Source organism: Ohtaekwangia kribbensis (assembly GCF_042676245.1).
Classification (GTDB): Bacteria; Bacteroidota; Bacteroidia; order Cytophagales; family Cyclobacteriaceae; genus Ohtaekwangia; species Ohtaekwangia kribbensis.
Window position 1 is genome coordinate 461,370 of sequence record NZ_JBHTKA010000016.1, and the last position, 57,671, is coordinate 519,040.

General features: G+C 43.3%; 34 protein-coding genes (2 of these 34 cut by a window edge). 31 read left to right on the plus strand and 3 right to left on the minus strand.

Annotated elements, in window-relative coordinates:
- The 7 genes from ACFQ21_RS30330 to ACFQ21_RS30360 all read left to right on the plus strand — a co-directional run.
- Positions 1 to 746, plus strand: the 3' portion of a protein-coding gene (locus ACFQ21_RS30330) for an SDR family oxidoreductase (RefSeq protein WP_377586584.1). 76 nt of this gene lie to the left of the window's left edge; 746 of the gene's 822 nt are visible here — the last part of the coding sequence; its start codon lies beyond the left edge, outside the window; the stop codon is at positions 744 to 746.
- Between the two features lie 298 nt (positions 747 to 1,044).
- Positions 1,045 to 2,043, plus strand: coding sequence for a PfkB family carbohydrate kinase (locus tag ACFQ21_RS30335; RefSeq protein ID WP_377586586.1), 999 nt, complete (start codon positions 1,045 to 1,047; stop codon positions 2,041 to 2,043).
- Positions 2,044 to 2,118: 75 nt separating this feature from the next.
- The gene (locus ACFQ21_RS30340; protein ID WP_377586588.1) at positions 2,119 to 2,781 is read left to right on the plus strand and encodes a bifunctional 4-hydroxy-2-oxoglutarate aldolase/2-dehydro-3-deoxy-phosphogluconate aldolase; all 663 of its coding nucleotides are present in this window, start codon (positions 2,119 to 2,121) and stop codon (positions 2,779 to 2,781) included.
- 69 nt (positions 2,782 to 2,850) lie between these two features.
- A complete protein-coding gene (locus ACFQ21_RS30345; protein ID WP_377586590.1) occupies positions 2,851 to 4,233 on the plus strand; it encodes an MFS transporter in 1,383 nt (460 codons plus the stop codon).
- A 114-nt stretch (positions 4,234 to 4,347) separates the two neighbouring features.
- Positions 4,348 to 8,460, plus strand: a complete 4,113-nt coding sequence (locus ACFQ21_RS30350) for a two-component regulator propeller domain-containing protein (protein ID WP_377586592.1) — start codon at positions 4,348 to 4,350, stop codon at positions 8,458 to 8,460.
- 348 nt (positions 8,461 to 8,808) lie between these two features.
- A complete protein-coding gene (locus ACFQ21_RS30355) occupies positions 8,809 to 13,530 on the plus strand; it encodes an alpha/beta fold hydrolase (protein ID WP_377586594.1) in 4,722 nt (1,573 codons plus the stop codon).
- Between the two features lie 99 nt (positions 13,531 to 13,629).
- Positions 13,630 to 14,040, plus strand: a complete 411-nt coding sequence (locus ACFQ21_RS30360) for a lipocalin-like domain-containing protein (RefSeq protein ID WP_377586596.1) — start codon at positions 13,630 to 13,632, stop codon at positions 14,038 to 14,040.
- Positions 14,041 to 14,105: 65 nt separating this feature from the next.
- On the opposite strand, the gene ACFQ21_RS30365 is transcribed toward ACFQ21_RS30360, so the two are convergent.
- Positions 14,106 to 14,528 (minus strand): STAS/SEC14 domain-containing protein, encoded by a 423-nt coding sequence (locus ACFQ21_RS30365; RefSeq protein WP_377586598.1) that lies wholly within the window; start codon positions 14,526 to 14,528, stop codon positions 14,106 to 14,108.
- Positions 14,529 to 14,796: 268 nt separating this feature from the next.
- On the opposite strand from ACFQ21_RS30365, the gene ACFQ21_RS30370 reads away from it, so the two are divergent.
- Positions 14,797 to 15,429, plus strand: a complete 633-nt coding sequence (locus ACFQ21_RS30370) for a 4'-phosphopantetheinyl transferase family protein (RefSeq protein WP_377586599.1) — start codon at positions 14,797 to 14,799, stop codon at positions 15,427 to 15,429.
- Between the two features lie 35 nt (positions 15,430 to 15,464).
- Here ACFQ21_RS30370 and ACFQ21_RS30375 read toward each other — a convergent pair whose 3' ends face one another.
- Positions 15,465 to 15,986, minus strand: a complete 522-nt coding sequence (locus ACFQ21_RS30375) for a GNAT family N-acetyltransferase (protein WP_377586601.1) — start codon at positions 15,984 to 15,986, stop codon at positions 15,465 to 15,467.
- Positions 15,987 to 17,074: 1,088 nt separating this feature from the next.
- Here ACFQ21_RS30375 and ACFQ21_RS30380 point away from each other — a divergent pair.
- From ACFQ21_RS30380 to ACFQ21_RS30425, 10 genes are all read left to right on the plus strand, one after another.
- Positions 17,075 to 20,209, plus strand: a complete 3,135-nt coding sequence (locus tag ACFQ21_RS30380) for a SusC/RagA family TonB-linked outer membrane protein (protein ID WP_377586603.1) — start codon at positions 17,075 to 17,077, stop codon at positions 20,207 to 20,209.
- Between the two features lie 26 nt (positions 20,210 to 20,235).
- Positions 20,236 to 21,906 carry a RagB/SusD family nutrient uptake outer membrane protein gene (locus ACFQ21_RS30385; RefSeq protein ID WP_377586605.1) on the plus strand — a complete coding sequence of 557 codons (1,671 nt, stop codon included), beginning with the start codon at positions 20,236 to 20,238 and terminating at the stop codon, positions 21,904 to 21,906.
- 33 nt (positions 21,907 to 21,939) lie between these two features.
- Complete coding sequence (locus ACFQ21_RS30390) at positions 21,940 to 23,109, plus strand: glycan-binding surface protein (RefSeq protein WP_377586608.1); 1,170 nt, start codon at positions 21,940 to 21,942, stop codon at positions 23,107 to 23,109.
- Between the two features lie 292 nt (positions 23,110 to 23,401).
- Positions 23,402 to 26,656: a hypothetical protein gene (locus ACFQ21_RS30395; RefSeq protein ID WP_377586610.1), complete on the plus strand. Its 3,255-nt coding sequence runs from the start codon at positions 23,402 to 23,404 to the stop codon at positions 26,654 to 26,656.
- A 13-nt stretch (positions 26,657 to 26,669) separates the two neighbouring features.
- Entirely contained in the window at positions 26,670 to 31,769 is a 5,100-nt protein-coding gene (locus tag ACFQ21_RS30400) for a DUF6443 domain-containing protein (protein ID WP_377586612.1), read from the plus strand.
- Positions 31,770 to 31,781: 12 nt separating this feature from the next.
- Positions 31,782 to 32,132 carry a hypothetical protein gene (locus tag ACFQ21_RS30405; protein WP_377586614.1) on the plus strand — a complete coding sequence of 117 codons (351 nt, stop codon included), beginning with the start codon at positions 31,782 to 31,784 and terminating at the stop codon, positions 32,130 to 32,132.
- A gap of 76 nt (positions 32,133 to 32,208) precedes the next feature.
- Positions 32,209 to 33,975, plus strand: coding sequence for a glycoside hydrolase family 9 protein (locus ACFQ21_RS30410; protein WP_377586616.1), 1,767 nt, complete (start codon positions 32,209 to 32,211; stop codon positions 33,973 to 33,975).
- An 8-nt stretch (positions 33,976 to 33,983) separates the two neighbouring features.
- The gene (locus ACFQ21_RS30415; protein WP_377586618.1) at positions 33,984 to 34,790 is read left to right on the plus strand and encodes an alpha/beta fold hydrolase; all 807 of its coding nucleotides are present in this window, start codon (positions 33,984 to 33,986) and stop codon (positions 34,788 to 34,790) included.
- A gap of 12 nt (positions 34,791 to 34,802) precedes the next feature.
- Positions 34,803 to 37,574 carry a glycoside hydrolase family 2 protein gene (locus ACFQ21_RS30420; RefSeq protein ID WP_377586620.1) on the plus strand — a complete coding sequence of 924 codons (2,772 nt, stop codon included), beginning with the start codon at positions 34,803 to 34,805 and terminating at the stop codon, positions 37,572 to 37,574.
- A gap of 11 nt (positions 37,575 to 37,585) precedes the next feature.
- Positions 37,586 to 38,509, plus strand: a complete 924-nt coding sequence (locus tag ACFQ21_RS30425) for a glycoside hydrolase family 43 protein (protein ID WP_377586622.1) — start codon at positions 37,586 to 37,588, stop codon at positions 38,507 to 38,509.
- 78 nt (positions 38,510 to 38,587) lie between these two features.
- On the opposite strand, the gene ACFQ21_RS30430 is transcribed toward ACFQ21_RS30425, so the two are convergent.
- On the minus strand, positions 38,588 to 39,031 hold the full coding sequence (locus ACFQ21_RS30430; protein WP_377586624.1) for a peptidylprolyl isomerase: 444 nt from the start codon (positions 39,029 to 39,031) through the stop codon (positions 38,588 to 38,590).
- A gap of 506 nt (positions 39,032 to 39,537) precedes the next feature.
- On the opposite strand from ACFQ21_RS30430, the gene ACFQ21_RS30435 reads away from it, so the two are divergent.
- From ACFQ21_RS30435 to ACFQ21_RS30495, 13 genes are all read left to right on the plus strand, one after another.
- Positions 39,538 to 39,960 (plus strand): hypothetical protein, encoded by a 423-nt coding sequence (locus ACFQ21_RS30435; RefSeq protein ID WP_377586626.1) that lies wholly within the window; start codon positions 39,538 to 39,540, stop codon positions 39,958 to 39,960.
- Positions 39,961 to 40,122: 162 nt separating this feature from the next.
- Complete coding sequence (locus ACFQ21_RS30440; protein ID WP_377586628.1) at positions 40,123 to 40,518, plus strand: hypothetical protein; 396 nt, start codon at positions 40,123 to 40,125, stop codon at positions 40,516 to 40,518.
- 74 nt (positions 40,519 to 40,592) lie between these two features.
- Positions 40,593 to 40,850 carry a hypothetical protein gene (locus ACFQ21_RS30445; RefSeq protein ID WP_377586630.1) on the plus strand — a complete coding sequence of 86 codons (258 nt, stop codon included), beginning with the start codon at positions 40,593 to 40,595 and terminating at the stop codon, positions 40,848 to 40,850.
- 270 nt (positions 40,851 to 41,120) lie between these two features.
- Entirely contained in the window at positions 41,121 to 41,471 is a 351-nt protein-coding gene (locus tag ACFQ21_RS30450) for a hypothetical protein (protein WP_377586632.1), read from the plus strand.
- Between the two features lie 113 nt (positions 41,472 to 41,584).
- A complete protein-coding gene (locus ACFQ21_RS30455) occupies positions 41,585 to 44,056 on the plus strand; it encodes an ABC transporter permease (RefSeq protein ID WP_377586634.1) in 2,472 nt (823 codons plus the stop codon).
- A gap of 255 nt (positions 44,057 to 44,311) precedes the next feature.
- Positions 44,312 to 44,893, plus strand: coding sequence for an RNA polymerase sigma factor (locus ACFQ21_RS30460; protein ID WP_377586636.1), 582 nt, complete (start codon positions 44,312 to 44,314; stop codon positions 44,891 to 44,893).
- Between the two features lie 83 nt (positions 44,894 to 44,976).
- Positions 44,977 to 45,993 carry a FecR family protein gene (locus ACFQ21_RS30465; protein ID WP_377586638.1) on the plus strand — a complete coding sequence of 339 codons (1,017 nt, stop codon included), beginning with the start codon at positions 44,977 to 44,979 and terminating at the stop codon, positions 45,991 to 45,993.
- Between the two features lie 230 nt (positions 45,994 to 46,223).
- Complete coding sequence (locus tag ACFQ21_RS30470) at positions 46,224 to 49,493, plus strand: SusC/RagA family TonB-linked outer membrane protein (protein WP_377586640.1); 3,270 nt, start codon at positions 46,224 to 46,226, stop codon at positions 49,491 to 49,493.
- A 31-nt stretch (positions 49,494 to 49,524) separates the two neighbouring features.
- A complete protein-coding gene (locus ACFQ21_RS30475; protein WP_377586642.1) occupies positions 49,525 to 51,213 on the plus strand; it encodes a RagB/SusD family nutrient uptake outer membrane protein in 1,689 nt (562 codons plus the stop codon).
- A 243-nt stretch (positions 51,214 to 51,456) separates the two neighbouring features.
- Entirely contained in the window at positions 51,457 to 52,038 is a 582-nt protein-coding gene (locus ACFQ21_RS30480) for an RNA polymerase sigma-70 factor (RefSeq protein WP_377586644.1), read from the plus strand.
- A gap of 128 nt (positions 52,039 to 52,166) precedes the next feature.
- Positions 52,167 to 53,216 carry a FecR family protein gene (locus ACFQ21_RS30485; RefSeq protein WP_377586646.1) on the plus strand — a complete coding sequence of 350 codons (1,050 nt, stop codon included), beginning with the start codon at positions 52,167 to 52,169 and terminating at the stop codon, positions 53,214 to 53,216.
- Between the two features lie 174 nt (positions 53,217 to 53,390).
- Entirely contained in the window at positions 53,391 to 56,921 is a 3,531-nt protein-coding gene (locus tag ACFQ21_RS30490) for a SusC/RagA family TonB-linked outer membrane protein (protein WP_377586648.1), read from the plus strand.
- Between the two features lie 21 nt (positions 56,922 to 56,942).
- On the plus strand, positions 56,943 to 57,671 hold the 5' end (the start) of the coding sequence (locus ACFQ21_RS30495) for a RagB/SusD family nutrient uptake outer membrane protein (protein WP_377586670.1). 1,134 nt of this gene lie beyond the right edge of the window; 729 of the gene's 1,863 nt are visible here — the first part of the coding sequence; its start codon is at positions 56,943 to 56,945; its stop codon lies off the right edge, out of view.

Here is a 57,671-nt window from a genome sequence, read left to right on the forward strand (position 1 = left end):
CCATGAGTAAAGCACTCGCCAAAGCAGGAGCAAGCGTAGTTATACTCGGAAGAAGAAAAGAAGCTGCCGATGCATTGGCAGACGAAATAAAAAAAGCAGGCGGTACAGCAACAGGTGTTTCTGCCGATGTACTGAATGAACAACAACTAAAGGACGCCAGAAAAATTATTACCGACCAATACGGAACAATTGATATACTGGTAAACGGTGCAGGTGGAAACATGCCGGGCGCCACTATACTTCCCGATAAAAGTTTTCTGGATCTCAAGATCGATGACTTTCAAAAGGTAGTCGACCTTAATCTTACCGGCACGGTTTTACCATCACAAGTATTTGGTGAAGTTATGGTGACGAAACGCCAGGGTAACATCATCAATATATCTTCCATGACATCGTTTCGTCCACTGACACGCGTGGTGGGATACTCGGCAGCCAAAGCAGCCATCAGCAATTTAACGCAGTGGCTGGCGGTGGAGATGGCTAAAAAGTTTGGTGAAGGTATACGCGTGAATGCTATAGCCCCCGGATTCTTTTTAACCGAACAAAACCGAACATTGCTTACAAATACCGATGGAAGTCTTACACCTCGCGGAGAGTCAATTATTCGCAGCACACCGTTCGGTCGCTTCGGACAGGCCGATGAATTGAACGGTACATTGATATGGTTATGCTCCGATGCTTCGAAATTTGTATCGGGAATTGTGGTGCCGGTGGATGGCGGGTTTAGTGCATTTACAGGGGTGTAGAAGTGGGGAGGTCCGAAAGTCGGGAAGATGGGAAGCCCGGAAGTAGAGTGGAGTTGGGGGAGATGTGCGGTGGACGGAAGAGAAGGAAGAATTGATAGGTAACAATTAGTAAGGATATAGTTTGATATGTAGTTAGTGTGCTGGGTTAGTATCTGTCGTTGTAGATATATACTTCAAAAACGAGTACAGCTTCAGAAGTAAAGCATGGCAAAAAAACTTCCGGTCTTTCGGAATTCCCGACTTTCGGACTCTTCTCCGACTCTCGGTCTCCGCCTCCGGACTTAAAAAGAAATAAGGAATGAACAAAAAAGTAATCACCTTCGGAGAAATCATGTTACGGCTCTCTACTCCGGGGTTTGCACGGTTTACGCAGGCTGAAAGTTTTAAAGCACTGTATGCAGGATCGGAAGCAAATGTAGCAGCATCACTCAGTCACTTTGGTATACCAACGGCTCATGTTACGCGCTTTCCGGAGAATGATCTGGGCAAGGCCGCAACGCAAACACTGAAGCGCTACGGTGTGGATACACGCTACATTGTATATGGTGATGAACGCATGGGACTATATTTCCTGGAGAACGGTTCCATGCAACGAGCTTCACGCATTGTATACGATCGTTTCAATTCTGCCTTCGCACATATAAAGCCGGGCATGATCGATTGGACAGAGGTGCTGAAAGATGCCGCTTGGTTTCACTGGACGGGTATAACTCCGGCTATATCGCAAGGTGCTGCCGATGTTTGTAAAGAAGCTATAGCCGCAGCACGCAAAATGAACATCACCATCTCGGGCGATATAAACTACCGGAGAAATCTCTGGCAGTATGGAAAAACGGCTCGTGATATTATGCCTGCACTCATTGAATCCACGAATGTGATTATAGCCGGCATTACCGATATGGAAAATTGTGTAGGTATATCTGGTGCCACGTTTGAAGAGGCATGCAAGGCATTCAAACAGGCTTATCCATCAACTACTAAAATATCTACTACACTGCGCGATTCTATAAGTTCATCGCATAACCGACTTACCGGTTTGCTATGGAACGGCAAAGAGCTACTGCAATCACAGGAGTATGATATGCCGAACATTGTAGATCGTGTAGGCGGAGGCGATGCCTATATGGCGGGCTTGATCTATGGTATACTTACCTCCAAGACCGATGCAGCCACGGTTGAGTTTGCAACGGCAGCCAGTGTGCTCAAACACTCCATCGAAGGTGATGTTAACTTAGTAACGGCCGATGAAGTAGAGCAACTGGTAAAAGGCGAAAATGTAGGCAAACTACTACGATAGTAATAGGACACAAGTTATCCGGAATATATACGAATAACTATTAACTGATAACGATTAACAATTAACGGCTAAAGAATGAAATTCACCAATCAGCAAATAGTAGATACCATGAAGCGCACTGGTGTGGTGCCATTATTCACACACGACAATGCCGAAGAAGCGCAGCAGGTTATAGAGGCAGCGTATCGCGGAGGCGTTCGTGTGTTTGAATTTACCAACCGGAAGAAAAACTCGTACGATGTATTTGTACACATTCTGAAACAACGGAGTAACTACCCGGATCTGATGATTGGTATCGGTACTATTATGGACGGTGCGACTACCAAGAAATTTATTGACGCAGGAGCAGACTTTATTATATCTCCGATTCTGAAACTGGAAATGGCTGAAGTATGTCGCGCGCACAATAAACTGTGGATGCCGGGCTGCGCTACGCTTACTGAAATTGTAACTGCAAAAGAAAACGGAGCTGAAGTAATAAAAGTATTTCCGGGTTCTGTACTCGGGCCGGGCTTTGTTTCGTCTATCATGCCCGTTGTGCCGGATCTGCAATTGATGATTACCGGAGGTGTAGAGCCCAATGAGAAAAATCTGTCTGCGTGGTTCAAGGCAGGGGCTATGTGTGTAGGGATGGGATCGCAGTTATTTACAAAAGAAATAATAGCGGAGAAAAATTGGAAACTGTTGGAGAAGAATGTAACGGAGGCGTTGGATATTGTGAAGAAACTGCGTAGCTGAAAGTAGCTGCAGTTGTTGAGACAGTATATATAAACCTATAAAGAGATTTTACAACCAAACCCATAAACCGTGGAAAAACTTCATAATGCAAACCAGGCCATTGGTAAATACCGATGGACGATCTGTGCCCTGGTATTTTTTGCCACCACCATTAACTATCTCGATCGGCAGGTATTGAGTTTGTTGCAGCCAAGACTTGAGGAACTTTTCGGATGGACCAATAGTGACTACGCCAGCATTGCTGCCGTTTTTCAGTTTACGTATGCTATATCCATGTTGTTTGCCGGACGCCTGGTTGATAAGCTCGACACGAAGTGGGGCTATGGTTGGGCTATTATTATCTGGTCTGCGGCTGCGGTTGTTCATGCGTTGGCATTACCCATTGGCGAAAATATAGCATCGATACTCGGTTGGTTCGGTGTGGGTGCTGTATCCATTTCGGTTGCCGGGTTTATGTTCTCGCGCGCATTTCTGGCATTGGGTGAAGCCGGTAACTTTCCCGCTGCGATCAAAGCTACAGCTGAGTATTTTCCGAAACGCGAACGTTCTTTTGCTACCGGTATATTTAACTCGGGCGCAAATATTGGGGCTATACTCGCTCCGATAACGGTACCGTGGATCTATAGCAATTGGGGATGGGAAGCAGCCTTCATCATTATCGGTGCGATTGGCTTTCTGTGGCTGTTGTTCTGGCTGACGCTCTATGAGAAACCGGAAAAACAAAAACGTCTTTCTGCTGCCGAGTTGAACTATATCAACAGTGATGAAGATAAAAGTACACCAACGCAAACTGTTACACCCGATGAAAAGGTTTCATGGTTTCAACTGCTTGGCTATAAACAAACCTGGGCCTTTGCTTTTGGTAAATTTATGACGGACGGTGTGTGGTGGTTCTTCCTCTTCTGGTTGCCGGCATACCTCAAGGCACAATATGGCATTATTGATAAGGCTGTAACATTACCGTTAACGGTATTGTATACATTGGCCATGGTGGGGAGTATAATGGGCGGATGGTTCCCGATGTATTTTATTCGCAAAGGCTATGCGGTATACGATGGTCGCATGCGCGCGATGCTGGTAATTGCGTTGTTCCCGTTATTGGTACTGGCAGCACAACCTTTGGGTGATATCAGTTTCTGGCTCCCGGTGTTATTCATTGGTATAGGAGCATCGGCACACCAGGCATGGAGCGCAAATATATTTACGACTGTGTCTGATATGTTTCCGAAAAAAGCAGTGGCATCAGTGGTAGGCATTGGTGGTATGGCCGGTGGTATTGGTGGTGTTATTCTCACTAAATTAGGAGGAGCACTCTTCGATCATTACAAGGCATTAGGACACATCGAGACGGGGTATACCATCATGTTCACCATTTGTTCGGTTGCCTACCTGGTGGCGTGGTCTGTTATGAAAGCACTGGTGCCGAAGTATAAACCGATCACAGACCTCTAGGGAAAATTTGCTTCATCGTAGTTCCTGAAATATATACTCAAACTCTCGCTGACCTGTATAGGGTATAAAAATTTATTTTTTATATTTCACTTCCTCAACCAGAGGTAGAGCCCCATGCCAGCGAGAGTACTTGTATTTTGTTTGTTTATACTGGTGTTGTCTCATCATTGTGTGCGTGCACAAAACGGACAATACCGGTTCTCACACCTTGATGTCAACCAGGGCTTGTCCAACAGCCAGGTAAAGACATTTCTGAAAGATAGCAGGGGGTTTCTCTGGATCGGTACCATCTCCGGGCTGAATCGATTTGATGGCAGCACATTAAAAATATTCCGCAACGACCCGCGCGATACAACAACGCTTCTCGATAATGATATCTATAGGATATTTGAAGATCCTTCCGGAAGAATATGGGTTTATACGTATGCCGGCATGTGTATATATGATCCCGCCACCGAAAAATTTACCCGCAACGTATATCGCGTACTGCGGGAGTATAACATGCCGGAAGGCTTTTTGACAGAGATACTAAAAGACCGTGAAGGTAATTTCTGGTTTCTCCACAACACGGGCAGACTCTATAAATATATACCTGCTCAGAAAAAAACGATTTCCGTTCTTCAGCATGATACGGACACAACGCTTGCCCATAGTAATCCGATATTTTCCATCGCGAAAGGAGCCAACTGCCTGTGGCTGCTGCATCGCAACGGTATGCTTGAAAAACTCGATGTCCAATCGCTGCATATACTATACCGCAATCTGACCTTCCATCAGCAGAATAAAAATGAGACACCAGAGTATAGTCTGACAGCCGACAATGATGGTGATTTATGGATATACTTTGTGAACACAAACAATGGCGTATATCATTTCAGAACTTCCGAGAAGAAGATTTATCATTTTAATAAAACGTCATCGCCCGTTCATCTGAACACCGATATTATACGCGGAGTTGTACAGGATAACAAAGGTCTCATCTGGATCGCGACCGATCATGGCGGTGTTAACGTCATCAACAAGAAAGATTTTTCGGTTCACTATATTTTACACAATACCGAAGACGAGAGAAGTCTGAGCCAGAACAGTATACAGACGATGTATAAAGATTACGATGGTTTTATCTGGATTGGTACGTATAAGCGCGGTGCTAATTACTATCATGAAAATGTGATTCGCTTCCGGCTCTTTCGCCATTCAACATCCAATAAAAATAGTTTGCCTTTCAATGATATTAATTGCTTTGCCGAAGATGATGATGGTAACATTTGGATCGGTACAAATGGTGGAGGTCTTATCAAGTACGATCGGAAGACAGAACACTTTACCCAGTATACGCATGAGCCGGGTAATCCAAACACCATTGGCAGCAATGTAATTGTAAGTATGTTCTTTGACAGCTATAAAAAGTTGTGGATCGGTACATACTATGGCGGCTTGAACAGTTTTGATGGTCGCAACTTTACCCGCTACAGGCATTCGGCAGATCCGAAGAGTATAAGTGATGATAATATCTGGGAGATCTTTGAAGACTCGCAGCGACAACTCTGGATCGGTACACTGAAATCAGGTATAGATGTATTCGACCGGGATTCAAAAACATTCAGACATTATCCCTCCATACAATTTCACCTCGACAGCTCAGTACACTCAACCTATATACCCGCTATTGTTGAAGATGCAGAGAAAAACATCTGGATAGGCACGGGTTATGGAATTGATTTTTACGATCGTAAAACCGGAAAGTTTACACACTATCTGAATGATGTAAATAATCCGAAGAGCCTCGGGCATAACAATGTATTTTCTATTCTCGATGACGGGAAGGGAACGATATGGATCGGTACCAAAGAAGGATTGAATTTATTCGACAAGAAAACAAAAACATTTCGCGCACTGCGACAAGAAGACGGTTTGCCGCATAACACAGTGTTGACGCTGCTGCAAGACAGTGGCGGTAATTTGTGGATGAGTACACCGCAGGGATTGTCCAATCTCATATTGAGGCGAAAGCCTGATGGCACGATTGCATCTTTCCGCTTTAAGAATTACGATGAGTCGGATGGTCTGCAAGGCAAATCTTTCAACGAAGGTGCCGCCTATAAAACACGTAAAGGAGAATTGATCTTCGGTGGTGCCAATGGTTTTAATCTTTTCAAACCGGAAGATATAGTACTCAATGACAAGAAGCCGGTAGTACGTTTTACCGGTTTACAGATTTTCAATAAAGAAGTAAAGATAGGCGAGAAGGTAAAGGGCAGTGTTATACTGGATAAGTCGATAACGCTCACGCCCGGGATCAGGCTTGCACACAGCGATAATGTTTTCTCGATCGAGTTCACTTCGCTTAATTATTTTCTTCCGGAGAAGAGCCGGTATAAATATAAACTTGAAGGCTTTAATAAAGAGTGGCTTGCCACCGATGGTAACTCCAGGCGCGTAACCTTTACCAACCTCGATCCGGGTGAATATACCCTTCGCGTAAAAGCTTCCAATAACGATGGTATATGGAATGACGAAGGCACTTCGATGAAAATTGTTATACTGCCCCCGTTCTGGAAAACGAAGACAGCTTTTGTACTTTATATATTCCTGGTGATGGCGGCACTGCTGGTAACGCGTAAACTGATTCAGCAACGCGAGCGTCTCAAATTCATTATTGAGCAGGAACGACAAGAGGCACAACGCATGCACGAGCTTGATATGATGAAGCTTCGGTTTTTTACCAACGTTAGTCATGAGTTTCGCACACCGCTTACCTTAATACTTGCCCCCGTAGAAAAACTGATGAAAGCTGCCAGCGAAGAGCAGCGCACACAATTTCAATTGATCCACCGCAATGCAAGACGACTGCTTAACCTGGTCAATCAACTGCTCGATTTCCGAAAGCTCGAAGTGCAGGAAATAAAATTCAATCCATCGGAAGGCGACATCGTACGGTTTATCCGCGAGACTACATTTTCGTTCTCGGATATGTCGGAGAAGAAAGATGTCTCACTGGATTTCAAAACTTCGGTAGATTCCCTCGAAACTATTTTTGATCGGGATAAGCTCGAAAAGATCTTGTTCAACCTCTTGTCCAATGCATTCAAATTTACTCCCGGTAATGGAAATATAACGGTAACTATAAACGAGGTGCATGGTGAAGAAGGCAAGTGGCTGGAGATACGCGTAACGGATACCGGTATAGGTATACCGCTGGATCAGCAGGAAAAGATATTCGAACGGTTCTTTCAGCACGATCTCCCCGGAAGCATGGTAAACCAGGGCAGCGGTATAGGACTGTCTATTACAAAAGAGTTTATACGTATACATGGCGGTAACATTACTGTAACCAGCGAACCCGGAAAAGGAAGTTGTTTTACTGTAACTATACCGGTAAAGGATGTTACTGCACATGAAGTTCCTGCAGCACTGGAAGAAGCTGAGATACCCGAATGGGAGGCGGAACTTCAATCGGATAAACCTAGCATTTTGCTGATTGAAGACAACGAAGATTTCCGTTTCTACCTGAAGGATAATTTACGACTGCACTATAAAATTATAGAGGCGCGTAATGGTAAAGAAGGTTGGAATCAGGCTTTGTCCACATTGCCCGACCTGATTGTAAGTGATGTGATGATGCCGGAGATGAACGGAATTGAACTTTGTAAAAAGATTAAAAACGATCCGCGGGTGTCGCATATACCGGTAATTCTGCTTACCGCGCGCACCGCAGAAGAACAGAAGATGGAAGGTTTTGAATCCGGAGCAGATGATTACATCACCAAGCCTTTCAACTTTGAGATATTGCAATCGCGGGTTCGTAACCTCATTCATCAGCGCGAAGCATTCCAGAAAGACTTCCGCAGGCAGATCGAAGTAAAGGCCAGCGATGTAAACATTACGTCTCTGGATGAAAAACTTATTCAGCGCGCCATCAAATGCGTAGAAGACAATATTTCCGACACCGCCTTTTCTGTTGAGACACTAAGTCACGAGCTCGGCATGAGTCGGGTACACCTCTACAAGAAACTGTTGGCGCTAACGGGCAAGAGTCCGATCGAATTTATCCGCGTCATTCGCCTGCAGCAAGCCGCACAGTTACTGGAGAAAAGTCAACTCACCGTATCGGAAGTAGCCTATAAAGTTGGCTTCAACAATCCTAAATACTTTACCAAGTACTTTAAGGAAGAGTATAAAATGCTGCCATCTGCCTACGCTGTCTCCAAGCGATCGAAGGAGTAGATATACTGATATACTTTTGCTCTTCAGTAAATTTACTAGGAAGAAGAAGTCTGTCGGGTAGGGTATGACTGAACGCCAAGTAACCTCATGTACGAAAAACGCGAATGTAAGATTATACAGGAAAACAGATTTTAGTGGTATATCTATACCATTCTCATTCTATACCTTATAACGATGAAATCATACTATGTGCCTACGTACGCGGTTGAGACAGTGTAACTTTTCTATAATGCTTTTTTAGAAAACGATTTCATTTAAAACATTTTTAAGGTAAGCTTTTGCCATTTATTGAACGGTCTATAATAAATGGGTTGGGTAGCTTTGTTCAAACACCCAAATAACAGTTTTATGAAATCTTCAAGCACCCCACACAGCGAGGATTCGATCGCTATCATTGGAATGTCATGCCGTTTCCCGAATTCAAACTCACTCGATGAATTTTGGGAGTTACTAAAAAATGGAAAAGATACTATTGCCGAAATTCCCAAAGAGCGCTGGGATGCAGACCGATATTACGATCCGGATCCACAGGCTACGCGCAAAACGCATCAGCGTCACGCATCACTGTTGAGCAATATCCACGATTTTGATCCACTGTTCTTTAATATATCTCCGGCGGAAGCAAGCGAGATGAGCCCGTCTCAAAAACTGATGATGGAGCTGGCGTGGGAAGCGATTGAAAACTCTTCATTACCCTATAACGATGCGAAGGGTAAAAATGTAGGTGTGTTTGTGGGCAATATATGGACAGACTTTGAACATTACCGTAAAGCCAAGAATGCAAAAGCAACGTTGCACTCGGCTGTGGGGATGTCATCTAACGTAGTGGCTAACCGCGTGTCGTTTGCCATGGGTTTTACCGGTCCGAGTCTTGTTATCGACACCGGGTGTTCTGCATCACTTGTAGCGTTGCATATGGCGTGTCAAAGCTTGCTCCATGACGAATCAACGATGAGCATTGTGGGGGGTATCAATCATATACTGGATCCGGATAAATATATAGAGCTTACACAGTTCGGTGGCCTTTCTGTAAAAGGAAAGTGCAGCACGTTTGATGTGGATGCAGATGGTTTCGTACGCGGTGAAGGCGGGGGTGTATTGCTGTTGAAGAAACTATCGGAAGCCGAACGTGACGGTAATAAAATATATGCAGTGATTCGTGGATCGGCTGTAAACAACAACGGCTTTAACGATACGTTGCCGGCCACCAGCACCGAAGGACAGATATCACTTTTCGAAAAAGTATATACCAGTGCAGGTATCGATCCGCACGATGTTCATTACCTGGAAGCACACGGTACCGGTACTAAACTTGGTGACCCGAACGAAGCAATAGCCATTGGTGAATTTTTTGGCAAAGGCAGAACAGGCAAAAGCCTGCGTATCGGTTCTGTAAAAACAAATATAGGACATACCGAAGCTACGGCCGGTATAGCTGGTCTTATCAAAGTGGTGTTGGCGATGCAGCATAAAGTGCTTCCTCCAAACCTGAACTTTAACAATCCCAATCCAAATATACCTTTCGAAGAACTTCACCTGGAAGTACAAAAAGATTTATCATCATGGCCTGTTAACAATGGCGAAACATTTAAAGCCGGTGTTAACTCGTTTGGCTGGGGTGGTACAAACGCTCACGTGGCGCTTGAAGAATATCGCGCTCCCCGTACAGAGTCAGTTATACCAGCCAATAGTTCAGAAGTATATGCATTGCCGCTATCGGCCAAATCATCGCAGGCATTGAAAGATTATGCACGTGCCTATGCAAAATCAATTGAACTTGGTGACGAAGATAATTTCAAGGCTATATGTGTAGCCGCATCGATTCGTAAGCCGGAATTTGATCATCGTATACTCTTTACAGCAAGCACGCGTGAGCAGATGCTGGCAAGTCTCAAAAACTTTTTTGAAGACGAAGCAGAGGCAACACCCTGCATGCCACTGACTGAAAAAGCAAAAGTTGTTTTTGTATTCCCGGGTCAGGGTGCGCAATGGCTGGGCATGGGCCGTGAGTTGCTGGTAAAAGAGAAAGTATTCAGAGATACTATATTGGCGCTGGATGCTGCGTATCGTCCCTATACCGATTGGTCGCTGGTAGATCAGATCAACGCTACACCGGAGACTGATCGTTTGAAAGAGATCAACGTGATTCAGCCCGCTATATGTGCGATGCAGATAGCTCTTGCCAAACTTTGGATGTCGTGGGGTATACAACCACAAGCTGTAGTAGGACACAGCATGGGCGAAGTTGCAGCTGCCTATATTTCAGGCGCTATAAAAATGGAAGATGCAGCACGCATCATCTGCGAACGCAGCCGCCTGATGAAAACCGTAAGCGGTAAAGGTGGTGCGATGGCCGTAACAGAACTAAGCCGTGAAGAAGCAGAGAAAGTTGCTGCTAACTATGGCGGTAAACTTTCTGTAGCCGTTAACAACAGCTATAAATCTACAGTACTTGCTGGCGATAAAGCTTCTATTGATGAAGTGCTGGCGCAACTGGAGGCAAAAGAATTATTCTGCCGCCTGGTGAAAGTAGATGTAGCATCGCATAGCCCGCAGATGGATCCGTTGAAAGAACCGCTGCGTAAAGAACTGCAAGGTGTAGTACCGCAGCCGACTGTGATACCTTTTGTATCAACCGTACATAATAAAGTAATGCAGGGCACCGACATGGGCGCTGACTACTGGGTTGATAACCTGCGTGGCACTGTACAGTTTGCATCCGTAGTTGAAAATCTGCTGAAGGATGAACACATTGTTTTCATTGAAGCAAACCCGCACCCGGTATTGGTAAATGCTGTTACCGAATGTGCAGAGCACGTTCGTAAAAAAGTAATCACCATTGCATCTACACAGCGAGATAACCCGGAGCTTGATGTGATGTTCAAAAACCTGGGCGACTTATATAGCAAAGGTTACTCTGTAAACTGGAAGACATACTACGGTACGGCTACTGCTCCGCAAGCACAACTTCCTGCATATCCGTTCCAGCGCGAGCGCTACGAAATAGAAGATCTTTCCAAGGAACTTGATAATGCTAAAGATGTTGTTGCAAAGTACCCGCTGCTGGGAAGCAAGATCAACCTCGCGAACATAGAAGATATATACTTCTGGGAATCATCCATAAGCTTGAACAAGTTTCCATACCTGCGCGAACGGCTCGTACAGGATCGCGTGGAATTGCCGGTGTCATGCTATATTGAAATGGTATTGGAAGCTGTTGCCGAAGTATACAACGATGTTCCGGTACGCGTGGAAGACCTCAAGTTTACCCGCAGTCTCAATTTGTCAGACAACTCCCGCGTAGATGTACAGGTTAAACTTGTGATCCGCGAGAATAAACTTGGACAGGTATATATCTTCAAAAAAGAAGATCAGGAGTCAGGATGGATACAATTGGCGCAGGGAGGAATTGAGATCACGGAAGAAAGTAAATATGTTCCGGAAATATTTGAGCAGATTGAATACCATGCACCGGATTATACAGAAGGTGTAAGTTATTATAATTTACTCCGCTCCATCGGATTTAATTTTGGCAAGCATTTTCAACAACTCACCGGACTTGATAAAGTTGGTAACAAGCCGTTCCCGAATGTATTGTTCTCCATCAAGGCTGATCCGAACGTACACCTGACATCATCCAAGTATAAAATACATCCGGCATTGATGAGCAGTTTCTTCCAGCCTATATACGGACAACTCGTATCCATACTGGAAGAAGGAAATTTACTGGATGTTCGTTTCAGCAATATTGACCAGGTAGCGATGCATGCAGCTGTTAATTATAGTCGTGAGTTACGCGGTTTCCTGGTTTTCCACCCGTTGGTAAAACACGAAAGCAATTCAAATGCATGGCGCTTCACAGCCGATATTACCATCGCTAATTTTGATAACACTCCGGTAATGACAATAACCGGTTTGCAAGGTATAGCAGAGCGCAAAACGCCTAAAGCAAACAGCAGTGGTCAGAAAGCAGGAGGCTTTGTATTTCTTGAACACTATGCAACGATCAAAACTGAAAGCGAGAAACAACTTGCGCTGGAACAGATGATCACACACCACGTGTCGAAGATCATCAAGATATCCGCCAATCGCATCAAGCATACCATGACCTTTAAAGGAATGGGACTCGATTCACTGATGGCTGTGCAATTAAGAAATCTTCTTGAAAAAGAACTGGCTATCAAATTAACCGTTGGTTTGTTCTGGTCGCACCCGAGTATACAGGAGTATGCCGCATACCTGAAAGATATACTTACGGCACAGAATCACGGCACTACCGTAGCCGTGCAGCCCGCGGTTGATAAAGTTGTTAACTGGTTCACGATTCCGAAGGCAAACCCGAATGCTTCATTCCGCGTATTCTGTTTCCATGATGCAGGCGGAAGCGCTTCACTCTTCAACGGTTGGGAAAACCTTTTGGACAATGCCACCACTGAACTGGTACTGGTTGAAATGCCGGGAAGAGGAAGAAGAATGGAGGAAACGCCATACGTGGATTTCCAAACATTCATGCGTGACATTATGCCGTCTATCATTCCGATGCTGAATAAACCCTATATATTTCTGGGACACAGCATGGGTGGTATGGTTGCTTACGAAATTGTACGCGAGCTGCGCAGAAGAAAACTGGCTTTGCCGGAAACGCTATACATCTCTTCAACGTCTGGGTTAGGCGCGTACGAGAAAAAACAGGTGGACTACACATTGTCTGATGATGAACTTGTACAGATGTATCCGCACCTGGCATTGAGCAATGTTGGTGATGTGGAGATCCAGAGTCTCATGATCAACATTCTGCGGGCCGATCTTCAGTTCCTGTATCACTACGAGTTCATCACGGAAGAGCCGTTGAACATACCAATCATTGCCATCCACGGATCAGAGGATGAACGTGTAAAACGTAACCAGATCGAGCAGTGGGAAAAAGAGACAGCAGTATCTTTCAATTTGATCTCACGCACCGGTGGACACCGCTATATCGAGCATGACGGTGCATTTGTTGCCCAGCTTGTGCAAGACAATATCTATAACAGAATGGTAACGCACCAGCCGGCCAAGACTCTTTTGTAATCAGCAATCAATAGTTTTTTATACCAATATACGTGCAGCATATATAGCCTGCACGTATATTGGTATTGTTATTTTCGGAACTCATAAAACGTATACATCATGAAAGAATCAGTTAAGGATAAAATTATAGGAACGTGGAAGCTTGTTTCGTGGAAATATATGGATGGTGATAAGGAGCCTGCGGATTTCTTTGGTGAAAATCCAAAAGGTATACTTACATATGATAAGAGCGGCTATATGAATGCACAGTTGATGAAAAGCGGTCGGAGTAATTTCAATGTGGAATCAATGACAGGTGGCACGACCGAAGAAATAAAAAATGCGTACCTGAGCTATGCAGCTTACTGGGGAAAGTACTATGAGCGAACGCCAGGTGAACTGGTGCATGAGGTAGAAGGAAGTCTTTTTCCGAATTGGGTTGGTCACGATGAAATTCGATATGCACAGATTGATGGAGATACGCTCGTGTTAAGTATACCTCCATTTCGGGTTACGTGGAAACGCGCATAAAAAAATCTCCGAAAATCTTCTGCTCCAACACAGGATTTTCAGAGATATATTTTTTAAGCTTAAAGTTATTTTGCTACAGTTGCCTGTTCTTTTAACCACTTGCGTGCATCAGGCTCCGAATTGAAAATAGCCACGGTATAAACACCTTTTGTAGCTTTTGTGAAACCTTGCAGTGAAAGCTGGGTAAATATATTGTCAGACATGATCACTGCCATATCTGTGAGTCCTTCTTTTGCTGCGCGTGGGTTCCAGTCTGTCTGATACCACTCGTTGGCAGCTTGCCATGGACCTGATACTTTACGGTTATCAACCAATACTCTACTGCATTTCACTTCTTTGATAATTTTAAGTAATTCTTCTGAGCCTGCCTTTACTTGATCTACCGTAAGGAAGCCGTTCCAATCAACATAGATAATGTCGGTGTCCCTTTCGTGGGTAATGGTAACGTAGATCTCTTTACCGTTAGGCCGCTTAAATTCTCTTTTCATAATTTTTAAAACTTTTAATAGTGTTGAATGTATTTACAAGTTGGGGTATTGTGGGAATATATACCTGGTTTAAATATTGAAAATGTTACACTCACAAAATAATAATGTTATGATTGTTGGTTCGCGTTTTTATGTAATTCAACTTCAATCTGAAAATACAACGGTAAGGCTATACTAGATTGAAGACAATTTCCGTATTGCCGGCTTACCGCTATTACGGTTTTTTAAAGAGATCAAGTATATTTATTACATACAGCCCCCATGTAGTATGGTTAAGGTTCTGATTTCGACAGCATCGGAGATCGCAAAGACAACAGATTTACAATCTGTGAGTAATAAATTAAATATACATTTTTTGAATGATGATGACTACCTCTTTCCTGACAAAATGTTTATCAGCACTATAGGACGTTTAATGTTGCAACGCTTATTTATAGAAGCAAATATAGATGCAGCCGTGTTACAAACTTTACATCGCGGTCCCTATGGTAAATGGCAGCTGTCTGCTCCGGTAGATTTCAATGTGTCTCATGCAGATGATAAGATTGTCGCTGTATTTTCAGATGAAGGTGTTGTCGGTGTTGATATCGAGAAAGTACGAGACTTTGCATGGCAAGAGTATAAAGAAAGTTTTTCGCTTGCCGAGTGGACAACTATTTATACTGCAGTATCTCCAGAGGAAATATTTTTTGATTTGTGGACAAAGAAGGAGAGTATTCTGAAAGCGTATGGGTATGGCTTACAGGTGCCTCTTGCGCAAGTGAGTATTGAGAATACTTTTGGACAAGTCGAAAGCTCCTCCATGACCGGTTACTTTCATGAAGTAAAGATACCGGGCTATAAATGCCATGTGTGTACGCAACAACAGACACACCTTCAATCAGATGTATTTGTGCTTTAACAAATATTGAAGGAGATTATATATAATAGAGACCATCACTGCATATTCCTGCCAAACAGGTTCAGTTCTTCGGTGTTGATCGTGATGTGCTTCTCAAATTGAAATTCTAGGCGTCCGAGAAGCTTGATAGAACTGGTGTTGTCCTTTGTAGTGATTGCCAGGATTCGGGGAAGTCCTAAAACATTTTTACCATAAGTCAATACCTCAGCAGCAGATTCAAAGGCATAGCCGCGACCGGTAAATTTTTGAAGGAAGGCAAAGCCTATATCAGGATCGTCAAGTGTGTCGCGTTTCAGTAATCCACACATACCAACCGGCTCCAGTGTATCTTTCAACGCAACGAGGTATAAGCCGAATCCAAATTTTTCATAGCTCGTCATGGGCCCGTTAATAATATATTGCTCGGCATCGCGTAGCGTTCTTACTCCGCGATCGCCAATGTACTGAAGCCAGGAAGGCATATTTACCAATTCAAAAATGAAAGGCGCATCATCAGCACATAATTTTCGAATGATGAGATTTTCGGTCTGCAGAAGTGTTGTTGTGTTAGAAGCCAATATAAGATCGTGTTTATGTTTCAAGATAAAGATTGTCTCATTCACAGCAACTTCTTCTTATTTGGACAATTATATAGAGAGGAGGAGAGGTATTATCACGTTATTAATTGCCTTTGCATATAATATATATTTTGAACTCCCATATATTTTATGATGGATGATAATTGCATGAATTTACTTTTCTCTCTAAACCTATCAGCATATTTCCACGAAAGCGTTATGAAGAAAATATAGAGTAAAACAGCAATTTCGAATAAGCAGGTAACAAATGCTACCGGAAACATAACGATTTCATGGTGTTGTACAGAACGAGTTGAATGTACATTTGATAGAACCCAAAAATAAAATTCGTTTTACCCATGAACGACCTCCGTAGAAAAACTAAGTGGATGTTTGTGCTGGAAGTTCTTATTTATCTCGCAGTAGCGATTTCCATTTCACTGGCCATTACGCTATAATTCAGCTTGATTTAGCTTCTTTCCTCTAATCTTCCTGTACGGTCTAAGCTTCCTTTTCATCTATTGAAGGGAAGGTTAGATCGTTTTTTGTTTCTTCCATTTTGAAATCTGTCTTGCTCGTTTGGTGCCCTTTCATTTTCCCCGAATGGTTGTATCTAACCAGTTTGAGTTACCCGGTTTTGGCGTGTTATTAACAAAATAGGTATGGTTTGGAAACATTTTAGACCTCCTGTTAACGTTTGCACCCAAACTCCCTAACAAAAACATACCCTTCAAAAGCCCTTTCCGGGCCTACATTTACAACAATCGTTTGCAGGAATAATGTCTTGTAATTCGGTTGAAATCTGAAATCTAACCTATTTAATAGATGCATACTCGAAACTTTATCCTGCTAAAAAGGGGCATGTCAGATGCCTTTTTATGGCTGAGCTACCCGGTTCTGAAGTCGGGGCATCCCAACCGCACCTGCTGCAATCCATCGTACGAAAGAGGTATAGCCATTAGCGTTTTTTCGGTAGAATCTAATCAACCATCATACAGTATGCTAAGCCCGATTCGACTGCGTACGCGATCTTTTTAACCTATCAGACACTTGAAATAAAACACAATTACTAAACCAAATTAACACCTATGACAAAAATTTACGGGAAACAATTACGAGTCTTCGTGATGCTGTTTCTGTTAGGAACTGTTACCAGCGTGTATGCGCAGAAACAGGTCGTAACGGGAAAGGTTACGGATGCAACCGGCCAGGGAATGCCGGGAGTTAACGTTCTGCTGAAAGGCAGTACTGTGGGAACTACCTCTGATAAAGAAGGAAACTTCTCGATCGAGGCTGCTCCTACAGATATACTGGTGCTGTCTTTCATTGGGTATAAATCGCAGGAAGTTACGGTTGGAAATCAAACAAGTATTACCGTTGCACTGGCAGAAGACGTGGAGACACTACAGGAAATTGTAGTCGTAGGATACGGTGAAATGAAAAGGACCGATCTATCGAGTTCACAAGTTTCACTTACAGCTTCTGATATACAAAAGACTGTCAACACAACGCTCGAGCAAGCTATACAAGGAAGAGCTGCGAATGTTTATGTAGCAACCAATAGTGGACAGCCAGGAGCACCATTGTCTGTGAAGATACGGGGTATAAACTCAATAAACGGTAATACAGAACCGATGTACGTTGTTGATGGCGTGCAGATAATGGGAACAAACGGAACAACGTCAAATCCGCTATCCGGTATTAACCCTGATGATATAGAGTCACTCAATATATTGCAGGGGCCATCTGCTACTTCAGTATATGGTTCGCGTGCATCGAACGGTGTAATTGTAATCACTACAAAACGTGGTAAACCCGGAGAAACTAAATTCAGCTATAATACTTTCTATACTTTACAGGATATACCGAAGTTCCTTCCTACCATGAATCTTCGCGAGTATGCCGAGTATCAGAATGATATAAAATCAGTATTGGTGAATTATGATGTGCCTGCTGAATTTTCTGATCCGTCTCTGTTAGGAGATGGAACAAACTGGCAGAAAGAACTATTTCAACGTGCAGGCATGATGAAGCATCAGCTGTCGATGAGCGGAGGTTCTGATAAAACTACCTTCTATCTTTCCGGTGAATATTTTAACCAGGATGGTGTAGCGATTGGTTCTGCTTTCAAACGCTATGGCATACGCATGAACCTCGATAACCAGACACGCAAATGGTTGAAGATCGGTACCAATTTCAACACCAGTATTACCAATGAGGACTTAACGGTTACCAACGATGATCTCATCAATATAGCGATAAGTCAGTCACCAGCAGTACCGCTAAAGAATTTAGATGGTACATGGGGTGGTCCTAGTCAAACACAATTCCGCCAGACAAACCCTGTAGCGCTCGCGTTAATCAACGAGAACAAGTTTCGCAGAATACAGGCAATGGGTGGTATATATGCAGATATAAATATTTTGAAAGGACTGGTATTCAGAACGGAACTGAATGGAAATGGACAATTCACTAATAATTATCTCTATAAACCAAGTTATGTTTTTGGTGGCTTCGAAAATGAAACAGCTACGTCAACACGCACTGCCAGCAATAACTTAAGTTGGTTGTGGAATGTGTTGTTGCGATATAACGTCAACATTGGCAAGCATGCTATAGCAGCGATGGTGAGCCATGAAGCACAAGAAGGTACATTTGAAGGTCTTACTGGTACACGCAGTGGATTTGTTTCTAACAAGGTGCATGAATTGCCGGCCGGTGATGCAAAGACAGCAACCAACAGCAGTTCGAAGGGCGCATGGGCAATGGAGTCATACTTCGGAAGATTGAATTATGTCTTCAATGAAAAATATATCGTACAGGCTACTCTCCGTGCAGATGGTTCGCCATCCTTCGGACCGGAAAACCGGTGGGGATATTTCCCTTCTGTTTCGGCAGCATGGCGTGTATCACAAGAGTCATTTATGGGAGGTCTGACGTCTACAGTTAACGACCTGAAATTACGTGTGGAATACGGACTCACAGGAAACCAACAGGCCGGTGGTGCTACATATTATGGAGCATTGTCTGCTATACCTACAGCATGGGGAACAGGATATCTGGTGGGTAACTTTTCAAATCCTGAATTCAAATGGGAGAGCACGAAGAGTTTTAACGTAGGTGTTGATCTACACATGTTCAACAATCGCATCGAGTTGATAGCAGATGCATACATGAAGAAAACAGATAATCTTATTTCTCAAAATAACCTGCCATACTATACCGGTGGTAATCAAAATTATTCTCCGGGATATATATCTTTTCCATATACCAACATTGGTGCACTGGAGAACAAAGGTTTTGGTGTAACACTGAATACCGTTAATACAGACGGTGTTCTTGGATGGAGAAGTGGATTGGTGTTCTCGATGGACCGTAATAAAGTAACAGAACTATACCGCGGTACGCCACTCGTGAACGATGCATGGTTTATGCCTGGTTTTGATTCGCGTGTAGTGGTAGGTCAGCCTGCGTGGCAGTTCTATGGCTACGAAGCTGAAGGATTGTTCCAGAGTATATCGGAGATTGAAGGACACGCACGTCAGACTCCTACAACTTCTAACCAGATCAATGCCGACAACGGTTCGTGGGTGGGGGATGTCAAATATAAAGATCAGAATAACGATGGTGTCGTTAATCAGGATGATCGTGTTATCATAGGAAACCCATGGCCTAAATTTACATTCGGATTTACCAACACGTTCAGCTATAAGAACTTTGAGTTGATGATATTTCTGCAAGGCGTGTATGGTAACGATGTATTTAACTTCGTGAAATTCAGAAACGGTAATCCAAACGGGAGCAATACAGGAAACGGATTGCTCAGCTCGGTATTCGACTATGCACGTGTAAGCAGTAACAATGCGGCTGATGATCCACGTATTCTGAATCCTGGTCACAACGTACAACGCATCTCTTCTACAGATGCTAACGGAAACTCAAGACCATCGCAGTGGTTTGTGGAGGATGGATCATTCATGCGGATCAAGAATGTGCAGTTAGCATACAGATTGCCAAGAACATTGGTATCAAGAGCTCATCTTACCGGTGTTCGCATCTCAGGCAGCGTTCAGAATTTGCACACCTTCACTAAATATTCCGGGTATGATCCTGAAGTCGGTACATTCTTCTCGGGTAACCAGGGGCGTGGATTTGTAGGCGTTGACTATGGACGATACCCTACTACTCGACAGTATAATGTCAGTCTTCAAATTGAATTTTAATCCCTGTATATATAATCTATAGAACTATGAAACAGGCAAGGATTTGGAAATATATAGCTTTCGCACTGCCTCTCAGTATACTGGCGGCAGCATGTAGCGATAGTTTTTTGGAAAGACCTCCGATTGATACACTCACGGATGGTATATATTATCAGACAGACGATGAAGTAATAATGGCAACCGCACCTTTGTATAACATTGTGTGGTTTGATTTTAATGATAAGACTTCGTTTGGTATTGGTGATGCGCGTGCCGGTAACATGCTCTCCAATGACTACGATGATTATTACAAGTTCGCGGTAAGTGCTACAGATGGACCATTGCTTAGCGCGTATGCTTCATTCTACAAGATCATTGCACAAAGCAACATGGTGATCGAGAACGTTAATCGCTATGCAACCAATGTCACGCCTGCTGTGAAAAATCATGCTATAGCAGAAGCGCGGTTCATGCGCGGACTTGCCTATACATATCTGACCAGCATCTGGAAGGAAGTGCCGATCATTTATGACAACCTCGCGATATTGAACGATACTACCATTCGCAGGAACTCTGTGGCGAGTATCTGGGAATTTGCTATCCGTGATTTCAGATATGCAGCAAAGAATCTTCCAACTACACCTATACTGGCCGGACGACTCACCAAATATTCTGCAGAAGGTATGCTTGCCCGCGCATTTCTGACACGCGCAGGTATAGGAGCGGGTGTAGGTTCACGCAATCAGACAGATCTTGATAGTGCTAAATATTATGCAAAGGATGTAATCATGAATAGCGGACTTACACTGATGGATAATTATAGTGATCTGTTTCTCAGCGCGAATAACAACGCGCAGAGTATAAATAATGAAACGCTGTTTGCATTGCTGTGGCTTCCGATACGTGAACCGTGGGGGGTGAACAACAGCTTTCAGGCTTATATGGCGTTTAGCCCGGAACTTATCGGTAACCAGGGCGATGGCTGGGGACGTGCGCATGGTGCTTCTGCAGATCTGGTAAAATACTACATGGCTAATCCGGATGACAGTCGCAGAAAACCAACATTTATGTTCAATGGCGATCGTTATTCTGAACTGAAGTACTTTGCGGACCCATCTGTAACGTATACTATAGATGACGTGGCAAATATCAAGAAGTATATTATCGGTGGACCGGATGACAATGGTGGAAATGGTCAATTCATGACCGCCTATATTAACACCTATATGATGCGCCTCGCAGAAGTATACCTGATCTATGCTGAAGCGGTTCTGGGAAATAGTTCGTCAACGTCTGATGCAGAAGCATTGAAATATGTGAACGAGATCCGCAAGCGTGCTGGATTGTCAGATCTTACCTTAGTTACGTTTATGGATATATTTAATGAGAAACGCATCGAACTCGCGATGGAAGGAAGGTACTGGCATGAACTTGTTCGCTTGTCATACTTCAACATGAATGGTGCAGATGGAACACTTGATATTATCAGTAAGCAGGACAAAGGTCCGTATACTATAAACTATATTGCCGGTACTGATAACCCGCGTCAGTATGAAGTTACATATCCCACGACAGACGGAGATGGTGCAGCCATTACGCGATTCTTCCCTGCTACGGAGGAAAATTTTTATTTCCCGTATCCGGATGCTGAATTGGTAAAGGCACCATCACTGAGAAAGTCGCCAGTGGATTTTGATTTTAGTGTGCTGTCAAACTAGTAGCATTAATATTCTTTTTAATTACGAATTACTATGAAGAGATATATAGTCAAAGTGGTTGCAACGGTATGCGTGGCTGCAGCCGCGCTGCTTTCGTGTGAAGACGATGAAGTAGCTTCGCCCGTGATTACCAATATCCGGGTTGTAGAAAAAGATAGTACTATTCTGGGGGCAGAATTCAATCAGACTATCGCAATACAGGGATCTAACCTTGGGTCAGTACGTGCTGTTATGTTCAATGATGTAACAGTTATACCGAGCCCGGTATATGTAACAGATAACAACATTATAATTTCTGTACCGGATACAGCTCCGAAGGAAGTCACTAACAAAGTAACGTTGGTGACGGCCAGTGGTGAAAAAGTAAGCGTGGACTTTAATGTAGTGTTACCCCCACCTGAAATAATCGGATTGGCCAATGAGTTTGGAATACCAGGTGAAGAGAATAAGGTATTGGGGAACTATTTCTTTCTGATCTCTAAAGTGCTGGTCGGATCAACCGAAGCGGAGATTGTTGGTTTCACCGATAGTGAAGTAACATTTGTTATGCCGCTGGATGCAACAACATCTACGGTTACTGTTGTAGGAGCAGGTGGTGAGTCTACATCTAACTTTCGTATACATGAAACAGAAGGAAGACTAATCAACTTCGATATACCGGCTACAGGTTGGGGCTCCGATGTTTGCTGGGGAGATGCAGAAAGAATAGATCCTGCTAATTCGGAACTGCCTGTAATTTCGGGCCGCTATACACGCATCAAACAAACAGATCTGCCGGCAACCGGGTATAATGGAAGCTGGGTATTTTCTACATGTTACTTTGATTTTGGTCTTCCAGCCGCATCACATGAAGACAAATATTTCAAAATGGAAGTTAATATTGTAGAGGCGTGGAAGGCTGGGTACTATGTAATTGATATTGGAATGGAAAACGGTGACCACTTTAAGTATAGATTCAAACCGTGGGACAATGATACCTATCGTACAACCGGTCTTAAAACGGATGGATGGAGAACATTCTATATTTCTTTGTCTGATTTCTATAAATATAATGGTGATACCCAAGCTGACCCGATTGTCAGGATAAGTGATATTTCTAAGATCAGAGATGTTCGTGTAGACTTCAGCAATGGCGCAACGGGCGCAAAAGTAATTGCATCTCACTATGTAGCGTTGGATAACTTAAGAATCGTAGATAAATGATGAAGTGTTAATTGGTTTAGCACTTGAAGAGGCTTGTCTTTCTTTGGAAGGACGGCCTCTTCTCACTTTAGACCTCTGACAAAACCATGATCGAACTAAATAGTAGTGTAATCTTTGTTAATTAACATTTTATACAAAGAATCGAAACATTCTAATACCTGATCAAATAATGTTATAGATTTGTTTTGCCTGTTGTTTGGAATGTGACTTCTGTTGAAGATTAACATTCTTGTGATATCGAAATAAGCATTGTTACATTATATATAGTTAATATAGTCCTAATCTACCTATCATGAAAAATAGTATTCTTTTACTATGCCTGTTGTTATCTGTAGTCAGGTGCCTGGCACAGGAAAATCAGTCAGTTGATCCTCTTACAGGCAAGCTAAGTATCAGTATTCCCCTTTTTACTGTATCGGATGGCGATGTAAGCGTACCGGGTGTACTGTTATATACTGCGAATGGCGTGCGTGTAAATGACGATGGCGGATGGGTTGGTCAGAACTGGGATATATCTGCTCAGTCATATGGGGTCACCCGTCAGATGCGAAGTTTACCGGACGACTACTCTGGAACAAGTCCCGACAATAGACGAGGCTGGTTAAGAAGTACAATTTCATTGCCTTCAAGTATTAGAAACTTTACCCCGTCAACGGACAACAACATTGCTACTTGTTCTGACGAACTGGCCAATTACAATTTCCTGAATACGATTGATTATGATCAGGATACGGAGCCAGATGTATTCTACGTAAATGCTCCAGGGTTATCTTTTCAGTTTTACTTTGATGAAAACAAGGTACCCCAAGTAGTTCCTTACCAGGATGTAATTGTAACCCCTAACACAGTAAGTGGAACAATTACTTCTTTCACAGTGACAGATAACAAAGGAGTCCAATACAAGTTTGATGAGTTGGAAACAATCACTCAATCAGTTAAAGCTGTCAATACGTATTATTTGGTGAGACGGTCAAAAATGCATTTCACTCCTGTGACCTATCACACAGGCTGGAAATTGACGAAAATGATATCACCGATTTATGGTACTATAGACTTTACATATAGGACAGTGAATTCGGTAGACAACAATCTGACTCCTGACAAAAATAAATTGAAGTACCTATACCCAGTAACATTTACAAATGCTACAGGGGCAAACGGTAAGTTAGAATATAACCGATCGTATACTTTCAAGATACCGCTAAAAATAAGCAGCCCAATAACAGAGGTCCAGTTTGTCTCATCAATTAATGACGGAACCGCTGTTGGACTGTTGAAAAGTATACAGGTATTTGATAAACGCGGTGGCACACTCCAGTCTTCGAAAACAATAACGTTGGAGTATAGTAATAACAATACGCGCTCGTTTTTACAAGTACTACTGGAGCACATTGGCAACTCAGCCCCACCAAATATATACTACCTTGAGTATTATGGTGGAGACCTTGCAAACGACCCGCCTTATCCAACCTATAATTCAACCTACAAGGACGACTGGAACTTTCATGCGTTAAGCTCAGGGCCCAACTTTATGCTATACCAGGAAACCGCAGTTCGAGGAAGCTTGAAACGAATCACTTATCCCCATAAAGCTTATTCAGTATTCTTTTACGAACCTCATGACTATATAAATGGTACTGTTAAGGTTGAAGGTGCCGGTATTCGGATTCGAAAAGTTGTATCATTCAACGGTATTTCGAAGGCGGCAGATATGATCAAGGAATATGAATATAAGACCTCTACAGGTGAAACGAGTGGAAAATTACAGCATAGACCCATGTATGCTATATCTGGTACAAGGGTTGATAAATACCTGGGAACAATAGGAGCGCGGTATCGAGACGTTCAATTAGCTAATCCCGGAGCAAGTGCATCCTTGTTGAGTGCTTATTTTACAGTTAAGGCGAGTGAAGAGATTTCGCATTCAGACCTGCTTGCGGGAAGCTCGGTAGCTTATGAACGTGTGGTAGAGAAGATAAAAGATGGCGGATATACTGTTTATGAATATGAATTATCTGCTTTCTACGGTGAAGCCACAGCCAACAATAATGAATGGGAAGCAAGTAGAGTATTAATAGCTCGTCAGCCTTCAGGAAATTCATTCTGTTTCGAAACAGGTCCACTTACTGAGGGAATAAATCAATATCCTTCTCCTCCAAACCCGAACTATAGTTTTGCAAGAGGTATGTTGAGGAGGGTGAGTGATTTTCGGGATGATGGCGTGGTCCGAAGACAAGTCGATTACGATTATCAACGAGTATACGGTACTACGGCTATTCGCAAAATTTACGGTTTGGCTTTGGAAGAGTTGCCGACTTATTATCATAACGGCTCTTCCTATGTTGACGGAAAAATGTTTGTATATAGTAAGTATGCTATTAATACGGATGTAATGACCGTATTAAAAAAGTCAAAAGAGACGTTTTTTGCCTCTTCAGATCTGACTAAGAAAATTGAGACATCAACAGAATACTTTTACAGTACAGGGAATCATCGTGAAATTGAGAAGATCGTTAGCACGAGTAGTGATCAAAGTCAAACAATAACACGTTTAAAATATGTAAAAGATTATTTCGCGTCTCCTACTACCGATCAACAAGCTACATCGCTGACAAACCTTGTAACCGCACACCGAACGGCATTACCGGTTGAAACTATATTGTCAAAAATGGACGGAAGTGTTGAGAAATATATTTCCGGAAATCTTAATTATTATCAGACAATCAGCGGCAAGGTATATCCACATAGACAGTATTCTTTTCAGTCTGTTGATGGAATAACGTCTTTTGTGCCGTCATTCTTTGATGGCAATAAATTTAATTTTGATCAGACGAACTATGTGCTGGTTAACACTTTTCTCAGTTTTGACAACTTCGGAAATGTGAAGGAAGCAGTTGGCCGAGATAAAGTTATTGTTTCAAATCGGTATGGCTATTCGGGCTCTTTGCCAGTGATTAAAGTAAATAATGCTCACACTAACGCATATATTTTTACAGATTTTGAAAGTTCTTTGATGGACGGAATATTCAGCCCCGGGTGGAGTGCTACCTATATAGAAGGAAGATTCGGTTCCAAAGCAGTTTTGTTACCTGTATGGGCATCCAACACTCCAAATTTTTTGGTAGGCGGTGCTACCAACTATAATGTACAGAGCTATATATTCTCCTGCTGGCTTAAGCCTTCCACCTCCGGAACTTTATCGATCACACTAAATGGGATTGTAGCAGCTTCGCTACCTTTTGCACCATCTACTACCTGGAAATACCATGCGGTGAGCGTTCCGGTTTCAGCGGGAATAGGCGACAATGCGTTTAGTGTAATGATCAAAACAAATACGGAAGTAAATATTGATGATGTTGTATTTTATCCTTCACATTCATCTTTCCAGACTACTACTTATGCTTTTCCCTATGGGCCTTCTATAAGTACAGATTCTCAAGGCAATACTTCCTATATATCCTATGATGGTGTTGGTAGAGTAAAGGCAGTTTACGATAGGGATGGAAATATTCTTAAAACGTACGAGTACAAACATAAACTATACTAAGGCCTATTTATATATGAAAACTTTTTATCGTTTCTTTTTTACAGGCCTTGCCTTGCTTCTTGCTAATTTTGGTTACTGTCAAACGCTGTCGAATAGTGGCGCGTCTGTGGTCTGCGGAAATGCTGCGGGTAGAATAACATTTAGTGGCAGTGGCGCGACTGTCATAAGGTGGGAAGAAGGTACGTTTAATGGTACCTTTACGGTTGAGAAAACTATCGTTACGACCAATTCGTACTATGACTACGTTGTTGTTGCGCCAAATTTAAAGGCCTTCAGAGCCTATTATCGAAATGCAAACGGATTGGCTTACACGGATGTAATAACGGTGTGGGCAAAACAGGAGGTAGGTGGCGGAGGTATTGGGACGCCCGATCCTACAAGCTATAACTTAATCAGCGGCACTGGTAGACTGTTCACTGGTGGTTTTTCACAAACTCCCTATTGGTCAAAGCGGACAGTCGATGGTAGTTGGACTGAACTCGGATACGGCACATCTTATACATATTCCGGACTTACTGAAACCACAATTTTTGGTGCATCTGGTGGTGGTCCAGGGACCTGTGGCAGTGCGGCAGCGACAATCACAATTACGGTTCACAAACCTGGTGTGTTATCAGGACCAACTAATCTTATCGAATCTATATATTGCCTGGAGGGAAACATTGCAACTCTCGTGTTAAAAGGAAATTCCGGAGCTATAATTAGATGGGAATATTCTGTTGACAATGGAGTAAACTGGAAGCAGGCTGCATGTACAGGGCAGGCATATAGCCACTTATTCACAGCAACCACGAAGTTCAGAGTGTTGGTAGATCAGGGACAATTCGGACAAGTATATTCCAATGAAATCGAAGTGCCGGTAAAACCTTATACTGAAGTTGTCTTGCCACAGGGAGGTACAGTCACAGGTGAAAATTATACCAGAGAGCAGTATATCATAACACGTGGCATTACAGACGTTGCAGCTGTTGATGGTTTGAGTGCCGAGCAGAAAAGGCAGTCAACAATATACTATGATGGTTGGAGCAGACCCATTCAGCAAAATATTCATAAAGGAAGCCCTTTGCAAAAAGATATTATATCGTTAACCGTATATGATACTCGTGGAATGCAGCCAGTTGAATATTTACCTTATACATCTGCTCTAAACGATGGTGATTTTAAAAACAATCCTATAAATGAACAGGCGGCTTTTTATGCAAATGGAACATCAGATAAGATTACAGACAGTACTTTTCCATTTGCCAAGTCAATAATTGAAAAATCACCGCTGGCATTGGTCACCGAGCAAGGTTCAGTAGGCCAACAATGGCAGCCGGGAGGTGAACACTCAACCTTACTAAGTTACTCTACTAATGACGTCAATGAAGTACGGTTGTTTAAACCTGACGGAACAAGTGCTGCCTTTTACAATGAAAATGAATTGTTAAAGGCTGAAGTGACCGATGAAGATGGTAAGAAGATACAGACTTTTACTGATAAAGCAGGCCGTACAATTCTTAAACGCGTACAACTTAATGAGACAGTCAGCGGAAGTCTCGTTCCCTGGCTTGAGACCTATAGTATATATAATTTCAAAGGTGAGTTGAAGTACCTGGTCTCTCCAAAAGGTATAGCGGCACTAAAGGCAAACACCTGGACACTTACACAGGCTATTAAAGATCAGTATTTCCATGAGTTTGTATACGACAATCTCGGAAGGCTTGTAGAAAAAAAGGTGCCGGGGCAGGCATGGGTATATTATTGTTACGACAGGCTCGACCGATTGGTGTTAATGCAGGATGGGAATATACGGAGTGCAAACAAATGGTTCTTTATTAAATATGATCGTGCAGGCCGGCTGGTGATGAAAGGCTTATACCAGAATACAACACATATTTCACGTACCGCTATACAGACAAATGTAGTTGATCCGTTGTATGCATTTGATACGGATAAATACTACGAAGTTCGTGGAACAGCGCTTCATGGTTATACAAATCAATCATTTCCAGTTTCGTCTACAGAAATTTTAACAGTAGATTATTACGACACTTACGATTTTGATTTTAATGGCAGCGATGACTATAGCTATACATCACAGGGCTTGGCAGGTGAGAATACACCCGCATCTACGGCTTTCGGACGAGCTACTGGTTCAAAATATATAGTCATGGGAGGGACCACATGGCTTTATAACTATATATTTTATGATATTGAAGGGCGTCCTATACAATTGCGGAATAACAATCACCTTTCAACAACTGTAGATAATCTAGCTACAGTAGTGTATGATTTTGAAGGCAAGAAAAAGATCAGTAAAAATTACCACAATGCAGGAAGTGGAAGAGTAACGACAGTCATTAATAAATTTGACTACGACCACATGGGGCGATTACTTCGGATATACCAGAATAACAATGGTGCGCCCACGGATCAGCTTGTTGTTCAATATGAATATAACGAGTTAGGACAACTGGTGGATAAGAAGCTTCACAATACTTCCGGTACTTCATTTTTGCAATCTATAGACTTGCGTTATAGTATTCAGGGTTGGCTTGCGTCTATTAACAATGCGCAACTTACAGCAGATGCCGTTAGCAATGATGAGACAAACGATTACTTCGGTATGGAACTGCTATATGAAAAAGTAGAAACCGGTTTAACAGCAGCTACTACTGTAAATTACAACGGTAACATCAGCGCCTTGAAATGGAAAGGCGTTGGCGCAGCCGCAGGAGCGGCTGATCAGAGAAGTTATAAGCACACGTACGACAAAGCCAATCGCCTCAAAACATCAATCTCTCAAATGAATACCGGGAGCGCATGGTCTAAGGAAGTTGGTTCCATTAGCGAAAACCTGACGTACGATCTGAATGGTAACGTAGCAACTTTGGCCCGAAATCAACGGAAGCATCAGTTGAGTGGTGTCACTGCATCCTATACCTATGAACTTATTGATAATCTCGCGTATCTTTATAATCCTGCTATGGGAGATCAGTTATTGCGGATTACAGATGCTACCGGCAATACAACAGGCTTCAGCAACGGTAGCAGCGGTACATCCAATGACTATACGTACGGTGCGATGGGAAGTCTGGTGTCTGACTTGAATAAGGGGATCAGCAATGTAGCCTACAACGCACTCGGTAAAGTATCGGTTGTTACCTTTAGTGATACCCGTAAAATTGAATATACCTATGATGCTGCGGGAACAAAACTCACAATGAAGACTTATGCCGCCGGAAGCTCGACTCCAACGGTAACAACAGACTATATTTCAGGGTTTGTCTATGAAAATGGTAATCTTAATTTCTTTGCTTCACCGGAAGGACGAGTAGTAAAGAATGGAAGTACGCTCGAGTATCAATATGCTATAGCAGATCACCTGGGAAATACACGTATAGTGTTCAGTTCTGTGAACCCTTCGAATCCACCGTCCAAAGCAACATTTGAGAACATAACAAACGATGCGAATGAATTCTCCAACATAAATTCAAGTTCAATGTATTGGGTTTCCAAATCAGCTGCGAACAATACGCCTTCAGGTCAATATGTTATCAGGATGAATAATAGCTATCAGGCCGGACCTGCGAAAAGTCTGAAAGTCTATCCCGGTGATGTGGTTGACATGGAGGTATGGTCGTACTTCGAAGGAGGCTCTGGTTTTGGTGGAACCAATCAACCGCTTACCGGTCTGATTACTTCAGTTGCTGGTGCATTTGGCGGAGTATCAGGTGCAACCGGAGAGAGCGGTTTAATATATAGTGGTGTTAATGCTGCTTATACGGCTTACGGTAGTCACGGCAATCTTGGTGATGCAAGACCTACAGCGTATTTAAACTATATATTACTCGATTGTAATTATAAATTGCTAGACATGGGATGGAAGCCTGTCCCTGAGAGTGCAAACATGGCCAAGCAAAGAGTATACTTTGACCCGATAAAAATTAAAGAGGCAGGCTTTATGTATGTATACCTGAGTTATGAGGGTGAAGGTACTAACTGGGTATATTTTGATGACTTGAAGGTTACGCAAACCAAGACCAACGTTATTCAGTATAACGAGTACTATCCGTATGGGCTTCAAACCAACATGAGTTGGACACGTGAAGATTCCAAGAATGATTTCCTTTACAACGCAGCATCCGAGTTGAACCAAACCAGCGGCTGGTACGAGATGTTCTATAGAAATTACGATCCTGTTATAGCAAGGTTCACAGGCGTTGATCCACTAGCGACCAAGTACGCTTCGCTAAGTGGCTACCATTATGCTTATGATAACCCAATACGATTTAATGATCCTTCAGGTGCAGCTGGTATACAACCTGGACCTCCGGAGGACTTATGGAAGCAAATGGCCTTTGCACAAGCGATGCAGGCTGGCTTGTATAGCGGTAACAACTTTTTTCAAGATCAAGGATGGTTTAATAATGTATATATATCATCAAATTCACCGATTATAACAGTTATAAAAACCAACGATCCATTTGACCTTATCTTTCGTGATGGTGTAGAGCAAGGGACAGGCCCAAAAAATTCTACTCAAGGCAATCCGAATGCCCTTTATTATGATAGTTATGAGGAGTATATGAAGCAGTATAGCCTGAACTATGGAGGAGGATATTCAAGTGTTGCTCAGCTTGGAAATCCAGATAAATCGAATTTTGCAGAAGAAATCTGGAATTCAGACGCTATGAGATGGATTGTACCTGATGTCCTTACGTTAGATGTTAATTACAGTACTGCATTGGGTATTGGAGCATCTGAAACCTACACTTTAAATCTAATAACGAGAGGAGAGGATGCAGGATTTCATAAAACCAGTACAATGCAATGGACCTATGGCGGACTATGGGGAGCCGGAATAAATGGTGGCTCAATGCATTATGATGGTCCTGTATCAACATTAAGCGTGAATTCCCTTCTGGGACCTACGCGAACTATTTCAGGAGAATTTATCGGGGGGGTAAATATTAATGCAGGTTATTCAGATTGGAGTGCCTCGCCAATGAAGCCATCTTTAACTGGCATTAGCGGTGGTTTGGGGATAACTGTTGGAGCCGGGTATTCTGTAGGAGAAACCAGAGTTGGCTGGCAGGCATTTAACTTTGATCCTAGAATTGTGAAATAAGACCTAATTTGGATGAGGAAAATTAAAAAGAAATTATTTAGGATTGTTCCTTTAATTCTAGGAGCATGGTTGGTTATTGGAACAATAATATTTATTGCTTACCCTGCATGGCTTGCGGACAAGGACTTTATAGATTTAAAATATAGATCGGTAATTCATCAAATCGAATATCGACCAGGTCATCGAGGTGCACCACATATTAAATTTGACTCAGCGTGGTATTTGTTGACAATTGATGAAATGTATATAGTTCCCTATATACAAGTCGGTGATTCTATAGTGAAGGAAAAAGGAGTCAGAGAAGTGAAGGTTTATCGAAGAGGAATAGATGGTCGATTTATGTTGAAAACGGATATTGATTAAGTATAAATCAATTATTTTTTTACTAAACGACTAAGGTTTTCGTTATAAGATTAAATTTTTCGTTATTGATTTAAACATGCAAAAGCGAATACTCTTATCATTTTTTATTATTGCTACCCTACAGGTACAATGCCAGCAAAAAGATAAATTCCCCGCAGACGTCATCCGTCTTAATCAAATCGGTTATTACCCGGAGGCTCCTAAATCTGCGGTGGTAATTGGCGATAAGGCTACGGAGTTTTATATCGTGGCAAAGGGCACTGGTAAAGAAGTATACCGGGGGAAGTTGAGCGAAGTGCGAAAATCGATTTTCTCGGATAAGAAAACACGGATTGCAGATTTCTCTGAAGTGAAAACAGCGGGTACCTATACCGTTGTGGTACCTTCGGTGGGGGAGTCGTATACCTTTGAGATTAAACAAAATGTACACGATGCGGCTGCACGTGCTTCGATAAAGGGATTTTACTATCAGCGGTTATCAACAGCATTACCGGAACAGTATGCAGGCAAATGGCATAGACCGCTTTCGCACCCGGATAATAAAGTACAGATTCACCCATCCGCTGCATCTGCGGGGCGTCCTGCCGGGGCGACTATATCTTCTTCGAAGGGATGGCTGGATGCAGGGGATTATAACAAATATATAGTGAACAGTGGCATTACAATGGGTACGCTGCTCTCCGCTTATGAGGATTTTCCGGTATATTTTGATTCTCTGAATTTAAATATACCCGAAAGCGGAAATGCTATACCCGACTTGCTGGATGAAGCACTGTGGAATCTCCGCTGGATGTTAACGATGCAAGATCCTGCTGATGGTGGTGTCTATCATAAACTCACCAATGAGAAATTTGATGGTATGATTATGCCGCACCTGGCAACACGTCCGCGATATGTAGTACAAAAAGGTACCGCTGCAACATTAGACTTTGCAGCGGTAACAGCGCAGGCAGCGCGCGTGTTTAAAAAATTTGAACATCAGCTTCCGGGATTTTCTGATTCTTGTCTCACGGCTGCTACACGGGCATGGCAGTGGGCTGTTAAAAATTCAACTATAGTATACGATCAGGACGCTATGAACAAAACCTTTGATCCGGATGTAACTACGGGCGGTTACGGTGATGGTAACTTTGCTGATGAGTTTACATGGGCTGCGGCTGAATTATATGCTTCCACACAGGACGGACAATATCTCGACAAAGTTGAAGTGCTGGCAGATCATAATCTTCCGCTGCCATCATGGGGCGGAGTGCATTTGCTGGGATACTATACCATGATTCGTTTTGAGACATCGCTGCCGGAAGCTGCTCAGGCAAAGGTAACGTTGATGAAGCAGGGTGTTGTGCGCTTTGCCGATGTCCTGATTAACGGTGTGGATACACGCGCATTCAATACCGTAATGGGTGGTTCTGCCAAAGACTATATCTGGGGGAGCAGCGCGGTGGCGGCCAACCAGGGTATAGAATTGATACAGGCTTATAAGGTTACCGGTGACAAGAAGTACCTGAACTATGCGTTGTCCAATCTGGATTTTCTATTGGGAAAAAATGGTACAGGTTATTCTTTCCTCACCGGCTATGGTAAAAAGACACCGATGCATCCGCACCATCGTCCTTCCATTGCCGATGGTATTGCAGAGCCGGTTCCGGGTTTACTGGCAGGCGGACCGAACCCGGGCATGCAGGATAAATGCCGGTATCCTTCTTCGGTAGCCGATGAAGCCTATACCGATAATGACTGTTCTTACGCCTCTAATGAAATTGCTATTAATTGGAATGCTCCTTTCGTGTATCTTGTATGCGCGCAAGAGGCACTGCAACCCCGGGTTGCTACATCCAATTAAGAACAAGTATGAAGAGACACCTATTCGTTATAGCACAACTCTGCTGGTTGTCAGTAGTTGTACAGGCCCAAAGTAAACCTGACTCTGTTACATTTTTCACTTCGTTTGACGGTGTTAAGATACACTACGAAGTAAAAGGCTTTGGTGACCCCGTTATACTCATACATGGATTTATAGTAGATGGTGAATCGTGGAAGCGCACGGCACTATACAACGATCTGCTGGTAGCGGGGTTCAAAGTAATTACACTCGACCAGCGCGGCAATGGTTTGTCTGATAAGCCTCACAAACCTGAAGCGTATGAGAAAGATGCCGAGGCCCGCGATATTATGGAACTTGCTGATAAGCTTGGCATCAAGAAATATAGCGTTGTCGGGTATTCGCGTGGATCTATTATAGCATCGCGACTTCTTGTTTTTGATCCGCGTATAGAGCGTACGGTGTTGGGTGGTATGGGAGCAGACTTTACAAATCCTGCGTGGCCTCGCAGAGAAATGTTTTACAAGGCCCTGATGGGAGAAAATATTCCTGAACTTGCCAATGCAGTGCAGTATGTAAAACAACAAAAGCTTGATCAGCTTGCATTAGCCTATCTTCAAAAGGCGCAGCCTTCTACCAGTGTTGAAGAGTTGTCGCGAATTAATAAACCGGTGCTTGTACTTTGTGGTGATCGCGATGAAGACAATGGTTCATCGGAGAAACTTGCATCCCTGGTACCGCAGGCACTGTATAAACGTGTACCGGGCGATCATAACAACACAGCTCGTTCACAACCGTTCTCCGACCAGGTAGTAACCTTTCTCAAAAAGAAATAATCTATATACACGATGGTACGATTTACCTTTACTGTACTGGCTATAGTATGCAGTACACATTTATGGGCGCAGGTAAAAACAACAGAAACGCAACGTCATTATCTCTCGGGTAAAGACAAAGATCATACCGCACGCTGGGATTTTTTCTGTACTGCCGGTAACAATTCAGGTAAGTGGACAACCATTCCGGTGCCATCTAACTGGGAACTACAGGGTTTCGGAGAATATACCTACGGACGTGGCCAAAAGAAGATCGGTGAGCAAGGACTCTATAAATATACCTTTCCTGCAGCGAAAGAGTGGAAAGGTAAAAAGATATTCCTCGTGTTTGAAGGTTCCATGACTGACACCGAAGTAAAGGTCAACGGTAAGGCTGCAGGCCCGATACACCAGGGAGGGTTTTATCAATTCCGATACGATGTTTCTGCATTGGTAAAACCCGGCACTGATAATTTACTGGAAGTGAAGGTGAGCAAACTATCGGCCAATGAGTCGGTACGAAAGGCAGAATCTGAAGGCGACTTCTGGGCGTTGGGTGGTATATATAGGCCGGTATACCTGGAAATAAAACCAACCGCCTACATAGAGCGTGTCGCGATCGATGCGAAGGCGGATGGGAAATTTACCATGGATATTATAGCGGGTAATATTTCAGCAGGCCATACCGCTCATGTGCAAATAAAGGATTTACAAGGTGCCGAGATAGGAACTATATCTTCCGGAAAATTTCTGAAGGAACAAGGTAAGTTTGCAGTATCCCGATCATTTCAGAATATAAAAGCATGGAACCCGGAGTCACCGAATTTGTACGAAGCCATTGTCTCCTTGCGTGATAAGAAAGGAGAGGTGCACACGCTGTGCCAGCGTTTCGGTTTTCGAACGGTGGAGGTTCGAAAGCATGATGGTATATATGTAAATGGCAAGCGTGTTATTTTCAAAGGCGTAAACCGTCATAGTTTCTGGCCGGAGAGCGGACGTACGCTGAGTAAATCGATCAGTCTGCTGGACATTAACCTGATCAAAGACATGAACATGAATGCTGTGCGCATGTCGCATTACCCGCCCGATCAGCACTTTCTCGATGCCTGTGATTCACTTGGTTTATTTGTGCTCGATGAACTTACCGGCTGGCAAGCGAAGTATGATACTGAAGCAGGGAGAAAGCTGGTGAAGGAATTGGTCGTACGCGATGTTAATCACCCCAGTATTGTGTTATGGGCAAATGGTAATGAAGGCGGGTGGAACACGGAACTTGATGATGATTTTCCGAAGTATGATATACAGCAGCGTTTTGTATACCATCCATGGGAAAAATTCAGAGGCACGGATACAAAACATTACCCAGACTATAATTATGTAACCAACTCGGTTTTATATGGAAACGAGATATACTTTCCTACGGAATTCATGCACGGCTTATACGATGGCGGCCACGCAGCCGGACTGGATGATTTCTGGGATGCCATGCTTTCGCACCCGTATGGAGCCGGAGGATTTCTCTGGGCGTTTCATGACGAAGGCATCGTACGTCACGACCGAAGCGATAGCATTGATACCTATAAGAACAATGCTCCCGATGGTATCGTAGGTCCGCATCGTGAAAAGGAGGGAAGTTTTTTTACAATAAAGGAAATCTGGTCACCGGTATATATAGGGATGAAGTCGTTGCCTGTTGCTTTCGATGGCACAATCCCGGTTACCAATCGCTATATCTATACTGATCTTGGCCAATGCACATTTCAATGGCGTTTAGTATCGTTCCCTTCGGCGTTTGATGCGAGTATATCAGCGCATACTGATGCGTCCGGTAAAGCAACCTTACCTGCACTTGCTCCGGGTGCCAGTGGATTTTTAAACCTGACGTTGCCGCAAGACTGGAAGAACAGTGATGCATTATACCTTACGGCTATCGATCCGCATCAGCGTGAAATATATACCTGGTCCTGGCCGGTAAAATCTCCGGCAGAAGTTTATTCAACATTACCGGCTCCGCCTCCAACGGCTTCACCGCAGGTACAGGAAGCGGCATCAACGTTGACAGTATCGCTAGATGGTATCCAGTATATATTTGATAAAACAACCGGTTATCTCACGAAAGTAATTACACCGGTCTCCACGGTGTCACTTTCAGATGGTCCCGTACAGGCTGGAGTCAATCATACCTTAAAGAAATTCACGCACCGGAAGGAAGATGATCGGTATATAGTAGAGCCGGTGTACGAAGGTGAATCGTTCTTTTGGGTAAAATGGATTTTTACTTCCGGCAAGCCTGTCAAGTTAGAGTATATGTATTCGGTAAAAGGCGAAGCAGATTTTATGGGTATATCATTCCGTTACCCGGAAGCTAATGTTACCGGTATGAAGTGGCTGGGCCGCGGTCCGTATCGTGTGTGGAAGAACCGACAGAAAGGAACGCCCTTTGGTGTGTGGGAGAAAAAGTATAACAATACCATTACCGGTGAAAGCTGGGAGTATCCGGAGTTTAAAGGATATCATGCGAATCTGTACTGGGTACAAGTACAAACCAAAGAGGCTCCTTTTACGATATATACCGAAGATGAGAATATATACTTGCAGATGTTAAAGCCACTTCCACCGAAAGGTGCCTACAACGACTACACGAGTCCTGCATTCCCCAAAGGAGACATAAGTTTTTTACAAGCCATCGCACCGATTGGTACTAAATTTCAGGACGCCAGACTGATGGGACCGCAGAGCCAGAAGAACATTATGCTGAATTATACGCCCATAAGCGGAACGCTTTGGTTTGATTTTGGACATTGAAAATTAACCGCATGAAAATATATAGTATAATTCTATTCTTACTCATCAGCTGTGCAGTACAGGCGCAGACCAATACCGAAGTATACCTCTTCTCATACTTCAAAGGAAATGGTGAAGACGGATTGCACCTGGCCTATAGCGATGATGGTTATCGCTGGCAGTCGCTTCGCCACGACAGTTCCTTCCTGAAACCAACTGCCGGTAAAGACAAACTGATGCGCGACCCGTGCATTGTCCAGTCACCGGATGGTACATTTCACATGGTGTGGACTGTGAGTTGGAATGAAAGGGGCATCGGTTATGCGCATTCCAAAGATCTGATCCATTGGTCAGAACAGCAATATATACCGGTAATGGAACATGAGCAGGATGCCCGCAACTGCTGGGCACCGGAGATTTTTTATGATGCAGCCAGTAAGCAGTTCATGATATACTGGGCCACCACGATCACCGGCCGTTATCCGGAGACACAAAGTGCAAAGGAGGACTTCTATAATCACCGCATGTATTATGTTACTACAAAAGATTTTAAAACGTTCAGTAAGACCGCGTTGCTATATAACAAGGACTTTAACGTGATTGATGCAACCATTCACTTCATTGATAAGAAGTATGTGATGTTTTTGAAAGATGAGACAGTGGAGCCTGCGCAGAAAAACATTCGCGTGGCAACGAGTAACTATCTGATGAAGGATTATTCAAAACCAGGCAAGCCGATTACCGGTAACTATTGGGCGGAAGGTCCTACCAGTATCAGGATCAAAGATCAATGGATCGTATATTTTGATAAGTACCGCGATCACCAGATGGGTGCCGTTGCTTCATCAGACCTGGTAAATTGGACAGATATATCTGATAAAGTAAAATTCCCGGAAGGCGTGCGCCATGGAACAGTCTTCAAAGTGTCGAAGGTCGTGTTTGACAAGTTGAAATAAATATATACTTGTCAGCCGTATAAATAAAGGAGGCTACCTCTATGGAGATAGCCTCTTTTTATTTTGGATGAGTATATATTACCCTTCTACTTCTTTGATAACAATTTTCTCCATTACATCGCCCTGGCGGATCTGATCGATCACATCAAGACCTTCGTATACTTTTCCGAATACAGTATGGTTACGATCGAGATGCGCTGTGTTCTGGCGGCTGTGGCAAATGAAAAATTGTGAGCCTCCTGTATTTCTTCCGGCATGTGCCATGGAAAGAACACCGCGATCATGATATTGATTGTCGCCTGTCAGTTCACAGTCAATTTTATAACCCGGGCCACCATTACCAATGCCGTTAGGACAACCACCCTGAATAACGAAATTCGGAATTACACGGTGAAACGTGAGTCCATCATAGAATCCTTTTTCTGATAGTGTAATAAAGTTTTTAACAGTGTTTGGGGCATCCTTCTCAAAGAACTTGATCTTCATCACGCCTTTTTTTGTATGGATCTCTGCTATTTTCATAGTTGAAATTTAGTTAATTGGCCGCAAGATAATAAAATAGTTTATTCAGCCATTTCCTGCGAAGACGGTGATTCTTTTTCCAGGATACATGAAAAATGTGATCCTCTTTTTTTGTGTCGTGTTCGGCATCATTAACAAACGTCAAAAAAAAAATCTTTTCTACTTTTTTAGTGCTTGTTGATTTCAATATACTGATGAACAAGTACGTGAATTCACGGAGACGAATCTTTGTGATAAGACATACAAACTCCAACACTTTTTCATAAATCCATATAAATCTTACAGCGATGCTGTTCATACCGTTAACATAATATCTGTTTGTATTGATTGTAGATTTTTGTGCTGCTATATATCAGGTAAATTCTAGTTAGCTATATATAGTAAAAATAGTAATATATACATTGGAACCGGTATCACTGTAAACTATAGAATAAGAATTACTCATGCTGGCAACGTGGATTGATAAAACGATTTTAACAATACAATTTAATTTTTGAATAATGGAAATGAAAGAACTTGTAAAATTGTCAGAGAAAGGAAAATGCTATTTAACCATTAGCACACTGGGCAACGTAATGTTGATGAAATGGGAAGGACTGACTCCGGAAGAAATTTTCAAAAAAGGTATCGATAAAATTGAAGAGCTTTTGTTTGCTCATAAACCAGCATGTTGTTTATATGACTTAACCACGCATGCAGGAATAAGCCCGGGTTCACAGAAATATGCGGCAGACGCAGTATCAAATTATGTAAAGAAAGAATTCACTGTAGCACATAGCAATAAAAAATTCCGGCAGGTATTTATAGTACCAAATGATATTTTTGTTTCGGTGAGCGCAAAAGGATATAAAAACAAACTGGATGGAGACATGGAAACCATCTTTACAAATAGCATAACAGAGGCGCATCAATTAGTAGAACTGAAGTAATCTTAATTAGAGACTAAAGCCAAGATCTGGTCTCTTAAGATATTCGGTGACCGAGCTGTAAAGTACAAGGAAAGTAAGGTCGAAAATTTTTTGTGACTTTCCATCGGAATATATATCTAATGTAAAGGTGATATACTAATCATTAACTGAAGTACGGGAAACATGCAAAACTATTTTGAAACTGAATTTATTGTTATCGGGTATAGTAAAGTAAATCACGCTGTAGTGGCAACCTGGAAGACTCCACCTACGTCCGATGAATTCAGGGTTGGAATGGATAATATGCTTCAGGGTATGATTGATTTTAAAACCGGTAAGATAGTAGCCGACACTATATATATGGGGGCTGTTCATCCCGATGATCAGGCGTGGGCAGCTTCACATTGGTATAATCGTGCAGAAAAAGCTGGCTTTTCTCACAATGCCATTATAGTGCCTTCGGATCTCTTTACAGAGATGTCAGTAGAAGGTATTCTGAACCAGGTGCAAGATAATGTTGCCGTCATTGCCTATTTTCCAAGCAAGGAGGAAGCCATCGCGTGGATCGATCGATTTTAGCATAGCACTGCAACGACTGTTAAAATAAAGAAGGAATTGAAATTTGCATCAATTCCTTTTTTATTTGCACAACGATGGCTACATGCGTAACACACAAAAAATGTTATCTCAGCAAAGAGATTGCAGAGGATGTGCTGATTGAAGCACAGACTACATACGACTATGCTGCGGGTAGCGGGCCGGTAGCCGTTTATTTGTGTGATGATTGTGGCTACTACCACCTTACTTCGCGCGGACCAATGAACGAAAAACTGAGCCAGTATCTGGCCGATGGAAAAATCCAGCGACAGAAAGAAGCCAATCGGTGGCTTGACAAATTCAAGCGTAAGTAGACCTCGTAATATTTTCATTTCATTACGTATACCTTCATTCATCTTTCGATTACTTTGGCAATTGAGTACCTTTAAAAGGTCTGTCAGACAGAGATGTTGATATACTGCTGTAAGGAATAATTATCACTTGAAGTGATACAGTTATGGATGAGAACAAGATCATGCGGATTCTGCGCGAAGCGAATGGTTATAATCAGGAGTATATAGCTTCTGAATTAGGTATAAATCATGGCGCAAAAAGGTATTTTTGTTTCTGGAAGCCGTTAAAAGATGAAAACCAAACAGTATTTATTACGATTGAGCCACGGATATGCCGAGGAACATGTTTCAGCACACCTGAGTATTTCAAAAGAAGAATACCAGCGGCTAGAGGTCGGTGAAAAGAAACTTACCTCTGATCAGGCGAAATTGCTGGGTAATTTATATAACCTCGATCCTCAATACTTTTTGGCAGATGATTATTCAGTCGTCAATCATAATATAGGAACACACAGTCACAGTGGTCCGATTCATATTTACAATAGCAATCACGGTCTGAAAGAATTGATTGATAAATTACTTGGAGAGCGTGATGCACTCAGTAAAGAGATAACATCCCTGAAATCAAAATCGAAGGATTAAGCTAATTTTCAGGCGTAAGTAGAACTATTTTCCTTCGGGAAAAATCATTCCAGGTGGGTGATAACAATTTCAGGTGTTGTTATCGTTCTTTTAATATACCAACCCCCACCGCTATGATCCGGAATTATCTGCTCATCGCCCTCCGCAATTTTAAGCGACAAAAGCTTTTTGCTGCCTTAAACATGTTTGGACTTGCACTTGGTCTCGCCTGCGCCATTCTTATATTCCTATATATCAGTGACGAGTTACAGTATGACACCATGCATCCGTATGCTGCCGATACCTATCGTATCGGGTGTACATTTACCAATGCCGATGGACAGGAGTTTGATAATACCGTGGCACCCGGTTATTGGATAAAGCAACTGAAGGAAACGCGCAGTGAAGTTATACAGGGCGTACGCATCGATTATATAGGTTACCCGACTTCCTTTCATCACAAGGCAAACGATAAAATTATACTTACGGAAGAAGTGCGTTGGGCAGAACCCGGCTTTGATAAAGTACTGGCATTTGAAATGCTGCAGGGAAGCCGGGAGAAAATGTTTGAGAACTATAATACGCTGGTGGTTAGCGAAACGGGTGCGCGTAAATTATTTGATACCGCAGACCCGATCGGAGAGGTTGTAACCGTAAAACACAACTGGGCTACCGATGGTAAAGCGATTGATGTGGTGGTTACAGGTATATATAAAGACTTTCCTTCCAACTCACACTTTAAGCCGAACTATATATTAAACGTGAATGCCCTGCGAAATGTGCGTCCGAATTTTGATGCCTATATGGAGGGAACCACATTTCGGGATAGCGAATTCTTTGAAAGCTATATTGTTCTTAAACACAACGCAGATATAGCACCGCTGGAGAAAGATTTGCAGCAGTGGGCGAACCAGATGGCGCAGGCGGATTCCGGTTTTGTTGCCGGTGGCTGGAAGTTGAAACCATTCCTGGCGAAAATGTCGGCACTGCATTTTGATCAGAAAAATTTATGGGAGAATGGTATACGGGGTGATAAGAAATATCTGGCGATCTTCAGTTCGGTAGCTATACTTATTCTCATCATTGCGTGTATAAACTATATGAACCTGGCAACGGCCCGTTCGACACGCAGGGCGAAAGAAGTAGGACTTCGTAAATCGTTGGGCAGTAAGCGCAGGGAAATAGCGTGGCAGTTTTTCAGTGAATCGGTGTTGATGACGTTCGGTGCATTTATACTCGCGCTGCTTTTGGTGATTATATTTCTGCAACCCTTCAATCAACTCGCACATAAATCATTTACCATCGCTTCGTTGCTCAATCCCTATATGTTGTTGATCGTTGTCGCCATTGTACTGTTCATGGCGTTTGTCTCGGGAAGTTACCCGGCTCTGTATTTATCTGCATTCAAGCCGGTGGAGGTATTGAAAGGTAAAGTAGTGAAAGGTATAGGAGCAGAGTTATTCCGGAAAGGACTTGTTACCATTCAGTATACTGTCTCGTTGGTATTGATCATCTCAACCTTTGTGGTTATCCGGCAGATGGAGCACATGCAGCATACCAAACTCAATGAGCAGGGCAGTCAGTTACTATCGATACGCTATGGCGGCACAGCACCGCAGAACAAGTTTGAGGCGTTCAAGCAACTGGTATTACAGGACAAAGATATAGAGCATGTAACGATGGCCAATCATTTACCTCGACTCAATTACTTTGGCTGGATCGGAACAACACTCAAGTTCCCGCAGATAGAAGATAAAAATTTCCAGTGGAATCAACTTAACGTTGAGTTTGATTTTGCCAAAACATACCAGCTTGAATTTATAGCGGGTCGCGATTTTGAGACAGGTAATCTGGCAGACTCGAATGCATTGATCCTGAACGAAGCTGCTGTAAAAGCACTGAAGCAACCCATCGAAAAATTACTCGGCACCTCCGTAATTGAAGTGAACGACAACAATAACGCGGGCAACCGTTCTTTCAAAGTGATTGGTGTTGTAAAAGATTTTCCATTCCGCTCCATGCACCAGGCCATCGAACCGTTGGTGTTAAATCCGCATGTACACTTTATTGATCGCATTGCCTATATAAAATTACCTCCGGGAAATTTCCAGGAGAAAATCCGATCGATCGAAAAAAAATGGAAAGAGATTTTTCCCGGTGTAGGTTTTGACTACTGGTTTTTAAGCGATGAGTTTAACCGAATGTACCTGGCAGAGCGAAGAGTATCATCGCTTGCGAAAAGTTTTGCTGTGCTGGCGATCATCATTACAGCACTGGGCGTATTTGGACTTGCTTCCTATACCGCTGAGCAGAAAACAAAAGAAGTGGGTATACGAAAAGTATTGGGTGCAGCCGTGCAACAGGTAGTTGTTATGTTTGTATGGATCTTCATGAAGATATTTCTCATAGCAGCGATCATTGCCATTCCTGTAGCATACTTCCTGGCAGATCGCTGGTTGAATGACTTTGCATATCGCTCGGTGATCAGTCCGCTGATTTTCTTACTAAGTCTTGTAGGGCTGCTAGCCATCACGTTGCTAACGGTTGGTTACGAGACATGGAAAGCCGCGCGTGCTAACCCCGTGAACTCGTTGCGAAGTGAGTGATGGCATAACACTATAGTATATAGTCCACCAACACGGTTTTTATATATAGTATATTTCAATAAGGTCATAATGACACTTGTTTGATTTGGACACGTGAGCGTATATAATTGAGATAATTGTTGTAACGTATGATGATTGTTAGTTGACTGATTTTCAGGCACCGTGTGTGCTGTGCGGACCAATCTCTCCTAAAAATTTTCCGTGCTCGAAAACGATTGTATCAAAATTTATTTAAAATTGTATGGAGTTGATGGAATGTCGCACCTAAACCTCTATACAACCGAAGAGCAAATGCTGCAGGGTTTACGCCTCGGCAGTGAAGAAGCTTTTGAAGTAATCTTCAAGAAGCATTGGCGTCCATTGTATAATCAGGCCTTCGCTAAAATTCAATCGCGCGAGGAAGCAGAAGAGATTGTGCAGAGTATATTTTCAACGCTGTGGGAGAAGCGCGATTCATTTCTTATCACCAATCTCTCTTTCTATTTGCAAACAGCCGTACGCAACCGCGTCATCAATCATATTCGTCAGAAGGTAACACAGCGGAAATATTGGGACTACTATAAGAATTTTATACCGCAGCAGAAAGAAGACACGGAGAACACGGTGATCTATACCGATCTGTCGGAAGCGATGGAAAATGCAGTAAGCAAGCTTCCTAAAAAATCACAACAAGTGTTCAGACTTAGTCGCATGGAAGGTCGCTCTACTTCCGAAATTGCCAACCGGCTTAAGTTATCCGAGAAAGCTATTCAATATCATCTCACTAAATCTTTGAAAGAATTACGCATTCAGCTCAAGGATTTTATACTCTGCCTGGCGCTGTTTATGGGGATGTAGGCACGCTTCATAAAATATTTTAAAAAATCTTCGGTAACGATTTAGGATGATTGAGGACAACTGTGTCTTTACAGTATTATTTTATGACACAGGAAGAATTCAGCAAGCTTTTGGCGCGGTATACTCGCGGTGAATGTACACCGCAGGAAGAAGAATTTATACTGAAGTGGTATGATACTGTCCAGGCATCGCACCCCGAAGCGGCTGATGAAAGCAGCGAAGCCACGGAGGCACGATTGTGGGCAAGCCTGCAGGTGAAGTTAAAACGTACAAAAAAATCATCATTTTATTATACCTGGCGTGTGGCAGCTGCTATACTGCTGTTGATGGCAACGGGAGCCGTGCTATACTTTGCTAACTACGGATTTACTCCGGCAGAAGAGTCGGTGGCCATTAACAATTTCGGTCAGAAATATACCGGTATACAACTCATCGAGAACAAAACAAATATACCTCACCGGGTAACACTTACCGATGGGAGTGAAGTAACATTGGAGCCCGGCAGCGAGCTTCGCGTAGCCTCTGAATTTACCAATAACAAACGCGAAGTATACCTTACCGGTGAAGCCTTCTTTCATGTAAAGCGCGATACGTTACGACCGTTCCTGGTATATGCCAATGAAGTAATCACCAAAGTGCTGGGCACAAGTTTTACAGTAAAAGCATACAAAGATGCCAAGCAAACCACCGTAGCGGTAATGACCGGTAAAGTTTCTGTTTCTACCAACCCTGAAGTAATTCAGAAAAAACATACCACGCAGGAAGTTATACTTACGCCCAATCAGGAGGCCGTCTATAATCGCGCCATCAATAAAGTAACAAAGAAACTGGTGGATGTGCCACGCATTGTGCTGGAGAAGCCTACACTTTTTGAAATGAAGTATGATGCTACACCCGTGTCCAAAATTTTTGAAGTATTGGAAGAGAACTATGGTGTAGAGATAATCTATGATGAAGACATTCTTTCAGAGTGTTTTCTCACTACGTCTATGTCAGACGAAGGACTATATCAACGAATTGAAATTATCTGCAAAGCTATCGGAGCTGAATATAAAATTCAGGATACAACCATTACTATAACCGGTAAAGGATGTCAATGAAATTAAGCCTTGTAAAAGATGTTAAACTAAACCCTCTTACTATGCAATAGAAGTCTAACTAACCCCACTAACAAAAAAAAATGGGCTAATGATGCTGGTACCATCATCAGCCCGTCACGCATGCGCAGGACAAACCTGCGCACCATCTAGTTTTTGCCTATTGTCAAACAAAAACATTCTAAGGTATGAATAATAAACCTAAACCTTTTAGAAAAGCATTCCTATTCTTTATGAAAATCACCGTAATCCATATGATGATCAGTTGCGCAACGATCATGTTCGGTTATGCGGTCGATACAAGTGGTCAGGAAGTTTTAAAACGTAAGGTGACCATCCGGGTAGAAAATGCAAAAGTAAAATCAGTTCTTGCAACGATTGAATCCGAAGCCGGTGTAAAATTCACCTATCGCCCACGCCTTTTAAAGAGTATTGAAAATGTAACGCTCAACGTTGCAGATACACCTTTGGAAGAAATATTAACGAAAGTATTTCACCGCTCGGTGGAGTATGCAGTGATCGGTAAACAAATTGTATTGACCGAAGTTGCCCCCGAAGAAGAGCCGTTGCGTACAGAAACCAAAAACTATAGCATCATCGCTATACAGATAACCGGTACTGTAAAAGATGAAACAGGACAGCCATTGCCCGGAGTAAACGTGTTGGAAAAAGGTACATCCAACGGAACTACTACCGATGCTGATGGTAAATATTCACTCGATCTGATAAGCGATAACCCTACTGTTGTATTTTCCTTTATCGGGTATGCAACACAGGAAGTTGCTGTTGCCGGTCGCACTGCAGTTGATATAACCTTGAACGCAGACACGCAGACACTCGATGAAATTGTAGTAGTGGGTTATGGTACGGAAGAGAAACGGGAACTTACCAGTGCTGTTGTTTCTGTAGGAAATAAAGAAATGCTGCAAGGTGCGTTTAACAGCCCGCTGCAGATGATCGATGGTAAAGTAGCAGGTCTTACGGTCTCAAACCCTGCAGCCGGAGATCCGAACCGTGGTACCGATGTACAAATCCGCGGTGCATCGTCATTCAAAGCCGGTAACGCTCCGCTGATCATTATCGATGGTATGCCGGGTGGCGATCTTCGAAATGTAGCGCAGCAGGATATAGAATCAATTACTGTATTGAAAGACGGAGCCGCTGCAGCGATCTACGGATCACGCGGTGCCAACGGTGTTATATTGGTGCAAACTAAAAAAGGTAAAGCCGGTAAAGTATCCATTACGTACGACAGCTATATTGAACACGATGCTGTTGCTGCAAGACCCAATATACTTTCAGCGGATGAGTTCCTGGAACGCGGCCGTGATACAGATCGCGGTGCACGCACAGACTGGTATGATGAATTGATTCGCGACAATAACATCGGACAGAACCACTTCCTCGCAGTATCCGGCGGTAATGAAAATACGACACTCCGTATCTCTACAAACTATCGTACAAAAGATGGTATAGATATAGCATCCGGAAGAAAGGAGTATGGCTTGCGTACAAACTTTGTACAGCGCGCACTCGATGGTTTCCTGGAACTCGGTGGAAATATATCATACCGTGTTGCTAATGAAGATTTGCTTGGTACAGATTTCGGAAATCCGGTAAACAACTACGGAGCGTTCCAGCAGGCAGTAAAACTGAATCCTACCATTCCGGTAATGGATCCGAACAACCCGGGCTTCTATAACAACCTGCAAGGGTATGATACATATAACCCGGTACAGGCACTAAAGACTAGAGACATTAGAGCTGAACGCGTTTACTCTATATTTGACTTCAATGTAAAGCTGAATTTACTGAAGAACCTGAGCACCGAAGTAAAACTCGCTCGCCAGGCGCAAGACATGTTGCTGAAGGAATACTATAGCGGTAAATCTTCGGAGTCAATCAACGGTGGCTTTACTGGTCGCGCACGTTTACAAGACGAACGCTGGACAGACTATACATTGGAGTGGATCGGTAACTATAACACCACCATCGATCGCCATGATATAAAAGTACTGGGAGGTTATTCTTACCAGGAATTCAACAACGAAGGACACTGGTTACAGAACAGACGTTTCCCTTCGGATGCATATAGCTATAACAACATCAGCGCAGGTAACTATGGTAACGGACTTGCCATCAACATGTCGGATGTGATGGACTCCTGGAGAAGCAAGGAAAAAACAATTGCCTTTTTAGGACGTCTTACCTATAGCTACGATGATCGCTACTATTTAATGGGATCGTTCCGCTACGAAGGTAATACCAAGTTCGGTCCGAATAATAAATGGGGATTGTTCCCTGCTGTATCAGCTGCATGGCGCATATCTTCGTTGCCTGCTGTACAGGATGTAGACATCATCAACGATCTGAAGTTACGCGTGTCGTATGGTGTAACCGGTCGTGCTGGTTTCGATCGCTATACTTCTATGGCTAAGTATCAAGGCTACGGTCGCTATCAAAACGATGAGGGCCAGTGGATACAGGTATATGGTCCGGGTAACAACTACAACCCTGACCTTCGCTGGGAAAAACAGATCTCTTACAACGTAGGTCTTGACTTCGCCTTATTTGATAGTCGCGTAAGCGGTAGCATCGATGGCTTCATTCGTAAAGGAAGTGATCTGATCAACGACTACCTCGTGCCTGTACCTCCATACCTGCATGACCGTATGTTTGTAAACGTAGGTACGCAGAGTGCGCGCGGTGTTGAATTGACATTAGCATGGAATGCCATCAAGTCAAATGACTTCAGTTATACTATAAATCTTACCGGATCCTATACCAAGTCGCGTATGGATAAATTCGGAGATGACAAGTTCAAGGCAGACTTCCGCTATATGGGCGATCTTCCTTCACCGGGTAACCCTGGTCCTGCATACCGTCTCGAAGAAGGAACCGAGATCGGAAGTTTCTGGGGGTATAAATATGCCGGTGTGGATGAAGATGGAAAAATACTCATCTGGAAAAATGCAGAAGTTGGTGGTGAAGCGATTGTAGCTTCTACACAAGCTGATGCAAACCGCGATAAGACCTATATCGGTCATGGTATGCCACGCTATGAATTATCATTCGGTAATACCTTCAGCTATAAACGATTTGATCTGTCGCTCTTCTTCCGCGGCCGTTTCGATTACCAGATCATGAATCTATACCAGATGTACTATGGTTTGCAGGCTGAGCCAAACGTAAACCTGCTGGAAGATGCTTATGGTCGCAACGGACACATCACCAGCGGAAAAGTAATTACTGATTACTTCCTCGAGGATGGCGATTACTTCCGACTGGAGAACATTACACTTGGTTGGTCTCCTCGTGTAGGACAGGGTAAAATCAGCAGCCTCCGTATATACGGTACTGTGCGCAACGTGTTTACATTATCTGGTTTCACAGGACTTGATCCTGCCGCCATTGGTGTAACCGGTCTGGAGCCAGGTATGGGCAGTCTTAACGTATACCCTGTTGTACGCAACTTCGCACTGGGTGTGCAGGTTGGTTTCTAAGTACGATCCTATAAATCTATTTATGAAAAGTATGATGAAAAATATATTGCGCTATACGTTGCTTATTACAGTAGTAGTAGCATCGTCATGTACAAACCTGGATGAAGAAGCATTTGATGTATTGCCTGCAGATGTATACTACCAGGACAAGAACTCGGTTATCGCTGCCCTGGTTCGTCCATACGAGCATGGACACTGGTGTGGATGGGATGGCGACCGCTGGTTGCTGCAGGAGTTAACAGCCGATCAGTTCGTATGGACACAAAAAGGAAAACACGGATATGATGATGGTAATTGGATACGTCTGCACAACCACGCATGGAACCAGGATCAGGGGCAAATTTACGGAAGCTGGACAGGACCATATCAAGGTATAGGACAGTGTAACATATTGCTTCGCGATCTGCAAAAACTCGATTACCCTACACTGGGATTAACCGAGACCGAGAAAGCTCAGCATATCGCAGAGATCAGAACACTGCGTGCTTGGTTCTATTTTTTCCTGATCGATTTCTTCCGCAGTGTACCGATCGTTGAAGATGTAGAGACCATCAAAGCTCAATCAACACCGGAAGAAGTATTTGCCTACATCGAGAAAGAGATCAAGGAATCTTTACCGGGTCTTCCGAAGAATGCGCGTTCAGGTCGTTGGGACCAGGGCGGAGCAGCTTCTTTGCTCGTGCGTTTATACCTCAATGCAGAGAAGTGGGTAGGTACTGCTAAATATACCGAGTGCGCTGAGTATGCACAGGCTATCATTGATGGAGAGTATGGTACATACTCCATCGATCCTGATTACAAAGGCCCATTCCGTTCGGGTGTGAAAGGATATAAATCTCCGGAGAATATATTCGAGTTTCCGCACGCGAAGAATATATATGAGTTCGGTTGGATGTATAACGCCATGATGCACTACCAGGCACGCTATTCATTGGACAATGACTGGGGTGGATGGAATGGTATACATTTAACACCTTCGCTTGATCTCGAAGGCGATGAGCTTCCTTACGCATTGGGTAAACCGTACGAGAAATTTGCGGATACCGACAAACGCAAGCAGCCGTTCCATACAACAGCAACCGGTGGTGAGTACGAAGGCTTCTTCCTGATTGGGCAGATGTATGAATTCGACAAAGTAAAAGGCTATGGATACGACAGCACGAAAACTGTAAAAGGTACAGAAGAGTGGAATGGTCAGCCGTTGAAGTTTGTCGATCAGGTTGGTCGTTTCTCCGAAAAACCAAATGGTCGCTGGGCGGAAGGTTCACACGTAAATACGGGTGAAGAAAACTCCGGAGTACGTCTGCTCAAATTTCCGTGGTTGCCCATGTCGCAGAACTTATTTCAGTTCAATGCTGCGCCAGAGATCAGACTTGCTGAAATATACTATTCATTGGCCGAGTGTAAATATAGAGCAGGCGATAAAGCCGGTGCTGCTATATTACTGGATGCAGTGCGTGAAAGAAATTTCGATGCTGACGACTGGGACGATCAAAGCTACGAAGCTGATCTGGCCAGGTTAACCGACGATGAATTTATAGACGAGCTCGGAAGGGAATTTATAGGCGAGCGTCACCGCAGAACCGACCTCATCCGCTGGAACCGTTTCGGTGCCGAGTGGTGGGACAAGCCTGCCGATGGTGCCGATAAATCGATCTTCCCGATACCGAACCAGGCTATAAATGCCAACCCGTTGTTAAAGCCGAACGGAGCAAACTAGGTATATATATATAGTATACAATTTATAGAGCTCTCTCACATAGGTAAGTGAATTGGGTTAGTTGTGAAGCCGCTTCCAGCAATGGAGCGGCTTCTTTTTTTTCGTGCGGAGCACGGAATCGTGAATTTCAACCGTTTACAATGCATATTTTTAGACGAAAAGTGTAGAAGATACCGTTAAAGCGTTGTAATTTGTTTCACGATTGTTGATTTGATGTCCTGGACCCCTAGACCTAGATTCCTCATGAATAAACTCAAAAATTATTCTGACCAAGATCTTATCGACTTACTGAAGCAGCAGGACATCGCTGCGTTCGAAGAAATTTATAATCGCTACTGGTATAAATTATATGCTACGGCTTACAAGCGTATTCAGTCGCGCGAAGCAGCTGAAGAATTTGTACAGGATATATTTACCAGTCTCTGGATAAACCGCGATCTGGTGCATATTAAATCATTGTCTGCCTATCTTTTCACAGCTGTTAAGTATAAAGTCATCAACCACCTGCACCATGAAGGTATACGCAAGCAGTACGTTGATCTGCAATTAAGAACACAATCTGAAATAGATAACTCCACCGAAGAACTTGTGCTTGTAAACGACCTGCATGTTTCGGTAGAGAAAGAAATCAGCAAGCTTCCACCCAAATGCCAGCAGGTATTTAAACTGAGTCGTCAGGAGAATCTTACCATGAAGCAGATCGCTTCGCAATTGGGTATATCCGAAAAGACGGTGGAACATCAATTAGGAAAAGCACTCCGTGTATTGAAAATGAATATCAAGCAACTGGTTGTGCTCGTGCTCTCTTCCATGGGGTTATTCTGATCATCAACCGTACTTTCAAAATTTTTTTTCAGGTGCTATAGGGGAGTGCTTCCGTCTGCCTGACTATCTAGTAAGAGGCCGATTAAAACGATTGAAACTATAAATCGTTTTGGTAACACCCTGAACCCATGAAAAGAATTACGCCCGAACTTTTGCAGAAATACCTGCAGGGAAAATGCACGCCTGAGGAGAACGAGCTCGTAAACGACTGGTATACTTCCTTTGATGAGTCGGCAGATGATGATGGCAGGCTCCTGGATCTGGAGCAACGCGAGCAGCTAAAGCAAAAGATGCTGTTGCAGATTCGCGATAACCTGGCTGCAGCCGGGCAATCCATCGCCAACGGAAAAAAGCAGAGTAAATATAGGTCTGTTGCTTCTACACTCTATAAAGTGGCAGCCGCGGTTACGTTGCTGGTGGCAGCCGGTGTAGGTATACTCTATAATAAAAATAAGAACAACCTGCAGGCAACGGCCCCAGTGCCTAAGCGCACCAGTATTACCGCGCTTAGCAATACAACACAATCTATACTTCGCCAGGATTTATCGGACGGTACCATTGTATGGCTCAAGCCCAACAGCAGTATAGAATATCCTGATATATTTAACGAAGCATCGCGTACCATTCAGTTAAAGGGTGAAGCATTCTTTGATGTGGCGCGCGATGAGCAGCGCCCCTTTATCGTTACTACCGGTAACGTAATTACCAAAGTACTCGGCACAAGCTTCAATATAAAAGCCTATAACAATGCTTCTACAATAGAAGTATCCGTCATGAGCGGGAAGGTCGCTGTCCAAATGAATCCCACCGATGCACCGGCTGTACCGGATAGTCCCGAAGAAGTATTCCTCACACCGAACGAACGTGTTACCTATGTAAAATCAGAAAACCGTTTGCTCAAGGAAGCACCGCTTCAATTGCCGGAGTTATCGATGTGGCAGCTAACAACCATCGAATATGATAACGTACCGGTAGAGCGTGTACTGCGCATGCTGGAAAAGAAATTCAATGTCTCAATACAGGTGCGGAATACAAACCTGAATAACTGTTTAATACGTGCAGACTTTACCAATCAGAACCTGGCAGATATACTGGAGATGCTAAGCCGTTCGATTGAAGCAACGTATGAACTGAACGATAACATTATATACCTCGATGGAGCGGGGTGTGTTAATTGAATACAACCACTTAACCAAATCCTAACGTATGCAAGAGTAAATCTATACCCCCTAAAAAGAGATTAGGAGTGATTGCGGCACCCCTAATCAAAAACTAAATGTGCCCCTGTTTCAGATGTGGAAATCAGGATGGGGGCATCTTGTCTCATTTGTAAAAACGAAACAATCAAAATTATGCAAGAGATTTTACAAACGCACATCAACCTCAGCAAAATTATGCGAATTACGTTGAGCCAGATTGCCGTTATGTTGATCCTGACGGGCATTTCCCGCGCGGAGGTCGGCAAAGCACAAAGCCTCTTAGATCGGAGCATTACCCTTACGGTCGAAAGGACGAGTCTGAGCAAAGCACTGGATAAAATAGAAAAAAGTGCTTCTGTTCGGTTTGTGTACAGCAAGAACTTTATCTCCATAAAGGAAGAAGTTTCCTTTCATGCCGAGAAAGAAAAACTGGAATCGGTTTTGAACAGACTGCTCGGTCCGCTCAATATCCGGTACCAGGTAATAAAAGATCGCATCGTGCTGAACAAGGTACGAACAGCCGATGAAGAAGAAGAAGAAACCACTGCGGAAGAGACTTCAGCTATACTGGCACCGGTTGCTATAGCAGGCCGCGTAGCCGATGCGGAAAACCAGCCACTGCCGGGTGTTAACGTATTGGTGAAAGGCACCACGATAGGAACCACAACCGATGCAGATGGTAAATATAGTCTCGAAGTGCCCGATGGAAATACTACTCTTGTATTTAGCTTTATAGGCTATATTACACAAGAAGTAGATATAGCGAGCCGTACTACGGTTGATATTACACTCGTAGCCGATGTACAGCAGCTATCAGAAGTAGTGGTTGTGGGATATGGTGAACAAAAGAAAGAGACTGTTACTGGGTCGGTTGCCTCGGTAAAAGGATCAGACCTTGTTAAATCACCCGCAGTAAATTTAACAAACTCCATAGCAGGCCGCATGCCCGGTGTTATTGCGGTGAACCGCAGCGGTGAGCCAGGTTACGATGGTTCCAGCATTCGCATACGCGGATCAAATACATTGGGAAGTAACGATGCGCTGATTGTAATTGATGGTATACCGGCACGTGCGGGTGGTATAGAGCGTCTTAACCCTGCGGATATAGAAAGTATATCGGTATTGAAAGATGCATCTGCGGCTATCTACGGATCGCGTGCTGCCAATGGAGTTATACTCATCACGACCAAGCGTGGTAAAACCGGTAAACCGGAGATACTATATTCCTTTAACCAGGGATGGGCGCAGCCAACCGTTGTACCCGAACTTGCTGATGCGACTCAGTTTGCTGAAATGCGAAATGAACTGGAGATATTCAATTTACCGGTAGACGAATGGGCAGCAGCCAATACAGCATTCAAACAAACCGGTAGCTATACCCGTCCGAATGGGACAGTAGTGGATGCTCCCTATACTCCGGATGATTTTCAAAAATTCAGAGATGGTTCTGATCCCTGGGGACACCCGAATACCGATTGGTATGGTGCTACATTAAAAACATGGTCGCCACAGTCGCGCCATAATTTACAGCTCACCGGTGGTACAGAAAATTTCAAATACCTCGCATCACTCGGCTATCAGAACCAGGATGCATACTATAAGAATGCAGCAACCGGTTACAAGCAGTATGATATACGCGTTAACCTCGATGCCAACATAAACAAGTATATAAAAACAACCATCGGTATATTAGGTCGCCAGGAAAACAGGTTCTACCCTACACGCAGTGCAGGTGCTATATTCAGAATGCAGATGCGCGGTATACCTACGCAACCGGCTTACTGGCCAAACGGTTTACCCGGACCGGATATCGAGAACGGTGAAAACCCGGTTGTAATTACTACGAACCAAACCGGTTATGATCGCGATACGCGTTACTATGTACAAACCAATGGATCTGTAGATGTAACGATACCGTGGGTAAAAGGATTGAAATTTACCGGAACAGCTTCCGTTGATAAATATGTAAAGCGTACCAAGAAATGGGAGATACCCTGGTATTTATATACATGGGACAAAGTATCGTACGAAGCGGATGGCGTTACACCGAAATTATCCAAGGGACAACGCGGTCCTTCTGAGCCACGCCTTACACAAAGCGATGAAGACCAGCTAAACGTATTGCTGGGCGGTATCATTACCTATGAAAAATCATTCAATGATCATGCTGTTACCTTTCTGGCCGGTACCAACCGCGAGACCATTGATAACGACTACTTCAATGCATACAGACGCTTCTTTATTTCATCATCAGTCGATCAGCTGATTGCCGGTGGTAATGCCGAGCGAAATGCAAATGGTGGCGGATGGGAAAGGGCCCGTATCAATTACTTCGGTCGCGTTGCCTATAACTACAAGGAAAAATACCTGTTGGAATTCCTGTGGCGCTACGATGGCTCCTATATGTTCCCGGAAAATACACGCTATGGTTTCTTCCCGGGTATAATGGGCGGATGGCAGATATCTGAAGAAGATTTCTGGAAGAACAATGTAAACGTGGTAAGCTACCTGAAGCTCCGCGGTTCATGGGGACAATTGGGTAACGATCAGATATACTATGATGTAAATGGTAACGGTGTTATTGACGGTGATGAATTGCAGGAGTACCAATATCTTTCTACCAATGCTTTCAGAAGCTATATCATCGGTGGACAGGAAGTAGGAACTATATATGAGACACGCGTACCGAACCCGACCGTTACGTGGGAGGTTGCCAACAACTTCAACCTCGGTCTGGAAGGTGCATTACTTGCAGGAAAGATCAACTTCTCGTTCGATGTATTCTGGAACAAGCGCAGTAATATACTCTGGCGCAAGAACGCATCCGTACCACAAACAACCGGTATGACATTGCCTGCTGAAAATATAGGCAAGGTAAATAACAAAGGTTGGGAGTTCCAGGTTGGTTACAACGGACAGGTTGGTGAACTTTCATACAACATCAGCGTGAACGGTGGTTATGCCCAGAACAAAGTTATATACTGGGATGAAGCACCCGGTGCACCGGAATGGCAACGCACTACCGGACGCCCGATGTATACGTACCTCGCGTATCAGTACGATGGTGTATTTGCAACCGAGGAGGACATTGCTGCTGAGACATTGGATTACTCGGCTATCACCAATACACTTCGTCCGGGTGATATGAAGTATAAAGACTATAATAATGACGGAAAGATTACGCCAGACGATCGCGTTCGTAACGACCGCACCAACATTCCGCTCTTCCAGGGTGGTTTAAATATAGGGGCGCGCTATAAGAACTTCGATCTCTCTATATTATTCCAGGGCGCTGCCGGTGCGCAGGTATATGTGAGTACCGGTGAATCCGGAAGTATTGGTAACTTCCTGCTGGATGTATACAAGAACCGCTGGACCATCGATAACCCGAGCAGCGAACATCCGCGCATTGCCGACCGAAGCAATCAGTACTACTCGAACAATAACACCTATTGGTTAAGAAGTTCAGACTATATCCGTTTGAAAAACCTCGAGCTGGGCTATACCATTCCATCTACATTGGCAAGCCGTGTAGGCATAGGAAGCCTGCGCGTATATGTCAATGCACTGAACCTGCTCACATTCGATAAGTTCAATGTATTCGATCCGGAATCAACCGGTGGTACCGGCCAGTATTATCCGCAGGCAAGAATTCTGAATACAGGTTTAACGGTAACATTTTAAACAACCTTATCCATGAAGAATATGATAAAGCGTAGCACGATAGCGTTTGGAACGATCATCGCTTTGTTTACCATTGCAGGTTGTAGCGATGACTTTGTAAACACCAAACCTCTGAACGAAGTACCGTCTGAAGATGTTTGGAAAGATCCGGGGCTTGCACAAGCCTTTGTTACCGATATATACAACGGCCTGGGTAATGGCGGATTTGATGAGCAGATGCTCGCATCCCTTACGGATGAAGCTATATTTACCCATCCCGGTCGCGGTATCAACACAATAACGGAAGCACGTTCCAACCCGGCCGATATAGGTTGGGTGAACAATACGTTGAACTGGACCAACATGTATCAGCGTATACGTGCGTGTAACCTGGCCATTGAAAATTTAGCAACACCTCAATTTGAAAATACAAGTTCGATCGAAGCAAATGTGTTAAAAGGAGAAGCATATTTTATGCGCGCTTATTTCCACCACCAGTTGCTGCGTTACTACGGAGGTATACCGATTGTAGACAGAACTTATAAATTGGGTGAAGCCGATTATACAATTGAACGGAATACATTTGCAGAATGTGTTGATTTCATTGTAAGCGACTGCGATCAGGCTGCACAATTGCTGGATGGAAAAACCATGGCAGCCGGAAGAACATCGCGCGCAGCAGCGCTCGCGCTGAAAGCACGTGTGTTACTATACGCAGCCAGTGATCTGCACGATATGCCTACAGCTTCTGCTAACTCATCTGATATAGCT

Coding starts and splice junctions, on each gene's coding strand:
- ACFQ21_RS30335 (WP_377586586.1), top strand. CDS start 1,045: ATGAACAAAAAAGTAATCACCTTCGGAGAAATCATGTTACGGCTCTCT.
- ACFQ21_RS30340 (WP_377586588.1), top strand. CDS start 2,119: ATGAAATTCACCAATCAGCAAATAGTAGATACCATGAAGCGCACTGGT.
- ACFQ21_RS30350 (WP_377586592.1), top strand. CDS start 4,348: ATGCCAGCGAGAGTACTTGTATTTTGTTTGTTTATACTGGTGTTGTCT.
- ACFQ21_RS30355 (WP_377586594.1), top strand. CDS start 8,809: ATGAAATCTTCAAGCACCCCACACAGCGAGGATTCGATCGCTATCATT.
- ACFQ21_RS30360 (WP_377586596.1), top strand. CDS start 13,630: ATGAAAGAATCAGTTAAGGATAAAATTATAGGAACGTGGAAGCTTGTT.
- ACFQ21_RS30365 (WP_377586598.1), bottom strand. CDS start 14,528: ATGAAAAGAGAATTTAAGCGGCCTAACGGTAAAGAGATCTACGTTACC.
- ACFQ21_RS30370 (WP_377586599.1), top strand. CDS start 14,797: ATGGTTAAGGTTCTGATTTCGACAGCATCGGAGATCGCAAAGACAACA.
- ACFQ21_RS30380 (WP_377586603.1), top strand. CDS start 17,075: ATGACAAAAATTTACGGGAAACAATTACGAGTCTTCGTGATGCTGTTT.
- ACFQ21_RS30385 (WP_377586605.1), top strand. CDS start 20,236: ATGAAACAGGCAAGGATTTGGAAATATATAGCTTTCGCACTGCCTCTC.
- ACFQ21_RS30390 (WP_377586608.1), top strand. CDS start 21,940: ATGAAGAGATATATAGTCAAAGTGGTTGCAACGGTATGCGTGGCTGCA.
- ACFQ21_RS30395 (WP_377586610.1), top strand. CDS start 23,402: ATGAAAAATAGTATTCTTTTACTATGCCTGTTGTTATCTGTAGTCAGG.
- ACFQ21_RS30400 (WP_377586612.1), top strand. CDS start 26,670: ATGAAAACTTTTTATCGTTTCTTTTTTACAGGCCTTGCCTTGCTTCTT.
- ACFQ21_RS30405 (WP_377586614.1), top strand. CDS start 31,782: ATGAGGAAAATTAAAAAGAAATTATTTAGGATTGTTCCTTTAATTCTA.
- ACFQ21_RS30410 (WP_377586616.1), top strand. CDS start 32,209: ATGCAAAAGCGAATACTCTTATCATTTTTTATTATTGCTACCCTACAG.
- ACFQ21_RS30415 (WP_377586618.1), top strand. CDS start 33,984: ATGAAGAGACACCTATTCGTTATAGCACAACTCTGCTGGTTGTCAGTA.
- ACFQ21_RS30420 (WP_377586620.1), top strand. CDS start 34,803: ATGGTACGATTTACCTTTACTGTACTGGCTATAGTATGCAGTACACAT.
- ACFQ21_RS30425 (WP_377586622.1), top strand. CDS start 37,586: ATGAAAATATATAGTATAATTCTATTCTTACTCATCAGCTGTGCAGTA.
- ACFQ21_RS30430 (WP_377586624.1), bottom strand. CDS start 39,031: ATGAAAATAGCAGAGATCCATACAAAAAAAGGCGTGATGAAGATCAAG.
- ACFQ21_RS30435 (WP_377586626.1), top strand. CDS start 39,538: ATGAAAGAACTTGTAAAATTGTCAGAGAAAGGAAAATGCTATTTAACC.
- ACFQ21_RS30440 (WP_377586628.1), top strand. CDS start 40,123: ATGCAAAACTATTTTGAAACTGAATTTATTGTTATCGGGTATAGTAAA.
- ACFQ21_RS30445 (WP_377586630.1), top strand. CDS start 40,593: ATGGCTACATGCGTAACACACAAAAAATGTTATCTCAGCAAAGAGATT.
- ACFQ21_RS30450 (WP_377586632.1), top strand. CDS start 41,121: ATGAAAACCAAACAGTATTTATTACGATTGAGCCACGGATATGCCGAG.
- ACFQ21_RS30455 (WP_377586634.1), top strand. CDS start 41,585: ATGATCCGGAATTATCTGCTCATCGCCCTCCGCAATTTTAAGCGACAA.
- ACFQ21_RS30460 (WP_377586636.1), top strand. CDS start 44,312: ATGTCGCACCTAAACCTCTATACAACCGAAGAGCAAATGCTGCAGGGT.
- ACFQ21_RS30465 (WP_377586638.1), top strand. CDS start 44,977: ATGACACAGGAAGAATTCAGCAAGCTTTTGGCGCGGTATACTCGCGGT.
- ACFQ21_RS30470 (WP_377586640.1), top strand. CDS start 46,224: ATGAAAATCACCGTAATCCATATGATGATCAGTTGCGCAACGATCATG.
- ACFQ21_RS30475 (WP_377586642.1), top strand. CDS start 49,525: ATGATGAAAAATATATTGCGCTATACGTTGCTTATTACAGTAGTAGTA.
- ACFQ21_RS30480 (WP_377586644.1), top strand. CDS start 51,457: ATGAATAAACTCAAAAATTATTCTGACCAAGATCTTATCGACTTACTG.
- ACFQ21_RS30485 (WP_377586646.1), top strand. CDS start 52,167: ATGAAAAGAATTACGCCCGAACTTTTGCAGAAATACCTGCAGGGAAAA.
- ACFQ21_RS30490 (WP_377586648.1), top strand. CDS start 53,391: ATGCAAGAGATTTTACAAACGCACATCAACCTCAGCAAAATTATGCGA.